General features: G+C 65.1%; 48 protein-coding genes and 1 pseudogene (1 of these 49 running past the window's edge). 19 read left to right on the top strand and 30 right to left on the bottom strand.

Annotated features, from left to right (window positions below):
- The 8 genes from EH240_RS20965 to tagH (EH240_RS20930) form a co-directional block, all read right to left on the bottom strand.
- Positions 1 to 1,606, bottom strand: the 5' portion of a protein-coding gene (locus tag EH240_RS20965; RefSeq protein ID WP_125002155.1) for a caspase family protein. Its footprint begins 14 nt before the window's first position; only the first 1,606 of its 1,620 coding nucleotides appear in the window; its start codon is at positions 1,604 to 1,606; its stop codon lies beyond the left edge, outside the window.
- Positions 1,607 to 1,835: 229 nt separating this feature from the next.
- Positions 1,836 to 4,265: a M23 family metallopeptidase gene (locus EH240_RS20960; RefSeq protein ID WP_125002153.1), complete on the bottom strand. Its 2,430-nt coding sequence runs from the start codon at positions 4,263 to 4,265 to the stop codon at positions 1,836 to 1,838.
- The gene (locus EH240_RS20955; protein WP_245436237.1) at positions 4,262 to 4,762 is read right to left on the bottom strand and encodes a DUF1036 domain-containing protein; all 501 of its coding nucleotides are present in this window, start codon (positions 4,760 to 4,762) and stop codon (positions 4,262 to 4,264) included. The genes EH240_RS20960 and EH240_RS20955 overlap by 4 nt, the downstream gene beginning before the upstream one ends.
- A gap of 12 nt (positions 4,763 to 4,774) precedes the next feature.
- On the bottom strand, positions 4,775 to 7,351 hold the full coding sequence (locus EH240_RS20950) for a serine/threonine-protein kinase (RefSeq protein WP_125002151.1): 2,577 nt from the start codon (positions 7,349 to 7,351) through the stop codon (positions 4,775 to 4,777).
- A complete protein-coding gene (locus EH240_RS20945) occupies positions 7,348 to 8,127 on the bottom strand; it encodes a PP2C family protein-serine/threonine phosphatase (RefSeq protein ID WP_125002149.1) in 780 nt (259 codons plus the stop codon). The genes EH240_RS20950 and EH240_RS20945 overlap by 4 nt, the downstream gene beginning before the upstream one ends.
- A gap of 153 nt (positions 8,128 to 8,280) precedes the next feature.
- Positions 8,281 to 11,811, bottom strand: coding sequence for a type VI secretion system membrane subunit TssM (tssM, locus tag EH240_RS20940; protein WP_206075301.1), 3,531 nt, complete (start codon positions 11,809 to 11,811; stop codon positions 8,281 to 8,283).
- 25 nt (positions 11,812 to 11,836) lie between these two features.
- Positions 11,837 to 13,333, bottom strand: a complete 1,497-nt coding sequence (tssL, locus tag EH240_RS20935; RefSeq protein WP_125002145.1) for a type VI secretion system protein TssL, long form — start codon at positions 13,331 to 13,333, stop codon at positions 11,837 to 11,839.
- A 307-nt stretch (positions 13,334 to 13,640) separates the two neighbouring features.
- A complete protein-coding gene (gene tagH, locus EH240_RS20930) occupies positions 13,641 to 14,723 on the bottom strand; it encodes a type VI secretion system-associated FHA domain protein TagH (protein ID WP_125002144.1) in 1,083 nt (360 codons plus the stop codon).
- A gap of 307 nt (positions 14,724 to 15,030) precedes the next feature.
- On the opposite strand from tagH (EH240_RS20930), the gene EH240_RS20925 reads away from it, so the two are divergent.
- The 3 genes from EH240_RS20925 to EH240_RS20915 are packed head-to-tail and all read left to right on the top strand — an operon-like array spanning position 15,031 to position 18,961.
- On the top strand, positions 15,031 to 17,358 hold the full coding sequence (locus EH240_RS20925) for a type VI secretion system Vgr family protein (protein ID WP_125002142.1): 2,328 nt from the start codon (positions 15,031 to 15,033) through the stop codon (positions 17,356 to 17,358).
- 10 nt (positions 17,359 to 17,368) lie between these two features.
- Positions 17,369 to 17,791 carry a DUF6484 domain-containing protein gene (locus tag EH240_RS20920; protein WP_425374817.1) on the top strand — a complete coding sequence of 141 codons (423 nt, stop codon included), beginning with the start codon at positions 17,369 to 17,371 and terminating at the stop codon, positions 17,789 to 17,791.
- 9 nt (positions 17,792 to 17,800) lie between these two features.
- A complete protein-coding gene (locus EH240_RS20915) occupies positions 17,801 to 18,961 on the top strand; it encodes a hypothetical protein (RefSeq protein WP_125002138.1) in 1,161 nt (386 codons plus the stop codon).
- An 11-nt stretch (positions 18,962 to 18,972) separates the two neighbouring features.
- Here EH240_RS20915 and EH240_RS20910 read toward each other — a convergent pair whose 3' ends face one another.
- The 18 genes from EH240_RS20910 to tssA are packed head-to-tail and all read right to left on the bottom strand — an operon-like array spanning position 18,973 to position 38,997.
- A complete protein-coding gene (locus EH240_RS20910) occupies positions 18,973 to 20,016 on the bottom strand; it encodes a beta-ketoacyl synthase N-terminal-like domain-containing protein (RefSeq protein ID WP_125002136.1) in 1,044 nt (347 codons plus the stop codon).
- Positions 20,013 to 21,101: a DUF2169 family type VI secretion system accessory protein gene (locus tag EH240_RS20905; protein ID WP_125002133.1), complete on the bottom strand. Its 1,089-nt coding sequence runs from the start codon at positions 21,099 to 21,101 to the stop codon at positions 20,013 to 20,015. Before EH240_RS20905 ends, EH240_RS20910 begins: the two co-directional genes overlap by 4 nt.
- A gap of 3 nt (positions 21,102 to 21,104) precedes the next feature.
- Positions 21,105 to 21,596 carry a hypothetical protein gene (locus tag EH240_RS20900; RefSeq protein WP_125002131.1) on the bottom strand — a complete coding sequence of 164 codons (492 nt, stop codon included), beginning with the start codon at positions 21,594 to 21,596 and terminating at the stop codon, positions 21,105 to 21,107.
- Between the two features lies 1 nt (position 21,597).
- Positions 21,598 to 22,035 (bottom strand): hypothetical protein, encoded by a 438-nt coding sequence (locus tag EH240_RS20895; RefSeq protein ID WP_125002129.1) that lies wholly within the window; start codon positions 22,033 to 22,035, stop codon positions 21,598 to 21,600.
- Positions 22,036 to 22,884: a DUF4150 domain-containing protein gene (locus tag EH240_RS20890; protein WP_125002127.1), complete on the bottom strand. Its 849-nt coding sequence runs from the start codon at positions 22,882 to 22,884 to the stop codon at positions 22,036 to 22,038.
- 3 nt (positions 22,885 to 22,887) lie between these two features.
- A complete protein-coding gene (gene tagF / locus EH240_RS20885; RefSeq protein ID WP_125002125.1) occupies positions 22,888 to 23,427 on the bottom strand; it encodes a type VI secretion system-associated protein TagF in 540 nt (179 codons plus the stop codon).
- Positions 23,409 to 26,951, bottom strand: coding sequence for a type VI secretion system membrane subunit TssM (tssM, locus tag EH240_RS20880; RefSeq protein WP_125002123.1), 3,543 nt, complete (start codon positions 26,949 to 26,951; stop codon positions 23,409 to 23,411). The genes tagF and tssM (EH240_RS20880) overlap by 19 nt, the downstream gene beginning before the upstream one ends.
- Positions 26,951 to 28,279 (bottom strand): type VI secretion system protein TssL, long form, encoded by a 1,329-nt coding sequence (tssL, locus tag EH240_RS20875; RefSeq protein ID WP_125002121.1) that lies wholly within the window; start codon positions 28,277 to 28,279, stop codon positions 26,951 to 26,953. The genes tssM (EH240_RS20880) and tssL (EH240_RS20875) overlap by 1 nt, the downstream gene beginning before the upstream one ends.
- A 4-nt stretch (positions 28,280 to 28,283) precedes the next feature.
- Positions 28,284 to 29,618 (bottom strand): type VI secretion system baseplate subunit TssK, encoded by a 1,335-nt coding sequence (gene tssK, locus EH240_RS20870; protein WP_125002119.1) that lies wholly within the window; start codon positions 29,616 to 29,618, stop codon positions 28,284 to 28,286.
- A gap of 37 nt (positions 29,619 to 29,655) precedes the next feature.
- Complete coding sequence (tssJ, locus tag EH240_RS20865; RefSeq protein ID WP_125002117.1) at positions 29,656 to 30,108, bottom strand: type VI secretion system lipoprotein TssJ; 453 nt, start codon at positions 30,106 to 30,108, stop codon at positions 29,656 to 29,658.
- A gap of 3 nt (positions 30,109 to 30,111) precedes the next feature.
- A complete protein-coding gene (gene tagH, locus EH240_RS20860) occupies positions 30,112 to 31,563 on the bottom strand; it encodes a type VI secretion system-associated FHA domain protein TagH (RefSeq protein WP_125002115.1) in 1,452 nt (483 codons plus the stop codon).
- Complete coding sequence (gene tssG, locus EH240_RS20855) at positions 31,560 to 32,642, bottom strand: type VI secretion system baseplate subunit TssG (RefSeq protein ID WP_125002113.1); 1,083 nt, start codon at positions 32,640 to 32,642, stop codon at positions 31,560 to 31,562. The genes tagH (EH240_RS20860) and tssG overlap by 4 nt, the downstream gene beginning before the upstream one ends.
- Complete coding sequence (tssF, locus tag EH240_RS20850; RefSeq protein WP_125002111.1) at positions 32,606 to 34,480, bottom strand: type VI secretion system baseplate subunit TssF; 1,875 nt, start codon at positions 34,478 to 34,480, stop codon at positions 32,606 to 32,608. The genes tssG and tssF overlap by 37 nt, the downstream gene beginning before the upstream one ends.
- A gap of 1 nt (position 34,481) precedes the next feature.
- Entirely contained in the window at positions 34,482 to 35,234 is a 753-nt protein-coding gene (gene tssE / locus EH240_RS20845; RefSeq protein ID WP_125002205.1) for a type VI secretion system baseplate subunit TssE, read from the bottom strand.
- Positions 35,221 to 35,682, bottom strand: coding sequence for an Hcp family type VI secretion system effector (locus EH240_RS20840; RefSeq protein ID WP_125002109.1), 462 nt, complete (start codon positions 35,680 to 35,682; stop codon positions 35,221 to 35,223). The genes tssE and EH240_RS20840 overlap by 14 nt, the downstream gene beginning before the upstream one ends.
- Positions 35,683 to 35,731: 49 nt before the next feature.
- Complete coding sequence (gene tssC, locus EH240_RS20835; RefSeq protein ID WP_125002107.1) at positions 35,732 to 37,237, bottom strand: type VI secretion system contractile sheath large subunit; 1,506 nt, start codon at positions 37,235 to 37,237, stop codon at positions 35,732 to 35,734.
- 3 nt (positions 37,238 to 37,240) lie between these two features.
- Entirely contained in the window at positions 37,241 to 37,777 is a 537-nt protein-coding gene (tssB, locus tag EH240_RS20830) for a type VI secretion system contractile sheath small subunit (protein WP_125002105.1), read from the bottom strand.
- 5 nt (positions 37,778 to 37,782) lie between these two features.
- The gene (tssA, locus tag EH240_RS20825) at positions 37,783 to 38,997 is read right to left on the bottom strand and encodes a type VI secretion system protein TssA (RefSeq protein WP_125002103.1); all 1,215 of its coding nucleotides are present in this window, start codon (positions 38,995 to 38,997) and stop codon (positions 37,783 to 37,785) included.
- Positions 38,998 to 39,332: 335 nt separating this feature from the next.
- Here tssA and tssH point away from each other — a divergent pair, with 335 nt between their 5' ends.
- From tssH to EH240_RS20770, 11 genes and pseudogenes are all read left to right on the top strand, one after another.
- The gene (gene tssH, locus EH240_RS20820; RefSeq protein ID WP_125002101.1) at positions 39,333 to 42,167 is read left to right on the top strand and encodes a type VI secretion system ATPase TssH; all 2,835 of its coding nucleotides are present in this window, start codon (positions 39,333 to 39,335) and stop codon (positions 42,165 to 42,167) included.
- 87 nt (positions 42,168 to 42,254) lie between these two features.
- A complete protein-coding gene (locus EH240_RS20815; protein ID WP_125002099.1) occupies positions 42,255 to 42,740 on the top strand; it encodes a carboxymuconolactone decarboxylase family protein in 486 nt (161 codons plus the stop codon).
- A pseudogene (locus EH240_RS20810) lies at positions 42,740 to 43,596 on the top strand (sigma-70 family RNA polymerase sigma factor). Before EH240_RS20815 ends, EH240_RS20810 begins: the two are co-directional and overlap by 1 nt.
- Positions 43,597 to 43,705: 109 nt before the next feature.
- Entirely contained in the window at positions 43,706 to 43,999 is a 294-nt protein-coding gene (locus EH240_RS20805) for a hypothetical protein (protein ID WP_425374816.1), read from the top strand.
- 240 nt (positions 44,000 to 44,239) lie between these two features.
- Positions 44,240 to 45,442, top strand: coding sequence for an ABC transporter substrate-binding protein (locus EH240_RS20800; RefSeq protein ID WP_125002095.1), 1,203 nt, complete (start codon positions 44,240 to 44,242; stop codon positions 45,440 to 45,442).
- Between the two features lie 80 nt (positions 45,443 to 45,522).
- Positions 45,523 to 46,389: a branched-chain amino acid ABC transporter permease gene (locus EH240_RS20795; RefSeq protein ID WP_125002093.1), complete on the top strand. Its 867-nt coding sequence runs from the start codon at positions 45,523 to 45,525 to the stop codon at positions 46,387 to 46,389.
- Positions 46,390 to 46,394: 5 nt separating this feature from the next.
- On the top strand, positions 46,395 to 47,375 hold the full coding sequence (locus EH240_RS20790; RefSeq protein WP_125002091.1) for a branched-chain amino acid ABC transporter permease: 981 nt from the start codon (positions 46,395 to 46,397) through the stop codon (positions 47,373 to 47,375).
- A gap of 3 nt (positions 47,376 to 47,378) precedes the next feature.
- Positions 47,379 to 48,158 carry an ABC transporter ATP-binding protein gene (locus tag EH240_RS20785; RefSeq protein ID WP_125002089.1) on the top strand — a complete coding sequence of 260 codons (780 nt, stop codon included), beginning with the start codon at positions 47,379 to 47,381 and terminating at the stop codon, positions 48,156 to 48,158.
- Positions 48,155 to 48,877, top strand: a complete 723-nt coding sequence (locus tag EH240_RS20780; protein WP_125002087.1) for an ABC transporter ATP-binding protein — start codon at positions 48,155 to 48,157, stop codon at positions 48,875 to 48,877. The genes EH240_RS20785 and EH240_RS20780 overlap by 4 nt, the downstream gene beginning before the upstream one ends.
- A gap of 7 nt (positions 48,878 to 48,884) precedes the next feature.
- Positions 48,885 to 49,631 carry an aspartate/glutamate racemase family protein gene (locus EH240_RS20775; RefSeq protein WP_125002085.1) on the top strand — a complete coding sequence of 249 codons (747 nt, stop codon included), beginning with the start codon at positions 48,885 to 48,887 and terminating at the stop codon, positions 49,629 to 49,631.
- A gap of 113 nt (positions 49,632 to 49,744) precedes the next feature.
- Positions 49,745 to 50,452: a GntR family transcriptional regulator gene (locus EH240_RS20770; protein WP_125002083.1), complete on the top strand. Its 708-nt coding sequence runs from the start codon at positions 49,745 to 49,747 to the stop codon at positions 50,450 to 50,452.
- An 83-nt stretch (positions 50,453 to 50,535) separates the two neighbouring features.
- On the opposite strand, the gene EH240_RS20765 is transcribed toward EH240_RS20770, so the two are convergent.
- Together EH240_RS20765 and EH240_RS20760 are read right to left on the bottom strand one after the other, a co-directional pair.
- Positions 50,536 to 51,144, bottom strand: coding sequence for an NAD(P)-dependent oxidoreductase (locus EH240_RS20765; protein ID WP_125002081.1), 609 nt, complete (start codon positions 51,142 to 51,144; stop codon positions 50,536 to 50,538).
- A gap of 34 nt (positions 51,145 to 51,178) precedes the next feature.
- Positions 51,179 to 51,817, bottom strand: coding sequence for a DsbA family protein (locus tag EH240_RS20760; RefSeq protein ID WP_125002079.1), 639 nt, complete (start codon positions 51,815 to 51,817; stop codon positions 51,179 to 51,181).
- 113 nt (positions 51,818 to 51,930) lie between these two features.
- Between EH240_RS20760 and EH240_RS20755 the strand changes: the two genes are divergently transcribed.
- Positions 51,931 to 52,836, top strand: a complete 906-nt coding sequence (locus EH240_RS20755; RefSeq protein WP_125002077.1) for a LysR family transcriptional regulator — start codon at positions 51,931 to 51,933, stop codon at positions 52,834 to 52,836.
- A gap of 224 nt (positions 52,837 to 53,060) precedes the next feature.
- On the opposite strand, the gene EH240_RS20750 is transcribed toward EH240_RS20755, so the two are convergent.
- The gene (locus EH240_RS20750) at positions 53,061 to 53,966 is read right to left on the bottom strand and encodes an SDR family oxidoreductase (protein WP_125002075.1); all 906 of its coding nucleotides are present in this window, start codon (positions 53,964 to 53,966) and stop codon (positions 53,061 to 53,063) included.
- 96 nt (positions 53,967 to 54,062) lie between these two features.
- Between EH240_RS20750 and EH240_RS20745 the strand changes: the two genes are divergently transcribed.
- Positions 54,063 to 54,893 (top strand): helix-turn-helix transcriptional regulator, encoded by an 831-nt coding sequence (locus EH240_RS20745; protein ID WP_125002073.1) that lies wholly within the window; start codon positions 54,063 to 54,065, stop codon positions 54,891 to 54,893.
- Positions 54,890 to 55,228 (top strand): hypothetical protein, encoded by a 339-nt coding sequence (locus EH240_RS20740; protein ID WP_125002071.1) that lies wholly within the window; start codon positions 54,890 to 54,892, stop codon positions 55,226 to 55,228. Before EH240_RS20745 ends, EH240_RS20740 begins: the two co-directional genes overlap by 4 nt.
- A 35-nt stretch (positions 55,229 to 55,263) precedes the next feature.
- Here the strand turns inward: EH240_RS20740 and EH240_RS20735 are convergent, their stop codons facing one another.
- Positions 55,264 to 56,220, bottom strand: coding sequence for a LysR family transcriptional regulator (locus tag EH240_RS20735; protein WP_125002069.1), 957 nt, complete (start codon positions 56,218 to 56,220; stop codon positions 55,264 to 55,266).
- 83 nt (positions 56,221 to 56,303) lie between these two features.
- Between EH240_RS20735 and EH240_RS20730 the strand changes: the two genes are divergently transcribed.
- Positions 56,304 to 57,131 carry a class I SAM-dependent methyltransferase gene (locus EH240_RS20730; RefSeq protein WP_125002067.1) on the top strand — a complete coding sequence of 276 codons (828 nt, stop codon included), beginning with the start codon at positions 56,304 to 56,306 and terminating at the stop codon, positions 57,129 to 57,131.
- 75 nt (positions 57,132 to 57,206) lie between these two features.
- On the top strand, positions 57,207 to 57,671 hold a 465-nt coding region (locus EH240_RS20725), incomplete at its 3' end, for a hypothetical protein (protein WP_125002065.1).

The following is a 57,671-nucleotide window of genomic DNA, read 5'->3' as shown; positions in this document are numbered from 1 at the left end:
GCACGCCGCCCACCGCGACACCGGTGCCGAAGATCAGCGCCTTGGTCAGGAAGTCGTTGTTGTCGTTCGGCGGCGGGCCTTCCTCGCGAACCACGGTCTCGCTGTTGCGCCTCCGCTGGACGACCTGCTGCTTCCTGCGCGGCTTTTCCGCTACCGGCTTCAGCGTGCGGGTCTTCTGAACCACCTGTTTTTTGGTCGGTGCGGTGCGGGCCTGATCGGCGGCTTGCCTGGCGCGCACTGCATCCATCATCGGGTCGGTCTGGATCACCAGGAACGCCAGCTGCTCGCGCGTCAGATAGGTGGTCTGCGGCAGGCCGTTCTTGCCTTGCCAGACGCCGATCGCCTGGCGGGTCTTGGGACCGATATTGCCGTCGACCTGGCCAAGCTCGTTGCCCAGCGCCTCGATGCGCAGCTGCAGGTCGATGCGGCCCTTGCGATCGAGCCCGATCGCGCCTTCCGTCAGCTCGGTGCCCGGCGTCTGCTTCATCTCGTCGGTGATGCCGACCGAGGTGCGGACGGCCGAGCCTAAATTGGCGTTTGCTGCGTCCGTGTCGAGGGCCGCGACCTGCTTGCCGGCCTTCGGGTCCTTCAACTGATCGATGTTGAGCTTGGCCACGGTGGCGAAGCGGCCGTTCGGGAACTGTTCGAGATAGGCTTCGTAGAACGGGATGGTGTTCTTCTTCGAGGCCTCGTCCCACAGGCGCTGCTCGACCTCCCAGGACGGCGGCTCGCTGGCCACCGGAGCAGGAGCTGCCGTGGTCTTGGCTGCGTCGGCGCCGGGCGCCGTGACAGGCGCGGCTGGTTGCGCTGCGGACTTGCCCAGAAAAACCTCGCGTCCCAGCGATGCATTGTGCCAGGGCCGCTGCCGGCCTTGCGTGGCCTCCGTCACCTGGCCGCGCACCCGCGTCAAGGCGCTCTGGATCTCGACGCCGGGTTCGGTCAGGTGCTTGGCGAGAGCCAGCGAGTATGGGCTGTCGACGCCGTTGCCGTCGAAGGCGATGGCGCCGGGGTCCGTTGCATAGGCTATGAGCACGCCGCCGGTGCCGACGCCGTCCGCTTTCGCTTCGACCGGAGCCAGGCCTGCTCCAAGCGAGCGGCTCTTCGGCAGCGAGGCGGCCAGCGTCCTTGCCAGCGGATTGTCGCGGCAGGCATCGAGGATGATCACGCCGACCGCCGGATCGGGCGGCAGCGCCGCCATGAATTCGTCGATCTGGACGGTGCGGGTCTTGAGATAGGCCGGTGACGTCAGCTCGGCATCGACCGGGATCAGATAGTTCCTGCCGTCGACCTGCATGCCGTGGCCGGCATAGAAGATGACGGCGAGATCGGCATTGTAGGATTCCTCGGTGAACCGGCTGATCAGGCTGTGCATGCCGGCATTGTCCTGGTCGACGCCTTCGATCACCTCGAAGCCGGCATTGCGCAGCGTCGATGCGATGAGGTGCGCGTCGTTGGCCGGGTTGGGCAACGGCACGGCGTTGACATATTTGCTGTTGCCGATGACCAGCGCGACGCGCTTGGCGGCGTCCGGCGCGGCGGCCTCGGCGCCGAACGCGGCAAGGACAAATAGGATAAGTCCACTCACAAGGACGGCGAACGTTTTCATGGATCAGCCCCTCCGCCCCTTAGGGGCGCGCTATCGGTGTCTGCGCATGCTAAATTCCGCTGGCGACAAAGTCGCTTCTGCCAAAAATGGCTTCTGAACGTATGTGATCTCGACCACAGTTTTGGTTCACAAAAAACTTTGTAACCGTGCGCTAATATACCATTCGCGAGCGTGGAAACCAAACGGCCTGGCTGCCGGACGCGATATGTGGGTGGGCCGAAACCTGCGGTTAACCAGGCTCCAGTGTGTTTTCAATCGAATTGACGAGCGCCGTTATTGCCTGCTTGTATTTTTCGAACTCCGGCGACGTCTGCCGGACTTCGGTCGTGGTCGGCTGCTGGCTGGCGTCGGTTGCAATCCGAGGGGCCTTATGTCCCATCTTCCGCTCGGCCCAGTCGATGACGTAGCCGGCGGTCTTGCCGGTGAGGAACGGGTTGGCCTGGATGACGGCTGATCCCAGAACGGCGTTCAGTTGCGTCGAGCCTGACGCCCCCAGCACCTGGGCCGCGCCTTCCATGCCCAGGAAATGGCAGAGATAGAGCCGCCCGGCGGTGATCTGGTGGCCGCGCGCGCGAAGATAGGCTTCGCCTTCGCGCGCCAGGTTGCGCACCATCTCGCGCGAAAGCGTGGCATCGTAGCGAAGCGCGAGCAGATCGGCCGTCGACAGCGAGCGGGCGAGATCGGGCCGGTAGGTGTTCATCATCCGGACCCAGGTCTTGGAGATGAACTGGCCGGCGCCGGTCGCCGAGGAGAGCGGGTTCTTGGCTCGCGCGCTGCCGCCGCTTTCGACATGGACGATGCGGTCGGTCAGCGTCTCGACGGCAGCATCGCCGGAACCGCCGGAACCACCGGAAGCATAGGCGGCAACCGTGGTGACCGTCCCCAGCGGATCGATCGCCTCGCCGCTCTGGTAGAGTTCGAAATGCAGATGCGGGCCGGTTGAAAGCCCCGTGGTGCCGATATAGCCGATGACGTCGCCGGCTTTCACCTTTGTGCCGACGCCGCTCGCGATGGCGAATTTTTGCATATGCGCGTAGCGCGTCTCGCGCCCGTAGGCATGCGCGATCTTCACCAGATTGCCATAGCCGCCGCCATCGCCCTGGAAGGTGATCTCGCCGTCGAAGGCGGCCACGATCGGCGTGCCGACCGGAGCAGCCCAGTCGACGCCTTTATGGATGCGAACCGTGCCGAGGATGGGGTGCTTGCGCGGGCCGAAGGTGGAGGTCATCACCCCGCTCACCGGCGTGACCATGCCGTTGGTCACGGTCAGCGAACGAACCTCGTCATTGCCCGTGACGCAGGCATACTGCCCGTCGCTCTGCTGGAAGACGAAACAGGCGAGGTTCTTCTCCGCGCCCTGGACGCCGACATAGAGGACCCGTCCGGAGATCTCGCCCTGGCCGCGCGGCGTCTGCGAATAGATCAGCACCAGCCGCTGGTCCTCGCTGGCGAAGGCGTCGAGATCCTGTCCCCGCGACAGGTACATGATCGCCTCGCCGATCACGCTGGTCGGAACCTTGTTGCGCGCGGCCGTAGAATAGATCGCGTCGAGCAGGCGATACTGCCGCTTGGGTCCGCCCACGTCGGATGCGCCGGAATAGTTGAACAGGTCCTCGCGCACCCAAGGATCGACGCCCGAGACGAAGGCGCCAGCCGCATTGCGCGCCAGCGTGCCGACATAGACATTCCTGGCATAGACCGAGACCTGCATGAGCGACATGGTCGTCGTCTCACGGTTCGGTCTGAAACCGCGCATGGCCACGACAAAGCCCGCCCCCAGGCCGTCGCGGCTGAACAGCGCCTTCAGCGCCTCGCCGGCGAGCTTCGCATCGTCCGCGGAAAAATGCGCGTCGAGCGCGACGCTGTCCAGGGTGCGGTCGTTGAGGATCTTCACGAACGTATCCTCGGTCGCCTCGAAGCGCTGGTATTCGCTGGTGACGGTGGCAACAGTGATGTTGTTCTCGATCTGGGTCTTCGTGAAGGCGGGAAGCGCCGCCTCGCCCTGGTCGATGGTCTCGCCCCAGCCCGCTTCCGGGTCGTCGACGTCCGCCTTGGGCGCCGAACCGGCAGGGGCGTCGCTCTCGTCCGGCGCCGGCTGGAGATCGTTCTCCAGATCGCCTTGCTGATCGTCGGCCGCAGTCGGAGCGGGCGGCGCCAACTCCTGATCATCAGGAGCTGTCGCCGAAGGCTTCGGGGCAGCCTGCCGCTGCGCCTGGAAGAAGGCGAAATCCTCCTGCGTCGACGGAATCGTGGTCATGAATTTCTCGCTGGCGCTCAGCATCACGTCGGAGAGGATCTCGATCTGCGGCGAGGCGCCGGAACCGTCGAGCTCGGCCGGACGCGCGACGGCGCGGCCCTTCGTTGCGTTGTCGGCATCGGGTGCCAGCGTGATCCACATCGGATCCCCCGCAAGATCGATGATCGCCGGCACATAAACCGAGGCGTCGGGCGGCACGTCTTCCATGCCCTCGACAGGATGCAGCTCCTCGTCCTCGTCGCCGAACGACCAGTAGTCCCTGGTCAGGTAGAAACCCGTCGCGATTGAAACGACGGCGAGCGCGGCAACGCCGGAAAGGACCCAGCGCCACCGCTTGCGCCGGCGCTCGGCCAGGCGCGCCTGCTTCTTCAATTTGAAGCTCGTGTCGATGCTGTGCGTCACGGGCTGCTTCCGGTCAGGAAATAGGTCCAGCGTGCCTGCTCCTGCGTGTCGACCTCGACGAAGCGCGCGGCGATATGGCCGCGCTGCCAGCACTCGTCGATGCCGCGGATTGAGAAGCGGCGGCGGCCGATGCACATCTCGGTCGATCCGTTCAGGATCGCGTGGCCGAAGACGTCCGTGGCGTAGATGTAGATGTAGCGGTTGGTCAGCTCCTCGCGGATGACGTTGACGCATTGGTTGGCGCCGATAGTCCACCAGCCGTCGGTCTGGTCGGCATCGTCGACCTTCTGTCCGACGGCGAGGTTGACGACGTCGAGCGTCTGGTTGCAGACGGTGAATTCGGCATGGGCCCTGCCGGCGGTGAGGATCGAGAGCAGCGCCCCGCCAACAAGCGCGGCAAGCTTCGTCCGGCCGGTGGGGTCAGGCCAAATTCGAACCCGGCCACGCTTCTTGCATGGCGGTGACGGAGAGGAAGAACGCGGGTAGCGGAGTTCCATCGGCGTCCATGCTTATCCGCCAAGCCGGAAATACTTGGCCGTGGCGGCGAATTGGGAACCGTCAGCCTCGATCTCCTCGAGGATCTTGGGCAGCAGCTCCGAGGCCGGCGTCGGCCTCGAGAACATCGCGGCCTGGATGTCCTTGGGCCCGGTGATCACCAGCATGATCTGCGGCACGGCCTTGCCGGCCGCCTTGTCGGCGGCGGCGAGACCGATCGGGATGCTGAACGTCGCCTTGTCCGGTTGCGCGACCATGCGGTCGTCGAGGTTGAAGGCGACGCCCTTGTGGTCGATCAGCATCACGTTGGAAATCAGCCCGCCGCGTGTCGCCAGCGTGCCGCTGATCGGCGAGCCGTCCGGCACGGACGACCGGTCGAGAACGAGTTGCGGCCTCTCGGCCCCGCTCCGGTCGAGCAAGCGCAGGAAGTTGGTCACCTCGCATTGCGGCTGGTCGATGAGACGCACGCTGATGTCTGGCTCGAGATGGAACCTGGATTGGAAATCGTTGAGCATCTGCTCGAAGGGCTGCACCGCGGTTCCGAAGCCTTCGATCGCTGCGGCGCTGTCCGTCGCCGATGTCAGCGTCGCATAGAAGCAGTCGCCGCCGCTGAAGTCGCGCACCCAGGAGGCACGCTGAGCCAGCTCGCCATTGTTGTTTGCCGGCGGCGGAACCTCCGGCTTGGGCAGGTTGATGGCGACGTCCGTATTCTGAGGTTGCTTGGTTACAGGCGGTGGCTGCTGCGCCGGTTGTGGCGACGCGCTCGGCGTTGCCGGCTGGCCAGCCGCTTCGGGTGCCTTCGGCTGGCTGGGAGGCGACGCCGGTGCCGGGCTTTCCGCGGGCGAGGGAGTCTTCGGCTTGGGCAACTTGGACAGAGCTTCGACGAGGTCCGATGCGCTGGGCTTGGTCGCAGGCGGTTTTGCCTGCGGGGCATTTTCCGCCTCTGTCTGGCTCGATCCTGACGCCTTGGCCGCCGGCGCCTCGTTGGCTGATTGAGCCGGCTTCTGATTTTCCGCCGCCTTCGGCAGGGGAGCCGGCGATTTCCCTATTGGCGGCTGTGCGGGTTCGGCCTCCGCCTGCTGCGAGACCTGGTTGTCGCCGGCAGGGCTCTGCGGCTGGAGGGCGGGCGTCGTCTTCTGGGCTGGCTCTTGGACCTCCGTTGCTGGCGGCGCCTCGGGCTTGGATTTCGGCACGGGTTCGGCAGACTGCGTCGGCTCGGGCTTTTGCCCTGTCGCGGCTTCCGCCTGTTTCTCGGCGGGTTCGGTCGGCGGCGAAGTGGGCGAGGCGGGCTTCGCCGGCTCAGGTTTCGGCTTGTCAGGTTGAACCTTGGGCGCCTCCGCAACGGGGTTGGGCGCCTCCGGAACAGGTTTCGGCACAGGCTTCGGTTCAAGCGGCGCGGGTTTTTCCGCGACCGGTTCCGGAGATGTCAGGATACCGCTGAAGTAAAGGCCCGCGGAGGCGACGAGGGCCAGCACGGCGACGCCGCCGGCGATTGCCGGAATTCGCGAAGCCTTTTTCTGCACTGCGGGCGCGGCGGCCCTTGGCTGAGCAGCCGCCGGCGAAGGCCGCGGCTCCGACAGATGCGCCGGCCGCACATGCGGGACGAAAAGTGGTTCGTCGGGGCCCGTCGAAGGCTCGGGGCTGGAGCTGGGCAGCGCGGTCCAGCCGGCGCGTGGCAAGCCGGATCGTTCGCGCGGAACAAACGATCCGGGCGGCGGTAAGGTCGCGTCGAGATCGTCGTCGCGTGTTGCCCTGGCGATCTCGGCCATGCTTGCCGGCCGGTCTTGAGGATCCGGCTGCAGCATCGCGTCGATGATCTCGCGGAAATCGGGGTCGATGTCGGAAAGGTCCGGCACGGTCCGGCGCTTTTCGATGACCTCGTATTGCGAGCCGCTCATGTCGAGCGGTTTTCCGCGCAGCGCGGCGGCCAGCACCAGTCCGAGACTGTAGATGTCGGACTGCTCGCTGACGTCGCCGCCATAGAGGCCGAGTTGCTCGGGCGAGACGTAATTGTATTTGCCGGCGAACTTTCCGCCGATCAGCGTCTCGCCGCCGACATTCGCCGAGCGCGCGATGCCGAAGTCGATGATCTTGGCGCGCTCGACCCGGCCTCCCGGCAGGATGATGTTGTCGGGCGAGAGGTCGCGGTGGACCGCGCCGGCCTGGTGGACCGCGCTCAAGCCCGAGGCGAGGCGATGGCAAAGCCTGCGCACATCAGGCGGCGACATGGGGCCGCGCCGCATGACGTCGAACAGCGACTGGCCATCCACGAACTCCATGGCGAGGTAGGGGCGGCCGATCCCCGGATCGATGGTGAAGACGTGGTATCGCACCACCGCGTCATGCGACAGGTGGTTGAGGATCGACGCCTCCTTGCGGAACAGCGACAGGATCGTCTGGTCGCGGGCGAACTCGGGCAGCACGATCTTGATCGCGACATGGTCGCCGGTCTGGATATTGTGGCCGCGATACACCTCGCCCATGCCGCCGGACGCGATCCGCTCGTCGAGTTCGTAAATGCCGCTAAGCTGCGTTCCGACGCCGGTATAGCCGAGGTTCGGCGAAATCCGCGTCTTGTCGTCGTCGCTCATCTACCTTGGCCTTCCGCCTTGGACCGATCCGCATGGAGCGATCCGTCGCGTCCATCGCCGACCCTCACCAGCACGATGGTGACATTGTCCGTTCCGCCGCGCGCCAGCACCGTCTCCAGCAGCTTTTCGCACGCCGCCTGCGGCGGCTCGGACCTGACCGCCGCCTCGATCTCGGTGTCGCTGACATGCGCGGTGAGCCCGTCGGTGCTCAGAACAAAAACATCGCCCGGCATCAGCTCGCCCTGCTGGAAATCGATCTCGAGCTCATCGTTGACGCCGACCGCATGCGTGATCACGTTGCGGCGCGGCCAGGTGAGCGCTTCCTCCGCGCTGATCATGCCGCGATCGAGAAGCTCCTGGACTTCGGTATGATCCTTGGAAATCTGCGAGATCGCGCCGCCGCGCACCAGATAGATGCGGCTGTCGCCGGCCCATAGGCCCGCGAACCGCCCGTCCATAGCGAGCAGGGCGGCGAAGGTCGAGCCGATGGTGATGCCGCGCGACCGCGATATGTTGCGGATCTCGGCATTGGCGCGGCTCAGCCGGTCCTCGAAGCGCGCGCGAAGGTCCGGCGCCGAACTGGCGATGCCGATTGTCGCCAGATGGTCGACGATGCTGGCCGAAGCCACTTCTCCGGCCTCATGGCCGCCCATTCCGTCAGCCACCACCCAAAGGCCGGTCCGTGGCTCGACCAGGTAATTGTCCTCGTTGTGGTCGCGCACACAACCCTTGTGGCTCACGCCGAAGCTCTCGATGGGAAGGGCGACAGTGCTCAATTTGCCACCAAGCGCTTCGCGAGCGTCCTCTGTGACGAACCATGGGCCGCGTGCCCAGGCCACTTTGCCACAAGCGCATACATTAGAGTACCGAAATGAAGACCAGAGCCGGCGCTGCTCGGGAACGATCCGGTCGACCGTGATAGCGCCATCTCAGAACGCCTTCGGACAGCTGAAGCCTGACAAGGCGGGAAGCAGGAAGGGATTGGCCCCCGATCCGGTCTCCATCTTGAAGGCAACGTCGCGTCCGCCGATCACGAAGCGCGCTTCGGCGTCGCCGCCGTCGCCGGTGACGCTCGCCTTGTCCAGCAGGCGCTTCAAGGCCCACGGCCCCTCGAATTTCAAGGCGGATTCGCGGCCCGGCATTTCCGGCCTCAGGCTGAGGCTCGCGGATCCGGAAGCGGTGCCGCTCGGCCATTTCACCGTGCTCGGCGCATTGCCGGCCTGCGTGCTCTGCACCGTCTGCCCGTCGACATTGAGCACCGCGCTGTCGGCCTCGCTGTTGAGCGAAGTGGGCGTGAAGGTGATCGAGACCGACGGCGCCGAACCGCCGGAAGGAAAGAAGGCGCTGCGGATTTCCGCCGCCGACTGGAACGCTTTCAAGGTCGACTTGGCGAGGTCGCGGCCGGAGCGCGCATCCTGCTTCCAGGTCCAGTCCTGGCCCGTCATGTCGATCAGCGGCGCAAGGTTCTGCGCGAAGAACCGGTCCATCAGGCCGCCTGGCGCGAACAGCTTGGCGAAATCGGCAAGAGAGATTTCCTCCGTGCCGTCGCCGGCGAAGGGATAATGGCGGTTGACCGCCTCCTCGCAGGGGCGCGTGACCGTCTCATCGAGCGTCTGGTTGAGATTGGCGACAGAGGTCTCGGCGACATTGCCCTCAAACTCGTCCGCGGCCGCATCGATCATGCGCGCGAGCTGCCTGGGCAGGCGCGAGGCATTGGCGCGCAGCGTCGAGATCTGCAGCTTGAGGTTCGCGTTGACGCGCTCCGTCTGCGCGGGGACGTCGGCCGCGAGCTTCACGCTCTGGTAGACGTCGTGGAAATTCTGCGTCAGCGCATCGATCGGCCGATGGCCGGCAGAGCCGCTCGCCAGCGCCTGGAACGGCCTGAACTGTGCTTCCACGGTGGCGCCGGCGTTCTGCGTGGCGGGCGAGCTTGTGCCCGCGCGGCTTTGCGACTTGCCGCGGGCGCTCTGCAGCCCGATGCGGGCCAGGCCCTTGGCCATGCCCGCTGGGTCCTGCTCTGCCGCGCCGGTCCCGGCTTCGGAGGCGGCGCCGTCCTTCGTCAACGCGGTTTCATCGGCGATCGCCGTGAACAGCCGGTCCAGCGGCGAGTCCGGCGAGGCTGCGGCGGAGAGCGCGATATATTGCGGCTTGTCCTTCAGCATCGCCTTCAACTTCAGCAGGTCGAGGGCGCCATTCCAGGCGGAAGCGAATTCCTTGCCGTAGCGGTCGATGAGGTCGGGGCCGAGCCTGGGCAGGTCCTCATCGATGCCGCCCCGCTCGCCGCCGCCGCCGAGAACCCATTGATCGTCGACCAGCATCTGCGCGATGCGTGAGAGCTGCGGCAGGTAGAAGCCGTTGAAGCCGGCCCGGGTGTAGAGGCCGGGAACGCGAAGGTCGGAAAGCTCGCCGCCGTCCATGCGTTCGAACAGGAGTTGCGCCTCCGCGCCGGCTTTCGCGGCAACGGAAAAGTCCCCGAGCCTTGCCGCGTAGACCGCCGACCTGATCAGCGCCGACGCGCGGTCGGCAAGGCTCATGCGTCCGAGCGAGCGTTGCGCTGCCTCGACCAGCGGCTGGTTGAGCTCGAACACCGGGTCGTAGGCATCGTCGAGCGTGAGCATGGCGCGCAGATGCTTTTCGAGCTGCGCCCGGCCCTCACGGTTGTTCTCGCCCGGGTAGCGGTTTTCCTCCCAGTCCTGCTTCATCCAGGAGACGATCAGCTCGTCGTCGACCTTTGGCGCCTTGCCGCCCAGCATCAGATAGATCTTCAGCGGCTCGTAAAGCGAGATCGGGTCGGCCATCTTGGCCTGGATCGTGCGCTCGGCCTGAACCAGCAGCCGGGAGCGGAAGCTTCGCTCAAGCGCCTGCCGGTAGGCGGTTTTGGACGCCGACAGAAGTCTCTCCCGCTGGCTGAGCCCGAAACTCTCCTCGACCGGCTTCGATTGGCCGGCGGTTTCATATCCAGCCGGCAGGTTGCGCAACTGGTCGAGCGGACCGATGACGTTCTCGAGATCGACGTCGGTCACGGTCGTGCTCTTGAGCAGCGAATCCGCGCTCTGACGGTACTGCGCCATCGCCTGCCTTGTGGAGGCGATCAGCGACTTGTTGGCCGAGAAGCTGAAGCCCAGCACGCCGAGCGCCGCTAAAGCCGCCAGCGCGATCGCGGCGAGGCTGCCAAATCTGGCTAGCCTGGCGCGCCGCTCTGCGACCCTGTCGAACGAGACCCAGCCTGCCTCGGGAAAGATCACCTTCGCCAGAAGATCATGCAGGAAGAAGCTCTTGCCGGTGCCGGAAAGATGCGCCTGGGAAGCACGGCCGAAACTGCGGCCGATCGCGCCCAGCACCTGATCGATGGGCGTTCCTTCCTGCGTGCCCGAGGAAAAATAAAGCCCGCGCAGGCTGACGTTCACCTGGGCCCGCGAGGCATCGAACAGGCTGGTGACAAAACGCACGATGCGGGCCTTCAGCGCCCCGAACTGCGCCGGGAAGCCGAAGATCGCGATGCGCGCCACCGGATCGGCCTCGTCCTGCAGGCGGTCGGCGATCTCATCCGCCAGTTGCCTGGCCAGCGCGTCGAACTCGGCCGGGGCCTCGCCGACCATGTTCCTGTTGCGGTCGGTGGTCTGGAAGGTCGCGCCCCACACCTTGCGCCGGCTGGCTTCGTCGAAATCGCCGAAATAGTCCATGAAGCCGGCGACGAGGTCGGCCTTGGTGAAGAGCAGGTAGACCGGGAACTGGATCTTCAGCGTCTCGTGCAGCTCCCGCAGGCGGCTTCTTATTTCGGTGACATGCGCGTCGAGCTGCTGGTCGTCCAGGCCGATGAGGTCGGCAAGGCTGATGGCGAGGATCACGCCATTGATCGGCTGCCTGGTGCGGAATTTCTTGAGCAGCCCCAGGAAGGCGAGCCAGCTCGCCTTGTCGCGTTGGGCGTCCGAATCCTGCGTCGTATAGCGGCCGGCAGTGTCGATCAGCACGGCATCATCGGTGAACCACCAGTCGCAGGACCGCGTGCCGCCGATACCGGCTACCGGCTGGGCATTGCCGGAGCCGGCAAGCGGGAACTTCAGCCCCGAATTGACCAGCGCCGTCGTCTTGCCGGCTCCCGGCGGGCCGATGATGATGTACCAGGGGATATCATAGAGGAAATTGCGCTTGCCGCTCGACTGCTTCAGCGTCGCGATGGCCTCGCCCATGCGCGCCTCGAGCACTTGTGAATCGTCGTTCCGGTCGTCGCTGCGCGTGATCGCTTTTTCGAGCGCCTTTTGCGCCTTGCGCCCTTGCCGGAAGCGGATGCCGTAGAAGAGCGCGAGCAGCGCGACGGTCACGCCGATGATTGCCGCCCTGAGCCAGACCGGTTCGAGCGGACGGGAATCGGCGAAGCGGATCAGTGGCCCGGCATACCAGACGGCCGCCGAGAAACCGGCGAGCGCCAACAGGCTGAATATCCGCAGCGCCCAGCGCATCAGTGCCGCTCCCCGCCGCACCCGCTCACAACGTCTCCTCCTTCGGGATCATCACGTCGACGCGGCGGTTTTTCGCGCGGCCGTCCGGGGTTGCATTGTCGGCGATCGGTTCGTCCTCGCCCTTGCCGTCGACCGTGATCCGCGACGGCTCCTTGAGTTCTTTCGCCATCATCGTCTGGACGGCTTTGGCGCGAGCGACGGAAAGATCGAAGTTGGATTTGAACCGGCTCGACTTCTTCGGCTTCACATTGTCGGTGTGGCCGACGATCCGGATTGGTCCGGGCTCGGCATTGAGCGCCGTGGCAATGTCCGCCGCGATGGGCTGGAATTCCGGTTTCAGCTCCGCCTGCCCGGGCGCGAAGAGCAGCTGATTGTTGACTTCCACCACGATGAAGTTGCCCTTCGTGCCGACCGTCAGCCCGCCGCCGGCGATCTCCTTGGCTAAAGCCGCCCGGATGCGGTCGATCTGGGTGGTGGTGGGGACGACAGGCGGCGGCGGGGCGGCTTCCGCGGGCTCGGCGAGCGCCGCTACGCTGGCGCGCTCGATGGTGACTGGCGTCGATGGGTTGAGCGCCAGCAATTCGCCAGCGGTCACGTCGCCCTCGTCGGTGATCAGGACCCGTAACCCGAAGAACGCCACCGTCACCAGCGTCGCGGCGGCTGCCGCGACCGCCCATAGCGGCAGCCGCGCCCTCGGCTTCGACAGCGTCGCCGCCATGCCTTGCCAATGGGGCGAGATGTCGTCCCCGGCGCGCGGCCTGAAGTACCGGATCGTGTCGTAGACGTCGCGCCGGATGTGTTCGAGATCGTCCCGTTCGCCGGCCCGTCCGCGATACTGGCCTTCGAAGCCGAGCGACAGGCAGGCATGCATCAGCTCGAGCAGGTCGAAATGCGATTCCGGGCTGCCCAGGATCTTGTTCAGCGCCCCATAGAAACCGGCGCCTGTGGGCTTGGTGTGGAAGAACCGCGTCACCAGGCTGTGCCCGCTCCAGGCGTCGTCCTTCGGCCAAGGCAGGTTGCCGACGAGATCGTCGGCCGTCTCGCAAAGGGCGAATCTCGCGATTCTGCCGTCCTCCTCGGCGATGCCGGCTTTCGCCATTTCCCGGTCGAACGTCTCGACCGCTTCGGCGATGTGCTCCGCCAGCGGCGCCGCTTGCCGCTCGACCGGCATCAGCCGCAACTGACCGAACAGCACGAGCAGGGGCGCGGCGGCAGCGAGAATTGGATTTGACGCGGCGTATTTCACGCCATCCGTAGCGTGGAGCAGTATTTCCTGCTGCAGCGCGGGCGTTGAGGCAGCAGCCGCGGCCGGAGCCACACCTTGAACGACCACCGTCCCGGTCGACCAGCCGGTCGGCATCTGCCGGCCGACGCCGGGGTCGAACACCGTCGATTCCCTGGCTGCCGGCACAAGGCCACCTGAAGAGGCGCTCTCGGGAGCCACAGGTGATCGTTGTCTTGGCCGTGGCGCGCGGATGACGGTCTTGTCCGCCGGCCGGGAGGGATCGTCCTTCGAGCTCATCGGCGGTCCACCGTCGCGGTGCGGCGAATATTTCTTCGGCGGGGAAAGAGGGCGGCTTCGCGCTTTTCAGGCCAAGAGTTGGCGGCGGGCCGGATGGAAAGGCTCATCTCGCCGAAACATGACATTGCTGCATACGCCCCAAGCCACGCCGCTTTGCCCGCCAGGCAAGCTTCCGTGCGTCATCCTAACCGCCCAAGCACCTAATTGAAATCAGGCAGCTGATTGAAATCGGAAAGCAGGATGATCGAAGCGACGGGTTCTTCTGTGAGACCCGTCACATAGCGCCTTGATCGGCTGACCTGGTTGGCTATTTCAGCTTGTCGGCCTTGGCGTAGGCTTCGCTGAAATAAGCCAGGAAGACGTCGAGCATGCCGTTTTCGTGCTTCTCCTCCATCGTCCGCCAAGTGGCGACGAGGGCATCCCACGCCTGGCTTTTCTTGGATGAGAAGGACGCCGGCGGCAGCTTCCTGGCGATCGCCTCCGGCGACAGGTCGTCGAGCAGCCTGGACAGTGCTGCCTGCATGGCGGCGTAAGTGGCCAATTCGTGCGTCTTGAGGTCCCGGAAGGCGTCCTCGACGCTGTGCGCGGCGTCGAGATAACCGGCCCGGCGTTTTGCGAACATGATCTCCAGTATGTCGTCGGTGCCGGGAACGAATTTCAGCGGGTTGTTGTTTTCGGCGCCGATCATTGTGCGATGCGTGCTTTTGGCCAGCACCTTGGCCGCCGCGCGCGCCTTGAGCAGCAGCGACAATTGCTCGACCGTGGTTCTGAGCACCGTGCCGATCTCGGCGGCCACTTCCTGCGGATCGCGCGACTGAAGCAGGTCAGGCGCAATGCCGGCCGCCTTCGCGATATCCCGCAGCAGCGTGTCGGCGTCGGCGGCTCGGCCAGCAGGCACGGCCGGGGCCGGCTGGCGCAGCGCTGAGGACGTCGATACCGGCGCTCCCTGTCCGGTGCGCTGTTCCGTCGGACTGAAGAACGGCTCGTTGCCCAATTCGATAGGCCTGCCCGTCGACGGCGGCAGATCGCGTTGCGTCGATCCGGCCCGGCTTTGCGGATGGCCAGTCGCTGGTCGTTCTTCGTCGATCGACACCGCGACGACATAGCGGCCGATCAGCACCCGGTCGCCATGGGCCAGTCGGTGCGGACCGGCCATGCGCTGGCTGGAACCGTTGATGAAGGTTCCGTTGCGCGAGACGTCGTAGAGCCAGAAGGCGCCCGCCTGGTAGCGGACCTCGCAGTGCCGGCCCGAGATGAATTTGTCCGGGTCGGCGAGCGTCCAGTCGCAATTCTCGCGGCCGATCTCGAAGCTGCGGTCGCGGGCGGCGTAGCTTGTCGGGCTGCCGGTGGGCAGTCTGTCGACATTGCTGATCTGGAGCGAGATGAACATCCGGAAACGTCGCTGAACCTGGTAAATAAATCCTTGTTTCGCGCAATCCGGACGGAAAGCCGCTATGTGCTTCTCCCGGAATGCTCCAGCCATTCTAGCAGTTTGCGAGAGCGGCGGGAGAGGAGCGTTTCACACCGACCCGCATGGGGACGGTTTGGCCCTCGCTGTTATTTGGCGGCAGTCAAACATGTGCTAGGCTGGACCTGTCCGGTGCGGTGAATTCGAAAACTCCCCGAACGTGATGCAGTTAACAGAGCGGGGGCTTCGATCCATCACACTGGCGGCCGCGTCCAGGAGGGGCACGACCATGCCGAACGAACGTGCCACGGTTGTGCAAACGCCGGTTGGCGGCGATGCGCTGACCTTCACCCATCTCGTCGGGCGTGACGAGATCAGCCGTTGTTTCACCTATACGGTCGGCTTCGTCTCTAAGAGCCACGATGTCGATCCCTTGAAGATGCTGGGCGGCGTCGTCTCGGTCGAGGGTGAATCCGACCCAAAGCGATGGTTCAGCGGCCTGGTGTCGGAGTTCAAGCTCACCCGCATCGAGGACAGGCTGGCCTTTTACGAGGCGGTGATCAGGCCGTGGTTCTGGTTCCTCGGCAACACCACCGACTGCCGCATCTTCCAGAACATGACGGCGGTCGAGATCGTCGAGAAGATCTTCTCGAAATACGGCATCGCGAAATTCGAGAAGCGGCTGCAGGGCTCCTATCCCTCGCGCGAATATTGCGTGCAGTATGACGAGAGCGATCTCGATTTCGTGCAGCGCCTGCTCGAGCACGAGGGCATTTTCTATTTCTTCGAGCATGACGAGGGCAAGCACACCCTGGTGCTCTGCGATGCGATGAGCAAGCTGAAGCCGGCGCCCGGCTACGAGAAGGTGCTCTATAATTTCGAGGGCCAGGCCTCGCGGCGCGACGTCGAATACATTACCGAATGGATTCCGGGCAGCGCGGTGCGGCCCGGCGCCTATGCCCACACCGACTATGATTTCGAGAAGCCCGGCGCGGATTTGATGGCGAAGTCCGCCCAGCCGTTCAGCCACAAGGAGGCCGCGGGCGAGAACTACCGCCAGCCCGGCGCGCATCTCGATGTCGGGCGGGGCGACACGATTGCGGGGATTCGCCGCGAGGAACTTCAGGCGGTGCACAAGCGCAGCACGGCGGTGGGCACGGTGCGCGGCCTTTTTTCCGGCTGTAAGTTCAAGCTGGAAAGTTTTCCGCGCGACGACCAGAACCAGGAATATCTGGTGATCAGCGCCGAATACAGGCTGTTCGACCCCGGCTACAGGACCCAGAACGAGGCCCATGCCGAGAACTTCAAGGTCGTGCTGGGCGTCGCTCCCGCCAAATTGCCCTACCGGCCGCCGCGCATCACACCGCGGCCGATCATGCGCGGGCCGCAGACGGCGACGGTGGTCGGCCCCTCCGGCGAAGAAATCTTCACCGACAAATATGCCCGGGTGAAGGTGCAGTTCCATTGGGACCGGCTCGGCAAGAAGGACCAGAACTCTTCCTGCTTCGTGCGCGTGTCGCAGACCTGGGCCGGCAGCGGCTGGGGTTTCATCCAGATCCCGCGCATCGGCCAGGAGGTCATCGTCGATTTCATCGAGGGCGATCCCGACCTGCCGATCATCACCGGCCGGGTCTACAACGCCGCTGAGATGCCGCCCTACGGGCTGCCGGCCAACGCGACGCAATCGGGCTGGAAGTCGAACTCATCCAAAGGCGGCGGTGGTTACAACGAGCTGATGTTCGAGGACAAGGCCGGTTCCGAGCTCGTCAATTTCCAGGCGCAGAAGGACCACCACCTGCTGGTCAAGCACGACCGCAACAAGACCGTGCAGCACGACCAGTCCGACCGCATCGACCACGATGCCAAGCACTCCGTCGGCCACAACCTCGACGAGGACGTCGGCAACAACAAGACCGTCAAGATCGGCGTCGACCAGACCACCAACATCGGCAGCAACGACACCGAGACGGTGGGCGCGAACCGCTCGCTGACGGTCCAGGCGAATGAGACGATCCACGTCGTTGCGAATTCGACGGAAAACATCGACGCGAACCATTCGCAGACGGTGGGTCTGGTGCAGACGGTGACGGTGGGGGCGGCGCGTGTGGACACTGTGGGTGCTGCTGAAGCGAGGACCGTTGGCGCTTCTCAGACGAACACCATCGGCATAACCCGATCCGTCAGCGTCGGCACCAATCAGAGCCACGATATTGGGGCTTCCGACAGCTGGAATATCGGGGCAGCGCAAAGCGTCAATGTTGGCGCCGACCAGAGTTTCACAGTCGGAGGGGCACAGTCGTCCCAGATAGGAAAGGCACGAACGGCCAAGATCGGGGCGGATGACGGAACCGATGTCGGCGGAGCGCATGCTCTCAAGGTCGGGAAGAGCAGCGGTATCGACATTGCCCAAGACAGTTCAATCAAGGTTGGCAAGAATCTGATGATCGAAGCGGGCGATTCGATCACGCTCAAATGCGGCTCGGCGTCGATCACTATGAAAAAGGACGGCACCATTGTCGCTGACGGGAAGGATATTACACTCAGGGGCAGCGGCAAGATCACCGTCAAGGCCGACGGCGATGTGATCGTTAAGGGAAGCACCATCAACAACAATTGAGGGCGTCATCATGGAAGTGCTGGATCGCATCGACGGCGTCGTCATCGGCTTGCTCATCGGTTTCGAATGCGGAGCACCACTTGTGGTCTTCGTCGGCAATCCGCGCGAGACGGCGATTGCGGCGCGCAGCCTGACGGAACTGGACGTTTCCGCGATCGGCTCGGAACTGGCCCTGCTGTTCGAGGAGGGTGACCCGACACGACCGCTGGTTGTTGGGCGCATCGTCGCTCCCGCTCACAAGAACAGGGAGCTGCAAGTGGTCCGCGAAGGCGATCGAGTCGTCATCATGGGCGAAGAGCGTATAGAACTGCGTTGTGGCCTGGCATCAATCATTCTGGAGAAGGATGGTCGTGTGACCATTCGTGGTAGCCATCTGACCAGCCAGGCGAGTGGGACCAACCGTATTCGCGGCGGGGCCGTGCATCTCAACTGAGGCGCTGTCGTGCATCGCGTTGCAACCATCGCTGCCATCGTGGATCAGCACGCCGAGGATGCGGCTTTCCTCTGGCTTCGCCGTCGTCGGGAGATCGATGGTCCAGTCCTCGATGAGACGGGTATCGGCCGTATCGACCAGCGTCTCGAAGCCAATCTCGAAGGGCTCATGGCAGCCGGCAAGACCGGTTGGGAAGCTGCTCAAGCGCGTTTCGCCGACTACGCCGAACCGGGGGAACTTTTCGTGCTCGGCACTCTGGCAATGCGTTGGAGCGATGCCAACCTGGTGACCTCCGCAATCGACGCCGGCGCAAGCCTGGGTGAGGCCGGCATTTCGAGCCTGTCCGCTGCGATCGCGCGCACGCCGCGCGAAAACCTGCGTCCCTTCGTGGCGCAATGGCTGGACACAAGCGATGCGCGACTGCGCTGCCTTGGGCTGTCTGCGCTGTGGCATCATCGCGTTGATCCGGGACAGCGCCTGCATGATTTGGCGAGCCATTCCGACGCCAGCATCCGCCGGCGCGCCATTCGGCTCGCCGGCGGGCTTAGGCGGCGCGACCTGCTTCCGGCAGTCCTGGCTGGCCTTGACGGCGAGACTGCGAAAGAACGTCTTGCGGCCGCCTTCGCCGCTTGCCTGCTTGGCGAGGCGCGGTCCGCGCATCCAGTGATCAACAAGATCGTGCTGGAGGCGGACCACGCGGAGGCGGCGATCGAGATACGCCTGCTGACGACGCCGCCCAAGGCCGCGAAAGCCTGGCTGCAGACGCGCCTCGGCCAGCCCCTGCTGCGCGTGGCGGCAACGGCGTCGATCGGCCTGTTTGGCGATCGGTCGGTAATGCCCTGGCTGATCGAGAAGATGCGCGAGCCGGAACTTGTCTTTGCCGCCGGGCTGGCGATGCGCGATCTGTTCGACGTGGACTTCAACGACACCGACCTGTTCACGATAGACCCGGCCGATTTGGGGAAGGCGTTTGAATCTCTGACCGACAGCCCGTTGCCTGTCGCCGATCGCGTTGCCGCATGGTGGGACGAGGGACAGGGCGGGCGCAACCACACGCCTTTCCATTCGATGCGCAGGCTCAGGCTGGATGCGCTGCGCGCGGCAATTGCCACGCCCGAGGCACCGTTCGCCGACTGGCGCAGGACGCGCAAATTCCCGGCCTGGATGTAAAGCCGACAGCGTCAGCGACGCGTCATGCGGGCCATGACCGCCGCAGCACGCAGGCCGCTCTCGGAAGCCACTTCGCAGATGGCGGTTGATCCCGGCGCATAGTCCTTGAGAAAGCTGTCGGCAGCAAGCATGAGGACCAACGCGCCACCTGCCGCGCCGATGTCGCCGATCGTCATGGCCGGGTAGGCGGTCGCCATCATGTCGCGGCGCGTGCGATAAAAGCGCGGTCGGGTGATCAGCATTTCCCAACCCTGATAGCGTTCGCCATTGCCATTGCTGACCACGAAGTCGATGTCGGGCTCCGAAGGCCCAGAGCCGGTCACGGCGTCGCGCAAAGCCCCGAGCATGGCCCGTCCCTGACTGTAACGGCTCGACAGGACCGTGTCCTTTTCCTGGGCGGTGCCAATACCGTGGATCGCGGCAAAGACCGTTGCCTTTTCTTCCGGCTGCAGCGTCAGCCGCACGAACGCCGCCGCCTCGCCTGGTACAAGACCTTGCGCGTTGTCGGGGGCCTTGAGACGGCGGGCCGCGCCGAGACGGGCAAGATCACTGTCGTTGACAAGACTGTCGACGCCGCCGAGCAAGACCTGTTCGACGCCTTGCTGCTCCATCATGTCCACTGCGCGCTCCAGCAGGCCGATGCTGGCAGCCGCGCCGCCGTCTATCGCCCGCGACGCCGCATGGAAACGATGTCCGCTGGCCCTGATCACAGCCGCAAGGAAGTCGTGTGGCGCGATGTCCTGATAGGCCGGATGATTGCGAAAACCCTCAGGCGGCGTGAGCAGGATAGCCGTAACTTCGGGCGCAATATCGCCGGTTTCTAACGCCTCAGCCATGGCGCGCGAGGCCATATTGACCAGCCATCCACCTTGGGTTCTGCGCAGGCGCCTGTGGGCCGGTATGCGCGCGACGACCTGCAAGGCGCCAAACGGCTCCGAGAGCGTTATCTCCTCATAGGCGGAGAGGCTGGCGCGGATAGCGCAGATCGTTTGCGTCGCATTAAGCCCCGCAGGGGTGACTGCGCCGGCGCCTGCGATATAGAGCGGGCGCTTCATGGCAGCCACACTGGCTGGTTGCCCAAGGTGCCGTCGCCGCCCAGCGGATTGAGATAGGCCTTGCGCTTGCGCCGCGCGCTGAGCCACACGGGGGATACGTGGCCGAAAACTATCTCGCGCAAGGTGGCAGCATTGCGGAGTGTGACAAAGGAAAGTCGTGCCTTGAGCGTAATGCGCCAAAGGTCTGGCTCGATGATCACAGTATCGGCTGCGAAGCTGCGCTCCTCGATGCGGTCGTCGAAGATCAGCCGCACGGGCGCGACGATGCGAGGCAAGCGAAAATTCCAGCGCCCTGTCGGGGTCAGACCGACAAGCGCAACCTCTTCACCGCCGACAAGCTGCGGCAATTGCTGATCCGGCGGCGTGGCGAGATGATGACGCGGATCGAAATCCTTTGGCGGCAGCGGCCATTGCGTGTCGATCCATGCCTGGTCGTAGGTTCCGGCGAAACCAAGACGTGGCTGCCAGCCTCGACCAAGGGCACCGAAGCCTGCCGGCGAGGGGCGATCCGTGGGGCTGAGATAGGGTTCGCCCGGATAGGTGACGTTGGGCGCTTGCGTGCGCACCGCCTTGTCGGCCGACGCCGCGTGATGGAAGCCGACACCGACGGGGTTACGTGGCTCGGCTCTTCCTTCCGCCGTCGTGCCGCCAAAGGCCCGTTCGTAGACGATCGGCATTGTGGTGAATGGACGCGGTGCGCTGTAGCTGCCGGCGTCGTAGATGCGGTCCCCGACCACGTTCAGCACCTTGCGCACGCTGCCGATCCGCAATCCGACCTGCATCTCGCGTACCGGCTTGCCGTTCGGAGCATGGGCCGTGCCGTTGACGATCACCTCGGCTGCCGGTTTGACCGGCGCTATATCGGCTTCGTAGCGGGTCGAAGATAGTGCCGGATTGCCGAAAGGCACGTCGCCGAAGGTGACCGGGAGTTGATCATCAGCCGGATGCAGTCCCGCGTTGTCCGCATCGCCCTGGAAACTCGCCGAGAGCATGGCAACCAGCACCTCCTGGCCTCCGGCATCAACCTGCACATGCGTCGCCGTGGCGAAGGGGGTGCGGTTCTCGAGCCAGACGTCGAAGGCCATGGGTCAGCACCAATTGCCATTTTCGTCGAGGCCGATCGGCCAGAAGGGCATGCAAGTGAGCAGCCGGACATAGTCCGTGCGGCCCTCCTCCACCAGCCAGCCAAGCATTGCCACCTGCGGCGGCACTCGGTCTTTCGGCGGAAGGGCGCGGTTCACCTCGTCGAAGGCCAGCCAGTAGTTGCGGAAGAACCAGACGACCTCGGGCGCGGAGGCCGGTCCGGCGAGCCGCTTGTCGTAGGCAAGTTCGTTCGCCTCGTCGGGACCATAGCCGTCCTCGATGTAAGCCGCGACGCAGCCTTCCCACCAATCGTCTGCAATCTGGTAGGCGACGTCGAAGTTGGCGATGTATTTGGCGTAGATGTCCCTGTGCTGGTCGGTTGCCTCGGACATCGATTTTACGGCGCCCTGATCCGGCATCAGTTCCGCAAGATCGTTCGGCGCCTCCAGAAGCTGGCGCACCGCTTTGTCAATGTCATGGACGATATCGAATGCCATGTCAGCAATACTCGCCGTCGGGGGCAAGGCCAACCGGGACGAAGACCAGATTACTCATGATCTCGTAAAGATCGGGCGCGATGCTCTCCAGATCGTTGACCAGCAGGTCGATCGGCAGCACAAACGGCACGTCGGCCTCTTCGTCGTCGATACCCCAATCGCTTTCGCGCGGCGTTGTGTCCTGAGGCGGCCGCAGCGTCTCGAATTCACGGTTGAGCGCTAGGACGGCGAGATAATATGTTCGCAGCACAGCGAGCACTCGAGGATGCGCGACGGGGCCAAGCGGCCAACGCCGTTCGAAGTCATTGCGATTACCGCCAGTCCCCATTTCGGCGGGCGGTCGGACTGCGTGTTCCTTCCACCATGACAGAATAGGCGGCAAAATCGATCTCAATTCCGCCAGATAGGTGTCCTGCAACTCCTGATAGCGCCGGTTCATCTAGCTCCTCAACGACTTGGCATGTGCCTTAACCTTTGAGCCCTGGCTCATGTAGTGCGCTTCGCAGTGAGGCCTGACGAACTCCGCCTCGCCCATGATTTTTTTGAACGCGTCGGGCGACGGTTGCAAGTGACAGCCGCCCAGTTCCTCCCAAGCGCGGTTCAATGGAGGTTGGTGATCATGCGTCCGGTACTCCTTGTCCGACCAGCTTCCGTCCGCGTTTTTGGTTTCTTCCAGTTTGTGTGTGCCGTCTCGATGGAAGGGCGCGGTTCCGGTCGCCTTCTTGCCCTTGCATTCCCAGCATGGTTTACCATTGACCGCGTCGCGTTGAGCTGCCGTACGGTCGGGGCGGCAGTCTTGACTGTATGGCGTCTTGCATTTCTTGCCTTGTGTGACGCCCTCCGCTGTCATGCGGTTTACGAAGAGCACCCTGGCACCCGGCGCGGTGCAGTTCGGCGGCGTACACGCCTCGTTCTGCAGCAACGGGTCGCCGTGCCGGCACACGCCCTTGCCTTCGACCTTCACCGTGAAGGACCACAGCGAAAAGCTGCCTTTGCCTTTGATCTTGTGGGTGACGACGCCGGCGCCAAGGCCCGGCGTTGCCGCTTCGTTGCCGGTACTCATGGCGATTTCCGACGAGTTCTCCAACGCCGTCGGACTACCATCGGCCTTGACGCTATTGCTGCCCTTGGTGAGATCGCTGGCGAACAGCATGTTGACATAGGGGACCGGTACCGGTCCGGCAGGCGGTGGCGGCGGGCTCAGGCAGACGTCGCCGGGTGCCGTCCCGGTTCCATTGCTGCTCTGGTGGAACCAGCCCATGCCCTCGGCGAAAACGGTGCAACCCATGGCTCAGGACTCCGCCGTTTCCTGCCGTGTCGCCCTCATCGCCGGCAGCCCGTTGGCCGCAAGATCGTGGATGTCGGCGAAGTCGAGCTCATGTACCTCCCAGTCGTCCAGCCAGAACGCGATCCGTTCCTTGCGGTCCAGGGTTTCCGGCTGCGGCAGTTGGCCGATGCGCTCAGCGATCCAGACCTGGGCCCGGTATTCCTCGACCGTTTCCCTGACGAGATCGGCAATGCCGTCGAACCAGGAGTCGCCCGGCTCCGGCGGCGGCCCGAGGCGGATTACAGCGAACGGATAGCGGCGTCCCACGCGGTCCTCGCTCATGCGCCAGGCGCCGGCACAGGGCTGGTCGCCGAAAATACCGCCCTTGACGATGAAGCGCCAGACACGCGAATCCAAACCCCCCTCATCGGGTCGCGCGCGCAACTCCATCGACATCCATCGGTCCCACCGGTCGATGAAGGTGCGCGGCAAATTCCAGGCGACGAAATCTCCGGTCGCCGGAATCTTGCCAAAAAAGCCGACGTTCATATCTGCGGCGGACATGTGAACTTCTTGAACATCTCGAGCGTGTAGGGATTCTCGACGCTGGCCGCCTTGAGCTCGAAATCGGCATACATGCCTTTCGTGCCGAGCCGCAGGCTGTAGACGTCGGCGAGCTTGGTCCCGGCGAACTTGCCGCCGCGCAGCATCCTCAGCCACGCCCAACTGCCGGTCTCGTTGAGCATGACCTCTGGCGAGCCGTCGACCGGCTGGAAAGCGAGCGAGATCACGCCTGTGCCATCCTTGCCGGGCCACGTCATCGGCTGCGGTCTGGTCGCGTTGTTGTAATAGACGAGGTTCTGGCCATCGAGGTTGAGCGTCACGCGCGTCACATTGGGCGACAGGTCCTTCGGCTCCAGCGTGAAGTTCATCACCGGGCCGGTGCCGCCGGGAAACAGGTCGTCGCGGATGTGCCTTGCCTGCTCGAACGCCGCCAGCGCCGCCGGGTCGAGGCCGAAATCGGCGCGCCATTTCCAGGGCTGGCTGGCGGTGTCGACATAGTTGATCAGATGGTCGTTGATAAAGGCGTCGATCAGGCCGGCGGGACCGAAGAGGCGCTGGAAGTCGCGCACATTGACATCCACCGCGCTCTCGGGGCTGAAGGGATAGCGGTTGTTCAGCGCCGCCTGGCAGAAAGGCAGGATGTCGGCGCGCCAGATGGCGTTGAGCTCGTTGGTGACGGCCTTCTGCGACAGGCCGCTGGCGTCGCCGGCAATCCCGCCCAGCCAATCGTTGATCGGCGAGGGCAGGATCTGCGCCTGCCTGGCCACCGCGCCCGTCAATTCGGCCAGACCGCCCTGCTTCTTGATGGCGTCCTGCGGATCGGGATTGGCGGTCACCGTCTGCAGCACGTTGGACAGCGCCGTCAGCGCCACCACGGCCGCATCGAGCGCCGGCGGCTGGCCGTCGACCTCCGCGATCGTGCCCTTCAGCGGCTTGAAGTGCTCGGCCACCAGGCTGCCGGTCATGTCGACCTGATCGGCCGAGCCCGCGCGGGGCAGTAATTTCGCTCCCGTCTTCACCACCTTGCCAAGCTTGCCGAGCTTGGAGAGCAGCTTCGAGCCGGTCTTCGCGGCGCCGCCGTTCTTGTCGTCGGCCGGCGCCTCGTCGGATCGGGTCAGGTCGGTCTCCTGCACCACCGCGGTGAGCAACCGCTTCAGCGCGGAGTCGGCGCTCGAAAGATCCTTGAGGTTTTCGCTGGCGACGTTGAGGTCGCTCAGCGGCGCCAGCCGCATGTCGCGCAGGAAACTGTCCCACTGCGCGATATAGTCGTCGTAATAGAGCTTCAGGATGTCCTCGGACAGCGCCGACACCGAGGTCTCGGAATTCTCCGAGCAGCCGCCGGCGAACACCGCGCGATCGAGCGCGGCCTGCGCCGCCACATCCTCGACCCGGTCGAGAACGGCGCCATGGAAGCCGGCATAGGTGAAAGCGCCGGAAACGCCGACGCGCAGCGTCTTGTCGGAGCGGCGCGCGAACACTTTGGCGCCGTTGGGACCGGCGAAATTGGCGGGCACCCATTCCTTGACAGCTGCCACTTCCGGATCGGCGAGCAGCTGCTTATAGGCGCGCTCCGGCAGCGAGATCGTGCACACCGTCTTCAGCGCCTCGGCGACCAGCTCCTTGTCCGGTGCGATATAGCTGTCGTCGACCGCCATGCGGCGGATCGCGGCAAGCTGATGCTCTTCGGCGTCGGCGGTCGGGAAGGGCGGGGCGGGCGCGAATTCCGGCAGGCTGTTCACCCACCAGTTTTGCACGAAGTCGGTGTCCATCTGCGACAGGCCCGTCATCATGCGGTAGGTCTTCAGCGCGCCGAGCATGAAGTCCGGATCGCGGATCTGCCGCCACATGGTGGCTTCCAGCAGCGCCACCATATGCGGCTCGAGCACGTTGCGCAGCGCGTGCTCATAAGTATCGGTCTGTGCACGCACGAGTTCCGCCGATGCGGTCGGCCCGAACAGGTTGCGGGCCGCGTCGGGCGGCGCGGTGCGGGCCGTCGCCACCGCATCCATCGCGGCCAGCGCTCCATCCATCGTCGGCTGCTCAACCGATGCCGGCGTGGCGGCGACGTCGGTCAGTGGCGCCTGCAGCGCCTCGAACTGGCCGGCCTGTGCGGTGATCGCATTGCGATTGTCGAGATAGGACCAGGTGAACAAGCCGCCGGTGAGCAGGGCCGCAAGCGCGCATGCTGCAGCCGCACCGCGCCAGATCCAGGCGCGGCGGCGCTGCGCCAGCGGATCGAACGTGCCCAAGCCCGCTTCCTTGAAGATCACTTCGGTCAAAAGGTTCCGGAGGAAGAAACTGCGCTTCTCGACGCGCGGCGCCAGCATGGCGCGGCGCGGCGGCAGCCCGAAGGAGGAAGAAAGCGCCGCCGTCAGCCGGTCGATGGGCGCGCCTTCCTGGGTCGCCGACGTCAGATAGAGGCCGCGCAGCCAGGCCGCCTCCTCGTAGCGGCTTTCGCCGAACATCGCCTCGATCAGCACCTGGATCGGCTCGGACAGGCTTGCGAGTTGGGCCGGGAAGCGGAAGATCTCGGCGCGCGCGCCGAGCTTGTCCTCGTCCTCCAGCCGCGGCACCAGCCGCCGCTCCAGTTCCGTGGCAAGCGTGGCCAGTTCCTTCTCGATGGTCTTGGCGTCGACGCGCGCGTCGAGCGCGAAGGTCGTCCCCCACACCTGCTCGCGGGCTGCGGTCGACAAGCCGCCGAAGAAGGCCTCGAACCCCTTGATCAGGTCGGCCTTGGTCAGCATCAGATAGACGGGAAGGCGGATTTGGAGGCGGTCGTTCAGCTCCGCCAGCCGGCGGCGGATCTTGCGGCCATGCGCCTTGATCGCCTCGTCGCCCTCCGAAAGCGCATCGATCGACAGCGCGACGATGACGCCGTTCAGCGCCCGCCGGCCCCGATGCTTCTTGAGCAGATCGAGGAAGCCAAGCCATTCGGTCGCGTCGACATCGGGCTGGCTCTCCTGCTGGACATAGCGGCCGGCTGTGTCGATCAGCACCGCGTTCTCCGAAAAGAACCAGTCGCAATTGCGCGTGCCGCCGACGCCCTGCAGGTCGTCGGTGAGGTCGATCGGGAAGTTGAGGCCGGATTGGCGCAGCGCCGTCGTCTTGCCGGTGGCCGGCGGCCCGACGATCACATACCACGGCATCTCGCGCAGGAATTTTCGGCCGCCGAGCTTGCGCCGCTTGAGTTCAGCCATCACCTCGGCGAACTTGGCGCCGACCGCCGCAACGCTCTCCTCGCCTGGGGTCAGCTGCTTTTCCGCGACCGGCGCCGCGATCTCGGCGACGAACATGCGGTTGGCGCGGATGGCGCGGCGCTGCGCGATGATCAGCCAGATCAGCCACAGGATGATCAGCCCGGCGATGATTGCGATGCGCACATTGTCGGATTCGAACGGCGAATAGGGCCCGACCCGCACGATCGGGCCGAACACCCAGATCAGCAGCGAAAGCAGCGTGATGCCGATCAGCGTCCAAAGGAATCGCGAGGTCAGAACGGCCCAGAGGAAGCGCAGGATGAACATCACAGCCTCTTCTCGACCAGGACCTCGACGCGGCGGTTGAGCGCGCGCCCCTCGCGCGTCGAGTTATCGGCCAGCGGATCGGTCTCGGCGCGACCTTCGGAATGGATGCGCTCCTGCGGCACGCCGGCCTGCGCCAGAAGGTTGGCTATGGTTTCGGCACGCGCTTCCGAAAGCCGCTGGTTGGACGAAAGCGGGTTGGATTTTTGCAGGCGCACATTGTCGGTATGGCCGACGACGGTGATGTTTCCGATCAGCTCCTGATTGGCGAGGATCACCTTGGCGATCGACTCGACCAGCGGTTCGTAGCCTTGTGTGAGCGTTGGCCTCGACGACTGAAACAGCTCGGGGCTGGAAGACTGGATGACGAGCTTGGCAAGCGACACGCTCTCTGTGCCGCTCAGCGCCCCCTTGAGGTTGTCTGGCGCTTCGGCCTTGAATTCCGGCAGCAACGCGAAATCGACCGGCTCCGCCGGCGGCGGTTCCGGCGCGTCGGGCTTGGGCGCTGCGCGGACAACGTCGCCTCGGGAGGGAGGCGGCAGCGCGCGGACCAGCGCTGAGAGTTCGACCGCCTGGCTGCTCAATCCCATCGACAGGCCGATATGGGTAGCCGCGGCAATGACGACCGCCGCCAGCGCCATCACCCAGATCGGGACGATGAAGCGCTGTGGCTCGTCGGAGGCGATCACGCCCTTCCAGTTCGGCGACAGCGGCGCGTCTTCGGCGTCGGCGTTGCGCAGGAAGCGCGCCGCCGCCACGCGAACGGCGTTGAGCGAGCGGTCGCCGGCGCGGCCGGGCACGCGATATTTGCCGCGGAAGCCGAGCGCCAGGCAGTAATATTGCAGCTCGAGCATTTCGCGGTCGCGGGTCGGATGCCGCTCCAGCTCGTCGAGGCGCGAGAAGAACTGCGTGCCGGCATCGACGTCGCCGCGCAGCATGACCACCAGCGGCTGGCGCGGCCAGGCGCTGGCGCCACCCCACGGCGTGTTGAGCGCGAGGTCGTCGAGCAATGCCGCCACCGCCCAGGCTGCCTGATCGGCCCGCTCCAGCGAGGAGCCCGCGGCAATTGCCGCGTCGCGCGCCCGGACCAGTTCGTCGAGCAGGCGAGTGCGCATCACTTCCGGGTTCTCGGGCGCCAGCGCGCTTTCGAGCTCCGGCGCGAATTCGAGCAACGGCGCGAAGGTGTTGATCAGCGTGTTGGGATGGGCGCGCGCCCGCTTCACCGGCGCGCCCGGCGCCAGCGGCGCCATTGGCCGGGGCGAAGCGCCCGTCAGCCTGATCCGCGTGCGTTCCCGATCCTCCGACAGTCCGAAAGGATCATCTCGGCTCATGGCCTCACCTGTTCACCGAATAGCAGTCGACCTGCGGCTCGCTCGGCAGGACACCGGAAACGCCGATGACGAAGCCGGGGGCATCGAGCAGCGAGGCCCAATGCTCGCTCTTCTGGTCCAGCTCCAGACAGAGCCGGTCGCCGTCGTAAGGGATTTCGCGCGGCTGCGAATGCAGCGGCTTCAGCGGAATGCCGGGCAGGCGCGACTTCCACAGGCCCTCGAACTGGTCCGCCGAACCGACGGTCGCCTGGTTGACGAAGATCTTGCGCAACGCGTCCTCCGAAAGTTCGGAGCCGACGCGGATGACGATCCGGCTGGCGACCAGCAGCTTCGGGTTGTCGATGCGGACCTTCCACACATTGGTCGAGTGCCGCATGACGGGCAGAGCGCGCGATTTCGGCTCGATGTAGCGCAGGCTGAGGATCAGCGAGCGCAAGGCGTCGGCCAGCGCCATATAGGCCGGGCCGGGCGCCATATGATCGTAGGCCGGCAGCTCGGCCAGCCGCCGCGAGCTGGAGCCGTATGTCGCCATCTCGCCGGCGAGGCCGGCAAGCTCGAGATAGAGCTCGGCCGGATGGAAGACGTCCTGCGCCAGCATGTGGGCAAGCCGCGGCCGCGCCGCGTTGGCGAGGTGAAGCATCAGCAGGTCCTCGACGCTGCGGCCCGGCCCGCCCATCACCATCTTGCCATGCGCCTCGGCGATCTGGTCGAGGCCGGTGACGACCTCCTGCAGCAGTTGTCGGTACCAAGCGACCGCGCCGGTGATCAGCGTCGGCGGCAGGAAGCTCTCGTCGAGAGAGACGCCACCTTCGGCGCGAATGCCCTTGATGTCGGCGATCGGCAGCGCGGTGTAGCCGCCGACCGATTTGCCGGGCGCGAGCAGCACTGCCTGCGGCCGGGCGATCTCGATCTCCTCCGGATCGGCGCCGCCCTGGACGGCATCGCGCACCGAAACGATCTTGCCGTGATAGCGCGCGCCGGTCGACGCGGCATGCGCCGGGTCGAAACCGACGCCGCCGGGCGGCTCGAGCGGCAGGGCGACCAGCACCGACCCGGCGCCGGTGTCGGCGGTGACCGGCAGCGGCTTCGGCGCGTCCATCAACTCCGGAATAGAGAAGGGCGTGCCGTCCGGGAAGATGCCCCGCGCCGACACGATGGACACCTGCCCGGCATCGAGCAGCGACTGGTCGAGCGTCAGCTGCTGGAAGCCGAACGTATGGAGCTGGCCGGCCTGCAACGCGCCGCGCACCATCGCCTCGAAGAACCGGTCCTGCTGTTGGAAGTGCTGGGTCCTCAAGAAGAGCCCCTCGGACCACAGCACCCTGTTTGCGTCGCTCATGCCACTGCTCTCTGCACTGCCAACTGTTGTCGCGCCGTCAGGCGGAAATACCGCCGCTGCCGAGGCTGACGTTGATGGTGAATTTCGACCCCGGCGATACCGACTTGGTCGTGCGCCAGTTGCGTCCGCCCGGTTCGCGGATCAGCGCGACGAAGCCGAGCACCGTCGCGTTCGGTTCGACCGTGATGGTCTTGGCCGCCGTCTTGCCCGGCGCGACCGAGATCGTGTCCGATCCGATCAGGTCGGCCCCAAGCGCGGACCCCGCATCGCCCTGCAGCGCGAAATAGTCGGCCGAACTGAACTTGCCGGTGCTGGCAAGCCGCATCACCAGGACAGTAACCGGCCGATCGCCGCCGCCCGGTCCCGGATTCATGCCGGCGCCACCGGTGACATTCACCGAGATCACCGATGGTTTCGGCGGGCCGCTCTGGCAAGCCGCAAGCAGCCCCGTCGCGCCGAGGGCAACGATGAATTCGCGTCGATCGATCATGTCCTACTCCTCTTCATATGCGTCCCGAAAATCAGCGCCGATTTCGCCAAGGAAGCTCGATTCCGCGCTCTGGGCGATGTCGCGGTGGCGTTTCTGGTAGAGCTCCCACAGCTTGGCGTTGCGCCCGCCCGAAAGCAGGTTGCCGATCGCGGAATTGGATTTCAGCTCTTCCTCGATCGCCGCCGGATCGAAGCGGTCGATCATGCGCCGAAGCGCGGCCTGAACGCCGCGCCAGGCGCGCACATGGTGCTGCGCAAGGTCGCGCACGGCATCGGCGATCGCCGCTTCGCCGGAGAGAAAGCCCGGGCTGCGCTCCGAGATGATGGTGACGATGACGTCCTCGACCGTCGGCAGGAATTTGAGCGGGTTGACCTCGGAGGCCCCGACCATCGTCTGGGCGACGCGCGCGCTGCCCTTTTCCTCGGCGCGCTTGCGCAAGAGTTGCATCAGGCCGTCGAGCATCAGCCGGTATTCGCGCCCGAACTTTTCCATCTCGGCAACCGCATCGCGCCCAGGAAAATCAGCCTCCTCGACACCCATACCGCGCAGGAATGCGGCCCGCAGCGCCATTTCCGCCGCCGGTGCCGCATGTGCAGGACGGGACGGTTTGGGGGCCGGGGTGGAGCGCGGCGGAGGCGTGACCGCCCGGCTCGGCATGTCCCATGGAGCGGCGGCCTGCGGCTTTTCGGCCGCGTGTTCGCCAGGACCGGCCGGATCAGCGCCGTTGGCAGAGGCGGGCGCCGCAGCCGGTCCAAAGCTGAAATCGTCATCGAAGCCGGCCGGTTTCGGCCTGGGCTCCGCCGCGTCGCCGCGGGCCGGCATCTCAACGAAACCGAACGGATCCGATCGGCCGGGCGCGGCATCGCTGGACTCTGGTGTCGCCACCGGGTCCAAGCTGAACGGGTCGTCGAAGGCAGGTGAGCTGCGCTGGTTAGAAGCGCGATCATAAGCGCCGGGCACAGGCTGCTCGAACGGGTCCGGCAGGTCGGCCGGACGCGGCCGCCGCGGCTCTTCCTCGACCTTGGCCGAGAAGAAGTCGTCGCCGCCGATGCTCACCGGCGCTCGCGACTGCGATGGCGAGCGTTCGGGCGCCGACCGGGCGGCCACGGGCATCTGCGCGGGCGCCGCCTGGCCCGCAGCGGGCTGGACTTCGACATAGAGAACATAGTCGCCCAGTCTCAGCCGCATGCCGCTTTGCAGGCGTGTCGACCTGCCGGCGCCGAGCGGGCTGTCGGAATCGTCTATGAACAGCCCGCTGCTCGACGTGTCGGTGACGAAATAGCCGTCGCGGCCGCCGCTGATCTTGCAATGCGCGCGCGAGACGAACATGTCCGGATCGTCGATCTGCCAGCCGGCGTCGGCGCTGCGGCCGATCACCAGCTCGCCCTCGTCCAGCCGGGCCTGCCTGACCACCTGGCTCCGCGGTCCTTGCTCGAGCGTCAGCACGAGGCTCATGCCGCCGCCTCCGCCATTTCCGGTCGCCAACCGACGACCGTTTGCAGCCTGAGGTCGTCGGCGTCTCCGCTGCCGGCAGGTCTTGGCAGCCAGGCGGTGCGGCCGAGCTGGACAGTTCCGATCTTCGGCGGCGGTACCGCGTCATGCGCGAGCACGATCCGCACATCGACATCGAGCGCTTCCCCGATCATGTCGCGCACGGCCTTTTTGAACAGGGCGAGGCGCCGGCTGCCCGGCAGGAACGCCTTGAAGTCTTCGAAGGAGAGCGGGCCGACGCGCAATTCGATCCGGCTCTGGCGGCTGAAGACGCGCGGACCGATCGTTGCCCCGCGCCCGAGCGCCGCATAGGCCCTGCCGACGCGGCTCTGCAATGCCGCTGGTATGGCGATCCAGGCGGCGACGAATTCCTTGATCTGTACCGGCACCTTGAAGGCCGTGGCGAGGAACAGCGTCAGCCGCTCCGCGCCGTCGACCTGGTTGGCGATCGACCCCGCCTGGCGCAGCCTAACCGTATCGATCTCGGGATCCTGGGTGCCGGGAAGGCCGATGCCCGCCATTGCTTCCAGCATGGCGCGGACGCGCCCGCCGACCGGGCGCTCGATCTGCACCGCCGGATGCGCGTCCGCCCAGGCGCGATAGTAAAGCGCGATCATGCGATGCTGCAGGATGTTGACGAAGTCGACAAAGGTCGTGTCGCTGGTCTGCTCCGCACCGGCGCCGCTGAACCAGCGCTGCGACAGCCGGTCGAGTACCCAGCGCGTGAGATGCAGCGGCATCGGCCCCTCAGGCCCCAGCAGACCTAGATTGGCAACGGTGATCCGCGCCGGAGCCCTTTCGCCCGCTTCCTGGAATTTGACCACGTCCCTGGCTGAAAAGCTCAACCGCACATGCTGGCCGAGCCGTGCCGGCTCGCGATTGGCCTGGCCGGAATAGCCGAACAGCCCGCCTCTCTGCTCCAGCCGGCGCAGCAGCTCGAAGAAGTCGAAGCCCTCCGACAGCGCTCCGATTCCATCTGGGGCGGCCTCGCTCGGGGCGGACCTTGCTAGATCAGGTAGCGATTGCCGGGCGTCATCGGCCATGGCACATCCTCCTGCTTCTGCAGCAGCCGCGTGCGCGTCCGCACGAAGCCGTTTATCCCGGCATGGCGGGCAAACAGCCGCGCAAGCAGGGCCGAAAGCAAAAGCGTGCTTTGCCCCGCCAGCACCGACTGGTCGACATGCAGCGTCACTTCCGTGCCCCGTCCGAAGCACATCGGACCATCGATCTTGAGCCGCTCGATGACCGGGCGCGAGTCGATGCGGGTGATCGAATGCACGTTGCGGGCAAGGCTCGGATCGCCGCGGTCGGCATAGAGGTCGAGCAGCGCATGCAGCGGATCGACGCCGCGGCCGTCCTTGGCTAGGCTCAGGAAGTTGAGCGAGAGCTGCGCCACCAGCCGCCAGGCGAGATCGTCGGCGCGGGATTCGCCTTCGGCGCCCGCCGGAAGCGAGGCCGGGATCGCCGGCTGCGGAGGCCGCAACGCGCCGAGCAGCCTGACCGTCTCGATCGGGTCGGCCGTTTCCAGCGTCAGCGTCGGGGTGTCGTCCAGGATCGGCAGGTCGCGGTTGGTGCAGAGCGCCGTCACGTCGAGACGCTTGAGCGGCCGGTTGGCCGGCCTCCCCGTAGGGCGCGACACGGCGAGGAAGACGTCGTCGCCCGTATAGGAGGTGCGGGTCAGGCCGTCGCGCCGCTCGTCTTCTGTTGCCCGGCGCGGCCGCCGCTCGGTCGAATAGACCCAGCCGCTGCCGCGGTTCTGCCCCAGGCTGAACAGCTCGGGAATCTCGGCTTCGCTGCCTTCGGCGTCGGCATCCTCGACGCGCGTGACCCGAAAGATCTCGAAATCCCGCGCCCGCGTCCGGTCGGCGTGCACCACCTGCCGCGTCCTGCGCTGATCGATCTCGATGACGTTGCATTCCCGCTCGAAGAGATTGATGAGCGGCGTCACGAAGAGCTCGAAATCGGCCGGCGTCACATCGGCGAGCTCGGGCACCGGTCGCCGGAACAGGAAGATGATTTCAGTTCCCGCATCGCACTTGCGCACCACCGGCTGCAGGCCGGCGACCCGCACATAGTGGAAGCGTTCGGGGATCATGAAATATTCCCGCAGCAGCCGGTAACCCTCGAAGGTCGGGCGGGTGCGCGGCATCAGCGCCTCGTCGTCGCGAATGCCGACCATCTCGGGCTCGGGCAGGGCCGATAGCGGATTGGTCTTGCCTTCCGCCCGCGCGCCGACGGCCGAGCAGGCGCCGAAGATCGCGTCGAAGATGAGCGGCGCCTTGGTGCGCCCGGCGAAATAGAGGTCCAGCCGGTCGAGCGACAGCTCGCCGAGCTTGCCCTTTCCGGTCCGCGCAAGCGCGATGCGCAGCGCTGCCTCGCCGCGCGCGCCGCCGACCGGGCCGATACCCGCCGCCGCGAGCCCGCTGCGGTCCTGGAAATAGCTGACCGAGGTGATCGCGATTGGCCACAGCGTCACCTCCTGCGCGGTGGTGAAGGTTGAGCGTGTCGAGAGTCCCGGATGCAGGCTGGAGACCAGCCGCGTGCCGCGCGCGACTGAATGACCGGCGATCATCGACTGCACCTGCTGGCCGGGCTTCAGCACGGCCATCGCCGTTGCCGGTGCCGGCGTGACCAGGTCGGGATAAAGCACGTCGAGCACGGCGCGCGAGAAACGCGAGCGTTCGGCGTCGACCTTCAGCCTAGTGCGCGCGGCAAGGAACGCCACGCCGTCGAGCAGCCGTTCGACATAGGGGTCGGGGCAGGGGACGGTGTCGAGGGAAAGATTGCGGGCGACGGCCGGATGCATGTCGGCGAATTCCGCAGCCAGCGCGCGGATATGGGTCAGTTCCTCTTCGTAATATTCCACGAAGACCCGATCCATCTCAGGTCTCCCTGAATTCGGTTCGCGCCAGGCCGTTGTCGAGATTGATCGTGGTGCGCAGCCGCATGCGTTCCGGCGTCGGCGTCATGATCAGCACGGCGTCGATCTCGATCTTCAGGCCGACGCTCTTGTCGCCGAGCGTGACATTGACCGTCGTGGCGCTCTCCTTGAGACGAGGCTCGAAAGTGGCGAGCACCGCGCGGATCTCGCGCGCCAGCACATCGCGGTCGAAGTCCCGCGACGAGCGGCCGGAGAAGGACGGCACGCCATAATTGACCACGCTCCGGCGCACCTCCGGAAAGTCGGCGAGCGACGGCAGCTCGTCCAATGGCTGTTCATGCTCGGCATCGGAAAGCATCGGAACGGATTCAAAACGTTCGGTGTTGAACAGGGCCTCGATGTCGCGCCGGACGGCCTCCCTGAGCACCCGCGCCGATACCACCACGCCTCGGCTTTCGATCTCGGCGCGATGCTCGGTCTGGAAGACCAGACGGTGCACGCGCCGCTTCTGGTCGGGCGTCAATTCCGCATCGGCATCGATGGCGCGCGCGCTGCCGGCAAGAAGAGCCTCGACGCGCTCGGCGCCGAGTTCTTCTTCCAGCAGCCGGCGCAGCCCATCTATCTCCGAGGTCAGGCCGGGCAGGTCGTTGATGAGGCGGTCCCACAGGGAAGGTTGGACCGCCTCGCGCCTTGCCCGCGAGCTGCCGGCAAGCTGCGCCTTCGCGCCTGGCCGTTTGGCCTCACTTGCCGACATAGACATCCATTTCGATCTCGTCGTCCTTGTCATAGACGAACTTGATCTTCTTGTAGGCGAAGCTGACTTCCTCTTCGATCAGGTCGGCCTCGTCGTCGGCCTGCTTCATGTCATATTCCATGACCGAGGCATCGGTGAGCGTCACGACCAGATAGTCGCTGGTCTCGCCGTCGATGGTGCGGCGCGCCGAAAACACCACCTCATCGAGCGCCTTGTTCTCGAACAGCGCCTTCTTCAGATACGGAGACGACTTGTCGTAGTGCTTGGTGAATTTGATCATCCCCATCGACACGCGTCCGCGGCGCGAGAGCGAGTTTGGATCGTAGGGCGCGACCATCTTGTAGTCGACGCCGTGAACTTCGATCTCGTCCTCATGACCGTCGCGCACGCTCGGGCCTTTGATATCCGGAACTTTCAAAAAACCATCGATTTTCATGGTTGTCGGCATTGTCTTTCTCCACCGCTTTCAAACGAAACAAGATGATTTTGCTGCGATTTCACCCCTTCACTGACGGCAGTTCCGACACCAGCCGGAGCGAGGCGTTGATGCCTTCCAGCTGGTAGTGCGGACGCAGATAGAAACGGGCATTGTAGTAACCGGGCCGGCCTTCGACGCTGTCGACCTGGACCTCCGCCGCGGCCAGCGGGCGCTTGGCGCGCGCCTTGTCGTCGGCAAAGGCGGGATTGGCCAGCACGTACCGGTTGATCCATTCGGTCAACCAGATCTGCATGTCGGTGCGTTCCTTGAACGAGCCGATCTTGTCGCGCGCGATCGCCTTGAGGTAGTGCGCGAAGCGCGAGACAGGGAAAAGGTACGGCAGGTTGGCGCTGAGCCGCTCGTTCGCCTGCGCGTCGGGGTCGACCAGACGGCCGGCGCGCGTCTCGTCATCCTGCAGCGAATGGGCGCCGATGAAGGCGGCAAGGTCGGTGTTCTTCCGGTGCAGGATCGGCATCAGGCCGAGCTTGGCCAGTTCCGCCTCGCGCCGGTCGTCGATGGCGACCTCCGTCGGGCATTTCATCGCGATCGATCCGTCGTCGGTCGGGAAGGCGTGCACCGGCAGGTTGAGCACCGTGCCGCCATTCTCGACGCCGCGGATCTGCGTGCCCCAGCCGTAGAGCTTGTGGCTGCGGTTGATGTTGACGCCCATCGGGAAGGCGGCGTTCATCCAGACATATTTGTTGTGGTCGCCGCCCACCTCCTCCTCGAAGGTGAACCCCTTCACCGGAACGGTCTCGGTGCCGTAGGGCAGGCGCGCCAGCACGCGCGGCATGGTGAGGCCGATATAGCGCGCGTCCTCGCTCTCGCGCAGCGACTGCCACGAGGCGTAGGCCGGGTTGTTCACGATCATCTGCAGGTCCTGCGGATTGGGCAGTTCCTGCCAGCTGTCCATGCGGAACAGGCGCGGCGAGGCGGCGGCGATGAAGGGCGTGTGCGCCGAGGCGCAGACGCCCGAAATGTTGCGCAGCAGGCCGACGTCGCGCGGATGGTTCGAGAATTCGTAGGCGCCGATGATGCAGCCGATCGGCTCGCCGCCCAGCATCGAATACTCGTCCGTGTAGACCTTCTTGAAGATCGGGCTCTGGTCCCACATCTGGCCTTCATAGTCTTCGAGCGTGTCGGCCAGCTGCTCTTTGGAGATGTTCATCACCCGGATCTTGAGCTTGGTATCCGTCTCGGTGTTGTTGACGAGATACCAGAGGCCGCGCCAGGTGCCTTCCATCTCCCGCACTTCCGGCGCGTGCAGGATCTCGTTGACCTGCGTCGTCAGCATCTTGTCGATGCCGGCGATCAGCGACTTGATCGACTTGATCGCGTTGGACGAGATCGTGGTGGTCTCGGAGCGCGACTGCGCTGCCAGCGCCAGGTTGCGCACCAGTTGCTGCAGCTTTTCGCTGTCGTCCTTCTTGACCTTGAAATCCTTTTCCAGGAGTCCGCTGAATTCGCCGAGGTCTATCGCTTCCGCTTCGGCTGTGGCGGCTGCGATTTTTTGCTGTTCAGCCATGACTTACTCCTCGCCCTTGCTGTCAGACATCGCCTGGCTGGCGATCTTGCTCAGCAGCGGCTCGTTGTTGAGAAGCTGCGCGATGCGCTTTTCGGCGTCGACGCGGCCGTCCATAAAGCCGAGCAGCTCCTCGAGCTGACGGCGCATCTTGAGGATCTCGGCCAGTTGCGGGACCTGCTCGGCGACCTTGTCCGGCGCGAAATCGCCCATCTTCGAGAAGGTGAGGTCGACCATGAGCTCCTCGTCGCGCTCGGCGCCCTCGGCTTGCGGCAGGGTGTTCTTCACCCTTGCCTTCACCCGTGGCCCCATGGCCTCCATGAATTTCGGGAAGCGGTTGGCGTCGGTTTCGACGAGGTTGCGGTCGAGCACCGACTTCACTGCTTCCTTGGTCTGTGAAGCGCCGGAAAGATCGGCCATCACGGCCATGACGAACGGCAGTTCGATCGTCGTCGGGCTGCCGTAGGTTTCAACGTCGTAGGCGATCTGCACGCGCGGCGCGCGGTTTCTTTCGATGACCTTCGCTTTGCTCTCTGCTGGCATGCTTGTTACCTTTCATCCTTCTGGGCCGGCTTCTTGGGATCGGGGACACCGGCAAGCAGCCGGAACTCCTTCAGCCCCGACGGGGCGAGATCTTCCATCAGTTCCACGAAATCCATGTGCACCATGCGGCGCACGCGACGGGCGAGATGCGGGATCGGGCTCGACGGCTCCGTTCGGTCATAGAAGGCGACGACGAGGTCAAGGCATTTGACGACGTCGTCGCGCGAGGTGATCCGGTCGGGCAGCCCGACGCCCGGTTCCGCATGGCTTGCGGCGCTTGCCATCGCTTGGGCTCCCATCGCTTCGGTTCCCATCCCCTCGGCTCCCATCCCCCCGCCTCGATGACCGTTTCGGGCGGGCGCTGCCGGTTCCGTCGGTCGCGGGGCAGACTTTGCGGCCCCGTTCGCAGCTGTGCCGGCGGCCGAATTCCGCTCAAGCGTCGTCAGCAAACGCTGCAGAAACCGTTTCAATTCCGGGATGGTGGGGCCATTGCCTTCGACACGCTTGTTAAGAGCCGCATCGACTTCGTCGAGGGCGGCGATCACCGCGCGGGCGCCGGCGAGCAGCGAGGTCATCGCCTCGCCGTCTTGATCGATCTGTGCCGCGCAGCCGCTGCGCACCCGGTTCAAAAGCTGGTTGTGGGCGCTCGCCAGCGCCGCCTTTTCGGAAGCGCCCAGTCCGGGAGCCGCTTCCTGAAGCATGACGCGTTCGTCGAGCGCGCCTTGTTCCAGATCGCGTCCGCTGATCGGCCCGACCTGGCGTGGCGAAAGGAAGATCATCTCGCGCAGGTTCGCCAGCAGGCCTTCCTGGGCGTTCTGGAGATCGAGCACGGCATTGATGCGGCGCAAGGCGGCGTCGCGCGGCGGCGCGTTCGGCCGCAATGCCGGATGCATCGTGTCCCAATACTGGTCGAAGGTCCTGGCGATCAAAGTCAGGCCTTGCGCGAGGCCGGCCAGCCTTTCCTCGTTGGCCAGAGCGCGCACGACGATGACCAGCAGGCGCAGATCCCGGCCGCGGGAGCGAAGCTCTTCCGCCTTTTCGAGGACGGCGGCCCAGTCGACCGCCGTGGATTGCGAGGCAGGCTTGTTGCCGTCGTGGATGACCTTGAGCTGCGGCTCGGTCAGGCGCTCCAGCTCGTGGAAGGCCGGGTCGTTGCGCAAATCCTCTCCCGACGGATTCTCACCGTTTAGAGGATTCAGCCAGAGTGCGAGATCAATCACACTATCCCCCAGCCAGCGGCCCTGAGACCCCTGTGTGACGCAACGTTATCACACGGTCTCACTCTACCACAATTGAGCACGTGCTCAAAAACTAACGGATGCTAAACGCGTCCGTTTTCTTCGGCGAAACCCATGGCGCGATTGTCAGACCCGGTATGTGAAATGGCTCGCATAGCCCGGGCGGTAATCGGGTGTTTGTTGCCGCGAGTTTGCAAGGCTTATGTAACCGGGCGGTGCCGCCCGGATCGATCCAAACGCCTTATCCGTCACACGGCTTTGTCAAGGAGCCGCTTATATGGCAGGGTACGGTCGGCAGATTGCGGGGAGCAGGTTCAATGGAACAGCGCCGGGCATCGCAGGGTTTCAAGCGCAAGGAACTGGTCGCCAAGCTCAATGCCACGGGGGTGCGCGCCTTCAAGGCCGCGGCCGACACGGCCAAGCTGCGCGGCAATCCCTATGTCGAGCTCGTCCATTTCATTCAGCAGTTGGTGCTGTCCGAGCGCTCGGACGTGCAGATGATCCTTGCAGACGCCGGAGTGGATGCAAGCCGGTTGTCGGCGGACATGACCCGCGCCATCGACAAGCTGCCCTATGGCGCCACCTCGGTCGAGGAATTCTCCGACCACATCTTCCACGCCATCCAGGAAGGCTGGAACCTGGCGACGCTGGAGTTCGGCGTGGAGGAGGTGCGCAGCGCTCATGTCCTGCTTGCCTGCCTGAAGACGCCGGTGCTGGAAGGCCTGGTGTCGAAGATCAGCGCCGAGTTCGACAAGATCGATGCGGACGGTGTCATTTCCCGCTTCGCCGACGTCACCGAAGGCTCGCTCGAAGCCGGCTCACCTCCTGCCGCTCCCGCCGAGACGCCGATGAAGCGCGGTCCGGGCGGGGATTCGGCGCTGGCGAAATACGCCACCGACCTCACCCAGCGCGCCCTCGACGGCAAGATCGATCCGGTGGTCGGCCGCGATCCGGAGATCCGGCAGATCGTCGATATCCTGATGCGACGCCGGCAAAACAATCCGATCCTGACCGGCGAGGCGGGTGTCGGCAAGACGGCGGTGGTCGAGGGCTTTGCGCTCCGCATTGCCCAGGGCGACGTGCCGCCGACGCTTGAGAACGTCAGCGTGCGCATGCTCGATGTCGGGCTGATGCAGGCGGGCGCCAGCGTCAAGGGCGAGTTCGAGAAGCGGCTGAAGGCCGTCATCGACGAGGTGCAGGCCTCCGAGACGCCGATCATCCTGTTCATCGACGAGGCCCATACGCTGATCGGCGCCGGCGGCGCGGCCGGAACCGGCGATGCCGCCAATCTCTTGAAGCCGGCGCTGGCGCGCGGCGAACTTCGCACCATCGCCGCCACGACCTGGGCCGAATACAAGCAGCACATCGAGAAGGACCCGGCGCTGACCCGCCGCTTCCAGGTGGTCAAGATCGAGGAGCCGTCGGAAGCCGTGGCCGTGCTGATGCTGCGCGGCGTCGCCGGCGTTCTGGAGCAGCACCACAAGGTGCAGATACTGGACGAAGCTATCGAGGCGGCCGTCGCCCTCTCGCACCGCTACATTCCGGCGCGGCAACTGCCGGACAAGGCGGTCAGCCTGCTCGACACGGCTTGCGCTCGCGTCGCGATCTCGCAGCATGCGACGCCGGCCGAGGTCGAGGACATTCTGCGCCGCCGCCAGGCGCTGGAGGTCGAGCGCGGCATCATTGGCCGCGAAGCGGCGATCGGCATCGACGTCGCCGACCGGCAGGCGAGAGTCGAAGCCGGGCTGGCGGAAACCGAGACCACTTTGGCCGCCGCCCAGGCGCGCTGGGATCGCGAAAAGGCGCTGGTGAGCGAGATCCTCGACCTGCGCGCCAGATTGCGCGGCGAAGGCGTGCCGCTCGATGCGGCGGAGGGCGAGGAAGCCGCCGTCGGCGAAGCGGCGGCCGCGACAGGGGCGCAGGCGCCCGACAAGAAGGGGGCCGAAGCCAAGGCGCCTGAGGCAAAGGCGGGGGAAACCAAAGCCTCGAAGACCAAGGCCGCGAAAGCAAAGGCGGCCAAGGCGGAGGCCCCTGTTGCCGTGGCCGTCGCGTCGCCGCCGGATTCGGACGCCGATCTCGCGCGGCTGCGCGAATTGATGGCGGAACTTGCCGCGGCGCAGGGCGAGACGCCGCTGATCCTGCCTTCGGTCGACCGCAACGCGGTTGCCGCCGTGGTGCAGGATTGGACCGGCATCCCGACCGGACGGATGCTGTCCAGCCAGACCGAAAAGGCGCTCAGGCTCGCCGCGACCCTGTCCGAACGCGTGGTCGGTCAGGATCATGCGATGGAGATGATCGCGAAGCGTGTGCAGACCAGCCGCGCCGGCCTTGGCGCTCCGGAAAAGCCGGTGGGCGTGTTCCTGCTCTGCGGCCCATCCGGCGTCGGCAAGACCGAGACCGCGCTGGCGCTCGCCGAGACGCTCTATGGCGGCGAGCAGAACCTGATCTCGATCAACATGTCCGAGTTCCAGGAAGCGCATACCGTGTCGACGCTGAAGGGCGCGCCGCCCGGCTATGTCGGCTATGGCAAGGGCGGCATCCTGACCGAGGCGGTGCGCCGCAAACCCTATTCGGTGATCCTGCTCGACGAGGTCGAGAAGGCGCATCCCGACGTGCATGAGATCTTCTTCCAGGTCTTCGACAAGGGCATGATGGACGACAGTGAGGGCCGGCGCATCGACTTCAAGAACACGCTGATCCTGCTCACTTCGAATGTCGGCTCCGACGTCATCATGGCCCGCACGAAGAACGGCACTGTGCGGACCGGCATCGACGATCTCGATACGGCCTTGCGCGCTCCGCTGCTGAAAGTGTTCCCCGCCGCCTTCCTCGGCCGTGTCGTCACCATACCCTACTATCCGCTGTCGGATTCGATGATCGAGGCGATCGCCAGCCATCAGTTCGCCAAGATCGCGCGGCGGCTCAAGGCAACCAACGATGCCGAGCTGGTCATCGGCGACGGCGTCATGGACCTGGTCAAGGCGCGCTGCACCGAGATCGAATCCGGCGGGCGCATGATCGATGCCATCCTCACCAACACGCTGCTGCCGGAGCTCAGCCGCGGCGTGCTCAACCGCTCGCTGGACGGCGAGAAGATGACGAAGGTCACCGTCGGCGCGTCCAAGGAAGGCTTCACATATTCTTTCGAATAGCTGGGTTTAGGACAAAAAATCGGCGCCATGTCACATTGGCGGATGCCTCACTCGTCTTGAGGTCGGAACCAACGAAAGGAACCGACCATGACTGCCAGACTTGACCCCCTTGCCGCCCCTTCGCTGATGAAGGAGTGGCACCGTGCCTCGCTCGCCATCGCATCCAGCCTCGATCCGGCTCTCGCCGAGCTCATCGAGATCCGTGCCTCCCAGATCAACGGCTGCGCCAACTGCATCAACATGCACACCACCTATGCCCGCGAACGCGGAGAGACCGAGCAGCGCATCTATCTGTTGTCGGCATGGCGCGAGGCGCCGTGCTACACCGACCGCGAACGCGCCGCGCTCGGCTGGACCGAGGCGCTGACCCGGATCAGCGAAGGCCATACGCACGAAGCCGCGTATGAGGCGCTGGAGGCCCACTTCACCGAGGAGGAACGGGTGAAGCTCACCCTGATGGTCAACATCATCAACGGCTGGAACCGCATCGCGGTCGGCTTCGGCGGCTTTGTCGACCCGGCGGCCGTGAAGGCCGCCAACGCCAAGGCCGCCAACAAGGCGGCCGCCGCTTGATGGCGGAGCCCGCATCCGAGGGGGCGGCGGCGGTGTTCGAACCGCTGCGCCCGAAGCTCATGCGGGTCGCCTACCGCATGCTGGGTTCCGTCGCCGATGCAGAGGATATGGTGCAGGAGGCCTTCATCCGCTGGGTGAAGGCCGACCGCGCCGAGGTGCGCGAGCCCGAGGCGTTCCTGCGCCGCACGGTCACGCGCCTCTGCCTCGACTGCTCAAATCCGCGCGCCACCAGCGCGAGACCTATGTCGGCGCCTGGCTGCCCGATCCGGTCGTCGAAGACGATGAACTGGATGATGTCACCTTGCCGCTGATGCTGGCGCTGGAGCGCCTGTCACCGCTCGAGCGGGCGGCCTTCCTGCTGCACGACGTCTTCGGATTGCAATTCGAGGAGGTCGCGGCGGAGATTGAGCGCGACCCCGCCGCCTGCCGTCAACTCGCCGCCCGCGCGCGCAGCCATGTCCGCGAGGCGCGGCCCCGCTTCAAGGTCGAGAAGGAGCGCGGCCTGGAGCTTGCCGAAGCCTTCTTCAACGCCTCGCGCGGCGGCGACATGAAGGCGCTGGGTGCGATGCTCAGCGCCGATGTCAGCGCTCACGCCGATGGCGGCGGCAAGCGTCCTGCGGCCATCGCGCCGGTCTTCGGCTTCGATGCCGTGATGAAACAGTACGCGACCGTCGTCGCCTGGCTTCAGGACAATCGCTCGCAGCTTGTCCGCTTTGGCTTCATCAACGGATTGCCCGGCTTCGTCACGCTTGAGGCAGATGGCGAGCTCCAGACGACGGCGCTGGACATCGAGAACGGCAAGATCACCGCGATCTATGTGGTGCGCAATCCCGACAAGCTGAGGCATCTGCACTAGCGAAGGTGCCTCATCGTTGCGCCGAGGCGGGCCGCCTTGTCATTGCAGATGCGCCCCGAGCGAGGGAACTTTTGTTCCTTTGACGCTTTTGGATATGCTGGTGATTCCCATGGCCAGAAGGGTGCCGCCGATGACGAAATACCTTGCGATCTCAGCTCTCGTCCTGGGCACGGCCGTTGCCATGTCCGCCTCGGCAATCGCCGGCGACCGGCACCACGAGCGCCTGATCGAGCCCGAACGCTACGTTCCGGCCGAAGGCGACCTCATCGACATCCTGTTCGGCGGTCCGCGCTACTATGACGCCATGCTGGTCACCACTGCGGCCGGCGCCTGCTCCTACCATCGGACTGGGCCGGACGCGAACGCGTTGAACAAGATCAACGATCATCACTGCGGAAAATAGCTGCCGTTCGCGGCGATCCTTCGTTCCGCACCGCCAGCCGCCGACAAGCCGCTGTTGAGATGGCCAGCCTCTCTTGATGCCGCCCTCGACGTGGCTGGAGCCATCGCACACAGTCGGCTCAGATATTGTATACAATGCTGAAGAAAGATGTTGACAATCTGACGGCGCCGGTTTCCCTTAAGCTATCCGCGCAGCCAATGAGCAAAAAAACAAAAGCGCGATAACCAGAAGGGAACTGAAATGATCAATCGACGCTCGACTCTGAAATCTATGGTGCTTGGCGCCGTCTCGACCCTGGCGATTGCCGCCGTTGGCATCCCGTCCGCGCAGGCTGAAAACAAGGAACTGAAAATCGGCTTCGTCGGCGTCACCAGCGGCCCCGCCGCCGCCTGGGGCACGTCCAACGTGCGCTCGATGCAGACGCGCGCCGCCTGGCTCAACGAGACCGGCGGCGTCAAGATCGGCAACGACACCTACAACATCAAAATCGTCACCTTCGACGACCAGAAGGATCCCAAGCGCGCCATCGCCGGCATGGAGAAGATGGCGCAGGAAGGCATCCACTATGTGGTCGGGCCGAACGTCGATGACGGCGCCGCCGCGGTGCGTCCCGTCGCCGAGGCCAACGGCATCATCTATTTCCCCTACGCCTTCCCGAAGGCGCTCTACCAGAAGCCCGCCTCGAACGCCGTTCTCGGCATGATCGCCAACTATCAGTCGGGTCCGGCGATCTACAAATATCTCAAGGAAAACAAGGGTGTGAAGACGATCGCCTTTGTCGCCGCGAACGAATCCGATCCGCTCAGCCAACGTGACAGCGGCGTCGAGGCGGCCAAGGCGCTTGGGCTGCAGGTCGTCGCGCAGAACGACACCTATCAGAACGACACCCGCGACTTCACGCCGGTGCTGACCCCGATCGTCGCGTTGAAGCCTGATCTGCTGGTGCTGTCCGGCGTGGCGCCGGCCAACGCGCCGCTGCTCATCCGCGCCGCCCGCGAGCTCGGATATGAAGGCCTGATCTCGACCGAGACCGCGCAGGACGCCAAGGTGCTGGAGGAGGGCGCCGGCGAATACGCCAACGGCTTCATCTCCGTCGGCGGCGCATCGACGCCGGAGATTGCTTCGGACGCGATGAAGGAGTTCGTTGCCCGCTACACCAAGATGTTCGGCGAGTATAACGACGAATCCAACACCAAGGTCTACGCGCTAGAATACATCCTCGAAACGCTGAAGGCCAATCCTGCGGCCATCAACGATGTCGCGGAATTCAAGAAGACCATGGACAGCTTCTCGGCGCCCAACCCGTATCTTAAGGGCGACGCCAAGCTGACTTATGTCGGCACGACCTCCTTCGGCCAGAAGCGCCAACTCGCCGTGCCGATGGTGGTCAACGAATATAAGGACGGCGCTTTCCAGACCCTGTTTGTCGGCACCGTCGACTAGCGTTCGGTTCCTAGATTGCTTCCTCCCGCATGCCGGGGGTCCGGGCAGTTTCCGGGCCCCGCGGCAGATCGAAGGTATCCATGGAACAGGTCATCGCCAACGGATTGTATCTCGGTGCCCAGTATGCGCTGATCGCGCTGGGGCTCACCCTGATCTTCGCCCTTATGAACGTGCTCAATTTCGCCCACGGGCAGATGTATGTGCTGGGCGGGTTCATCAGCTACACCGTCTATGGCCAGCTCGGCCTGCCTTTCGTGGTGGCGCTGCTGGCGTCCGGCGCCACACTCGCTGTCATCGGCGCGCTGATGGAGAAGTTCCTCTTTCGAACCGTCATCCGGCGCAGCCACCGCGAGGAGAGCACGATGCTGCTCGCCGCCGCGACGGCATTCTTCTTCGATGCCGTCATCCTACTGCTCTTCGGCGAAAAGCAGCGCGGCGTCCCCAAGATCGTCAAGGGCGTCTTCAACGAGGCCGGCATCATCATCCCTTACGACCGCTTGGTCGTCGGCGCCCTGGCCATCGTCTTCATCGCCGCTTTCGTCCTCTACATGCAGTACAGCCGGGTCGGCCGCGCCATGCGGGCGCTCGCCCAGGACCGCGTCGCGGCCCAGTTGATGGGTGTCAGGGTCGACCGCTATTCGATGATCGGCTTCGCCATGGGGGCGATGCTCGCCGGCGTTGTCGGCGGCCTGCTGGTCACCATCACCGGCGTCAACTCCGGCATCGGCGGCCCGATCTCGATCAAGGCCTTTCTGATGGTGATGATCGGCGGCGCCGGCGTCGTCGGCGGCGCGATCGCCGGCGGCTTCATCCTCGGCATGATGGAGTCGGTCGGGCTCACGGTGCTGCGCGAATATGGCGACGTCACCTACCTCGCCATCTTCGCCGCCCTGATGGTGTTCCTGTCGATCCGCCCCAACGGGTTGATGGGCAAGCCGTGGGGTTGATCGCCATGACCCGCAATCGCAGCATGAAAATCGCCTCGGTCGCCGCTTTCCTCGCGATCGTCTTCATCGCCGTGCCGGCCGCGATCTCGTTGAGCGGCCGCATCGACCTCTATTACACGCTGACCTCGGTGGCGCTGCTCAGCATCGCCAGCGCCGGCGTCTGGCTCACCTTCTACATCGGCCGCATCAACATCGGCCAGGGCGCCTACGCGCTGATGGGCGGCTATGTCTCGGCCATCCTGGTGATGAACCATGGCTGGTCGTTCTGGCCGACGATCCCCGTCGCCGGCCTGCTCTGCGCCGCGGCAAGCGTGCTTATCGGCCTGCCGATCCTGCGCCTGCGCGGCGTCTACTTCGCCATGGTGACGCTGACGCTGACCGAGGTGGCACGCCTGCTTGCGCTGGCGCTGCCGATCACCAACGGCGCCAAGGGCATCGTCAGCATCCCGCTGCCCGGCGCGCTGTCCGTCTTCGGTCTGACCATCATTCCGGATTTCGCCACGCTGCAGAATTCGCGACTCGCCTTCTACCTGCTGGCGGTCACGCTGATGGTGGTCTGCTTCGCAGTGATGTATCGGCTGGTTCAGTCGCGCATCGGCAAGCTTTGCCAGTCGCTGCAGCAGAATGAGGAACTCGCCTCCTCGATCGGCGTCAACATCGCCTATCTGCGCGTCATCGCCTACGCCGTCTCGTCCTTCTTCGGCGGTGTCGCGGGCGCGATTTTCGCGGCCATCTCGCAGTCGATCTATCCGTCGAGCTTCACGGTCACCGATTCCGTCAACTTCATGCTGAACTGCTTCCTTGGCGGTCTAGGCTATGTGTTCGGGCCGATGCTCGGCACGCTAGTGCTCTATTTCGGCTGGGACCTCTTGTTCCAGACCGGCCGGCTCCAGCTCCTGATCTATTCCGGCCTGATGATCGTGTTGATGCTGGTCCTGCCCAACGGCCTGCTCAGCCTCGCCGAAACGACCCGGAAGAAGGCTTGAGCCATGGCCGAAATGCTCGAAGTCTCCGGTCTTAGCAAACGCTTCGGCGGTCTGGTTGCGGTCAACAACGTCTCCTTCTCGGTGCGCGAGAAGGAGATCCTGTCGGTGATCGGTCCGAACGGCGCCGGCAAGTCGACGCTGTTCAAGCTGATCTCGTCGTTCCTGCGGCCGACATCGGGCGAGGTGCGTCTGAAGGGCGAGCGCATCTCCGGCCTCGCGCCGCATATCGCCGCCCGCAGGGGCGTCGTCCGCACCTTCCAGGAGACGACGATCTTCAAGAACATGAGCGTGCGCGACAACGTCATCATCGCGCACCACCTGCGCTCGAAGGCGAACCTGTTCGGCTTCTTCCTGGGCACCGGCACCGCGAGGGCCGACGAAGCGGCTTTCGGCGCTTCGGCCGACGAGATCCTGGCACTGCTCGGCCTGGCTTCGCTTGCCAACGAGACCGCCCGCAACCTGCCGCACGGCCATTTGCGGGCGCTGGGCATCGCCGTCGGCCTTGCCACCAATCCCTCGATCCTGCTGCTCGACGAGCCCTTTGCCGGCATGAACCACGAAGAGACGATGCGCATGGTGGCGTTGGTGCGGCGCCTGCGCGATCTCGGCCTCACCATCCTGCTCGTCGAGCACGACATGCCGGCCGTGATGAAGATCTCGGACCGCATCGTCGTCCTCAATTTCGGGCAGAAGATCGCCGAGGGAACGCCGTCTGACATCCAGGCCAACGACAAGGTGATCGAAGCCTATCTCGGCAGCGAAGACGAGGCGATCGGCCTATGAACCAGATCCTGAAATTCGCCGGCGTCGAGCTCTACTACGATCACGTCTACGCGCTGAAAGGCGTCTCGCTCGAGGTCAATGAGGGCGAGACGGTGGCGCTGATCGGCGCCAACGGCGCCGGCAAGTCATCGATCCTTCGCGCCATCACCGGCCTGCGCAAGATCAGGTCCGGCGAGATCCGTTACAACGGCAAGCGCATCGACGGCGCCGCCCCCGACGAGATCGTCAAGATGGGCATCGCCATGGTGCCGGAGGGCAGGCGCGTCTTCCCCTTTATGACGGTCAGGGACAACCTGCTGATGGGCGCCTTCACGCGCTCAAGCAAGGCCGAGATAGCGGCCTCGATGGAGATGGTGCTGGGACGCTTTCCGCGGCTCAAGGAGCGCTTCTCGCAGGCCGCCGGCACGATGAGCGGCGGCGAGCAGCAGATGCTGGTCATCGGCCGCGCGCTCATGGCGAAGCCGAAGCTCTTGCTGCTCGACGAGCCGTCGCTCGGCGTCGCCCCCAAGCTCGTCCAGGACATCGCCCGCTCGATCGTCGCCATCAACCGCGACGAGAAGGTCAGCGTTCTCCTGGTCGAGCAGAACTCGCGCATGGCGCTGCGCATCTCGCAGCGCGCCTATGCGCTGACCACCGGCAGCGTCGCGCTGAGCGGCTACTCCGCCGAACTGCTGACCGACGACCGGGTCAAGCGTCTTTATCTCGGCGGCGAGATCTGAGGTTCGCATGCGCATACTCGTCATCAATCCCAACACGACCGCGTCGATGACCGACAAGATCGGCAAAGCGGCGGCGAGCGTCGCGTCCATGGGAACCGAAATCACGGCCGTCAATCCGGCCGACGGTCCACCGAGCATCGAGGGCTATTTCGACGAGGTCTTCGCCGTGCCGGGCATCATCGCCGAGATGAGCAAGGCGCCGGCGGCGGACGCCTACGTGATCGCCTGCTTCGACGACACCGGGCTCGATGCTGCGCGCTGCGCGACCGAAGCCCCCGTCATCGGCATCGGCGAGGCGGCCTTCCATCTCGCCAGCCTCGTCGCCGGCAGGTTCAGCGTCGTCACCACGCTTGCCCGCTCGGTTCCCGCCATCGAACACAATTTGGCGAAATACGGCCTCGCCTCGCGCTGCGCCAAAGTGCGCTCGTCGGAAGTCGCCGTGCTCGATCTCGAGCAGCCTGGCTCGAACGCCAGGCACAAGATCTCGGACGAGATCACGCGCGCCATCCGCGAGGATCACGCCGAGGCGATCGTGCTTGGCTGCGCCGGCATGGCCGACCTCGCGCATAATCTTTCGCAGGAGCACGGCGTTCCGGTGCTCGACGGCGTCGTCTGTGCGGTCACCCTGGCCGAGAGCCTGTTCAAAGTTGGTCTGAAGACATCGAAGGTCGGCGGCTATGCCGCGCCGCGCGGCAAGCGCTTCGCCGGCATCTTTGCTTCGGCGTCGCCGGTAGGCGCCGGCTCGCCAAGCTAGCGCGGCCCTGGGAGATCGGATCCCTCGGGATTGACCGGGGCGCGAGCGACATTAGATTGAATTGGCCGATTTGGGGGCAGGACGGGCCGCGTCGGGCCTGCGCATTTGAAAGCATGTTGACGGTACTCAAGGAAGAAGATCGCGACGACAAGCCGGCAGCGCGCTGGTCGCCGATCTACTATGGGCTCAGGGACGCCATCGTCAGCCACCGTCTCGCTCCGGGCACCAAGCTGCCGGAAGACGAGCTGGCCTCGATCTATTCGGTGAGCCGCACCGTCGTCCGCGCCGCCCTGCAGGCCCTTGCGCATGACCGGCTGGCGCGGCTGGAGCCCAATCGCGGCGCCTTCGTCGCCCAGCCGTCGAAGATCGAAGCGCGCGAAGTGTTCGAGGCCCGAGCCTTGATCGAGCCCAAGGTGGCAGCGCTTGCCGCCAAGGCGGCGGTGCCGTCCGACATCGCGCAATTGCGGGCGCACCTCGAGAAGGAGCACGAGGCGCTGCATGACGGCCGCGACAGCGACGCCATCATGCTGTCGGCGCGCTTCCATGTCGGCATCGCCGAGATCGCCGCGCATTCGGTGTTCACCAACTTCGTGCGCGACCTCGTCTCGCATTCCTCGCTGATCATCGCGCTCTACTGGAAGCGCCGCGACGCGACCTGCGAGAAGCATGCGCACCATGCGCTGGTCGACGCGATCGAAGCCGGCGACAGCGCCGATGCCGCAGCGCTGATGAACAGCCATCTGGTCGATCTGCTTTCGGGGCTGGATCTCACCGACAAGGTGGAAAAGTCGGACAGCCTGACGCATCTGCTGCGGGCATAACGACGGAAGTGCCGGCTTTCGACGCGGCCGCGGCCCGACAGGCGGACCGCGGCGAATAGTCTGACCGGCTTCTCGTCCGGCAGTCAGTAGCCGACCGTGAAGCGCTGCCTGATGTGCTCGGGCTTCTCGATCTCATTGGCCATCGCTATGGCGTAATCCTCGAAGGAGATGCTGCTGCCCTCCTCGGTGGCCAGAAGCGCATCCTTGCCCAGCCGGAACTTTCCGGTGCGCTCTCCCGCGACAAACAGGGCCGATGGCGATAGGAAGGTCCAGTCGAGATCGCTGACCGATTTCAGCTTGCCCAGGAAATCGGCGCCCTTGAGCGCCTCGGCCTTGTAGGCCGCCGGGAATTCCGGCGTGTCGACCAGACGCTTGCCGGGCGCAACCTCGAGGCTGCCGGCGCCGCCGACCACGAGGTAGCGCTTCACCCCCGAAGCCCGCACCGCAGCGATCAGCGTGTCGGGATCGCTGGCGGTGAAATGCACCGCGCTGATCACGGCGTCATGGCCCTTGACCAGCGCGGCGAGGCCGTCCTTGTCGAAGGCGTCGCCTTTCACCGCGGTGACGCCCGGCAGCACCGCGATCTTCTCGGGCGTGCGGGCGATCGCGGTGATGGCGTGGCCGCGATCGGAGAGTTCCTTGAGAAGGCGCGAGCCGACTTGGCCGGACGCGCCGATGAGGGCAATTTTCATGGAAGTTCCTTTCTGCTTGGGGAAGAGATCGGGATCAGGCCGCCTGGAGATGGGCGACGAGATTGTCGTAGCTGCCGAAGAGCGCGTTGGACCCGATGAGCCGCGGCGCACCGTTGCGGATGACGGCAAGCGACGGAACGCCATCGGCATTGAGCCTCTGGAACAGCGCGCGCCCGCGGCCGACAAGGTCGAGGTGCGCAGCGAGCAGGTCATCGGTCGGCGTCGCAACGAGCCTTGCCGCGTCCGCCATGCCGGCGTCGGCCAGCACCGCGGCCACGCCGCTTGCCGTGACGATGTCGCGGCCATCGACATAGCGGGCATGCTGGATCGCCCTCAGCGCCGGCAGCCGCCGCTGGGGATCCTCGAGACCGGCTGCGCTGATGCCGAGCGTTGCCGCGCTGGAATCGAGCAACGTGCCGCGCACGTTCAACACATTGTCCAGATAGGCCTGACTGAAAGGCTGCCCGCTCAGCCGTTCGATGCGCTGATCATTGGCCCAGGCATGGGCGGCGAAGCCTACATCCAGCGGCCGGGCGCCAGCGCCGGAGAAAAGGCCGGTCGGCAGCAGGGTAGGTGCGACACCGCTCGCCACAAGCCTGTCCAACATCGGCGTGGCGCCGTAGCACCAGCCGCAAAGCGGATCGAAAAGATAGGTCACGGTGGTGTTGATCATGGCCGTCTCGTCCAGATAGCGTCGTCGAGAGGCTAAATGGCAGCTCGTCCGGTTGCGAAAAACCGCGATCAATCATACGAACTGTCTGATCAAATCAGACAATCAGCGTGCCGATGGCCGACCTTCTCAATCTCAACAGGCTGGTCTACTTCACCACGGTGGTGGAGACCGGGTCGTTCACCGCCGCCGCCGACCGCCTCGACGTCGCCAAGGCCGTGGTCAGCCATCAGGTGGGCAGGCTGGAAGAGGAACTGGGCGCGAGCTTGTTGCGGCGAACGACGCGGCGCGTCACCGCGACGGAGGAGGGGCGCCTGTTCTACGACCGCGCGGCCATCATCCTGCGCGAGGCCGAGGCGGCCTATGGCGATATCTCGCATAGCGCGACGAAGCCGGCGGGTACGCTGCGCCTCACCGCGTCGCTCGATTACGGCGCGAAAGTGGTCGCTCCGACCATTGCCGAGTATCTCAGGAAATATCCGAAGATGAAGGTCGAGGCGATCTTCGACGACGCCATCAGCAATCTTGTCGACGAGCAGATCGACCTCGGCATCCGCATCGGCTGGCTCGCCGATTCCAGCAATCAGGCACGGCGCCTCGGAACCCTGCAGCAGGTCGTCGTCGCGACACCCGGGCTTGCAGCCAGCCTCCCGCCGAATGTGAGCCCCAGGCTTGCAAAATCCTTGCCATGGGTCGGCAATGCGCAACTGCGCGGCGTCGGCCAGTGGCTGTTTTCGAAGGACGGCGAGACGGTGCTGACCGAACTCAATCCAATCGTTGTCTGCGACAAGACGCCGGCCGTGCAAGCCTGTGTGCTCGCCGGCATCGGGCTCGGCATCTTTCCTGACTTCGCCGTCGAAGACGAAATCGCCGGAGGCCGCCTCGTGCGAGTCTTCGCCGACTGGACCTTGCCGACCGGCGGCATCCATGCCGTATTTCCGCCGGCCCGCTACCGGCCGGCAAAGGTGCGCGCCTTTGTGGACCTTTTGGTCGCCGCGGAGCGGAGGCGGGCGCGAAGATGAGATACTCGGGGCTGATGCCTGCCCAATGCATGTTCCTCAAAGTGCGCGGCGGTTTTGGGACAACGGCATGCATAAGACGAAGACGCCTAATTCCGTTTAGACGCGACGCGCTATAAACTCCTCCGAGCAGCAAGCGCGCGAACTCATCCGGGACAGATATCCGGAACTCGAAGCGGTTCAGTTTTTCCGAGATTGCGGAACCGCCCCGAGAAGCACGGCGCCCGCTAGGCTGCAGCTGCCGCCTGCGAATAATCCATCCGCTCCAGGTCGGCGATCAGCCCTGGACCTGTCGGCTGCCAGCCGAGCCGCTCGCGCGTCCGCTGGCTGCACGCCAGCATGTCGGCGCCGGCAAACATCGCGAGCCATCCGAAATGACTGGCGGCCTCATCCGGCGACAGCGAGACTGTCGGCATCCCCAGGCCGGCGCCGATGACTTCCGCGATCTCGCGCATCGGTATGCCTTCCTCGGCGACCGCGTTGTAGCGCACGCCTGCTTCTTGCTTCTCCAGCGCCAGGCGGTAGAGCCGCGCCACGTCGAGCACATGCGCCGCCGGCCAGCGGTTGCGCCCTTCGCCAATATACGCCGAAACGCCCTTCGCCCGCGTCAGCGCGATCAGCGGCGTGATCAGGCCCTGCTTGACGGTGTCATGGACCTGCGGAAGCCGAACGACCGATACTTTTGCGCCCGCCGCCGACATTGCAGTGCCGGCGAGCTCGGACAGGATGCGCGGATTGGGGTGTTGCGTGTTGAACACGTCCTCCTTCGCCGGCTGCCCAGATTCGGCACTGCCCATCCCTGTTCCGGATGTGATGAGCAGCAGCCGATCCGAACCGGCCAGCGCGCCGCCCAGTGCCTCGATCACGCGCTTGTCCTTTTCGCAATTCGCCGCGAAATTCGAAAAATCGTGATCGAAGGCGGTGTGGACCACGGCATCCGAGCGCGCCGCGCCGTCGCGGAGGCTGTCGAGGTCTTCCAGGTCGCCGCGATGGGCCTCGGCGCCGGCGGCTGCAAGGGCGCGCGCGCCTGCGTCGGATCGTGTCAGGCCGAGCACCTGATGCCCGGCGGCAAGGAGTTCCGGAACTATCCTGGAACCGATGAAACCGGTCGCGCCGGTAAGGAATACACGCATGGGAGGGCTCCTCTGTTGTTCGGAGCCCTTGTCGCTTCCTTGCTCATTCTGTTAAAGTAGTGATCTTATCATGGTATAATAGCCAATAGGATCGCAGTGCCTGTCGAGACGCCCAACAAGCTTGGCAACTTCCTTCGGGATCGCCGCATGCGTCTCGTTCCGGTGGCCTTCGGCTTCACCACGGGACGACGCCGCACCCAGGGGCTGCGCCGCGAAGAGGTAGCGCAGCGCGCCAACATCAGCCCGACATGGTACACCTGGCTGGAGCAGGGGCGGGGCGGCGCGCCGTCCGCGGATGTGCTCAACCGCATCGCGAGCGGCCTGATGCTGACCGAGCCCGAACGCGAGCATTTGTTCATGCTGGGCCTCGGGCGTCCGCCGGAAGTCCGCTACAGAAACGTGGACAGCGTGACGCCGCGCCTGCAGCGTGTGCTGGACGCCCTCGAGACCAGTCCGGCAATCATCAAGACCGCGACGTGGGACGTCGTTGCGTGGAACCGCGCCGCCGCCGCACTGCTGACCGACTACTCCAAGCTTCCCCGCGAGCAGCGCAACATTCTGCGCCTGATGTTCGGCAACCCGCGCGTGCGCGCCGCGCAGGATGACTGGCAAAGCGTCGCCCGCTTCGTGGTCGGGTCATTCCGGGCCGATGCCGCTCGCGCCGGCGCCGGCGCGGAGATCGCCGAGCTGGTCGAGGAACTTTCACGGACCAGTCCGGAATTCGAAGCGCTGTGGCGGGACAACGACCTCGTCGCCGCTCAAGGCGAAGGGGTGAAGCGTCTCCGGCACCCCGAAATCGGATTGATCGAGCTGGAGTTCTCGGTTTTCGCGGTCGACGGCCGTCCCGAGCTCGGCATGGTCGTCTATAATCCCGTGAACGCTTCGGACGTCGAACGCATCCAATCGCTGATCGGGAGAGATTCGTGAACGTCAATGACATCAGGTGGACAGCATCCGAAAAGAAGGTCGCGCGCCGCGCCTTCGATACGGCGCTGGAGGCAGCGCTCGGCAGGACGATGGCCGAACTCAAAGGCAAGGCCGGCGCCGCGACGACGCCTGCCGACATGTGGGAGATCGAGGACTATCTGCGGCAGCAGCGGCGAAAGATCGACCAGATGTTCGACTATCGCTATTCGCAGCTTACCATAGTCTTTGCCGTCCTCGTCCGGGAAGGATATCTGGACGAGAACCTGCTTTCCGGTTTGTCGGAAGACAAGCGGGAGGAGATACGCAGGTTCCTCGCCTGGCACGCCAGGGAGTAGGGCGCCGGCGGCTGGAGGTCCGACGCTTCGATGCGTCAGGCGTGAGCCTGCCGCGCCCGTGACCGTTTTCGGGAAGCATCGGCGCCGCCTTGCGAGCGGATATGATCGATGAACGCGCGCAGCTTGGGCAGGACCTGATGCCTTTCCGGGTAGTAGAGGAAGACGCCCGGCGATGTGGCGGCGAATGCAGTCAGGAGCGTCTCGAGGCGCCCGTCCTCGATTGCCGGGCAGGCGATCGGACTGGGCACCTGGGCAAGTCCGGCGCCCTGGATCGCAGCCCCAAGAAGCGTCGGGTAGTCGTGCGCGATGAGCGGTCCGGTGACGATCGCCTCGATCGCCTTGTTGCCTTTGGTGAAGCGCCACGGCGCGACCGAACCATTCGATCGACGCAGGCGCAGGCAGGCGTGGTGGCGCAGATCCTCGATGCGCTCAGGCACCGATCGCTGGCGTAGATAGGCGGGACTGCCGACAACCACCATTGGGAATGGCGGCGTCAGTCGAACCGCGACCATGTCGGCCGCGATGAGATCGCCGAGCCGGATGCCGGCGTCGAACCCTTCGGCCGCGAGGTCGACCAGCTCGCCGCTTGCGACGATCTCCAACTCGATCTCGGGATAGGCCTGGCAGAAGGACGCAATCATCGGCTCCAGCAGGGTCGGCACCACCGCCGGCGGCACGGAGAGACGCAGGAGTCCCGCCGGCCGCTGTCCCATCCCGCGCGCGATCTCGCTGGCGGCGATCAATTCCTCGAACGCCGGCCGGGCGCGGGCGAAGAAGCGCTCGCCGGCTTCGGTCAGGCCGACGCTGCGCGTCGTGCGGATGAACAGCGCAGCGCCGATGCGCGCCTCCAGTGTCCGGATTGCCTGGCTGATCGCCGATGGAGTCACGCTGAGCTCGACGGCCGCCTTGCGGAAATTGCGGTGCCGGGCGACGCTCAGGAACGCCTCGACGCCGTCGAGCGCGCCGTGTCGGACTGTGAAGTTCTGCTTCATGACCCATCGACATTATCGCGGATAGTTGCCGGCACAAAGCGGTCGTATCCCTCTTGTGGATTGGAAAGCTAAGGGAAGTGGCAATGACAGACGAGTTGGATCGCGTGCGCGATCACTACCGCGCGACCGGCCTGGCCGAGCGACTGAAGACGGCGCTGGCTGTATTGGGACCGGACGAACTGCGGCTCAAGCCCGAGCAACTGGCGACCCTGGACCAGTTCCACACGCGCGGTCTCGCCGCGACCGCCGATCTTGCCAAATTGGCCGGCATCACGGCCGGCATGTCGGTCCTCGACGTCGGATCGGGGGTGGGTGGGCCGGCGCGTTTTCTCGCCGCGACCTATGGCTGCAACGTCACTGGCATCGATCTCAGCGAACCATTTGTTGAAGCCGCGATCTATCTTACGGGGCGCACGGGACAGAGCGGGACCGTGTCGTTCAAGGTCGGCAGCGCGCTGACGCTTCCCCTCGACGACGGCGGTTTCGACGTCGTGTTGCTGCAGCATGTGGCAATGAACATCGCGGACCGCCCGCAGCTTTATCGCGAGATCAGGCGAATGCTGAAGCCGGGCGGAAAATTCGCCACCTTCGACGTCGTGCTGAACGGCGGCGACCCGCACTATCCGGTTCCGTGGGCGAAGACCTCGGCGGAGAGCTTTCTGCTCTCCGCCGCCGCGACCTGCGAAGCGGTCGAGGCCGCTGGGTTCCGCACGCTTGCCCAGCAGGACGATACCGCGGGCGCCAAGACCTGGTTCGCGGCACTGCGGGCATCCGGACCGCCGCCTTCGCTGAACCTCGGTGTCGTCATGGGGCCGGGTTTCGCGGATTTTGCCGCCAATCTCGGACGCAATCTGATGGAAGGCCGGCTGGGTGTCCTGAGCGCCGTGTTCGAGGCCGTTCCAGTCAACTGACCAATTCCAGGAAAAGTGCGCAGCGGTTTTCCGTCCGCAATTGCGTGAAAACAAAAATTTATAGAGGAGACGGCAATGTCGCCGGCGACGATCTTCAACATCCATCTCGTCCTGGGCTACGTGCCGTGGCTGCTTTGCTTCGGCGCCTATATCTGGCCAAGGCTCAAGCTCATGGACCGCGTCGAGGCGCATCGCGCCATCGCCACGCTGCACAGCTTCCGTTTCTTCGGGCTCGTCTTCCTGCTTCCGGGCGTCGTCGGTCCGGACCTGCCCGCAGGCTTCGCGGTCTTTGCCGCCTATGGCGACTTCGCGACCGGACTGCTGGCCATGCTGGCGCTGCTTGCCGCGCGGAGGCCTTCGATCTTCTGGCCGCTCGTCGTCACCTTCAACCTTGTTGGAATCGCCGACCTTGTCGTTGACTACTACCACGGCAGCGTGCTCCATCTTCCCGAACTGGCAGGACAGTTGGGTGCCACCTACGCGATCCCGATCCTCTATGTGCCTCTGCTGATGATCACGCATGTCACCGCCCTCTATCTG

The organism is Mesorhizobium tamadayense, assembly GCF_003863365.1.
GTDB classification, from domain to species: Bacteria; Pseudomonadota; Alphaproteobacteria; order Rhizobiales; family Rhizobiaceae; genus Mesorhizobium; species Mesorhizobium tamadayense.
Note: the sequence above shows the minus strand (reverse complement) of the source record. Positions and strands in the feature narration are given on the sequence as shown.

Bases quoted from the DNA above. Each gene is read 5' to 3' on its own strand.
- EH240_RS20760 (WP_125002079.1), bottom strand. From the start codon at position 51,817: ATGATCAACACCACCGTGACCTATCTTTTCGATCCGCTTTGCGGCTGG.
- EH240_RS20925 (WP_125002142.1), top strand. From the start codon at position 15,031: ATGCCGAACGAACGTGCCACGGTTGTGCAAACGCCGGTTGGCGGCGAT.
- tssL (WP_125002145.1), bottom strand. From the start codon at position 13,333: ATGAGCTCGAAGGACGATCCCTCCCGGCCGGCGGACAAGACCGTCATC.
- EH240_RS20775 (WP_125002085.1), top strand. From the start codon at position 48,885: ATGCGCATACTCGTCATCAATCCCAACACGACCGCGTCGATGACCGAC.
- EH240_RS20800 (WP_125002095.1), top strand. From the start codon at position 44,240: ATGATCAATCGACGCTCGACTCTGAAATCTATGGTGCTTGGCGCCGTC.
- EH240_RS20910 (WP_125002136.1), bottom strand. From the start codon at position 20,016: ATGAAGCGCCCGCTCTATATCGCAGGCGCCGGCGCAGTCACCCCTGCG.
- EH240_RS20795 (WP_125002093.1), top strand. From the start codon at position 45,523: ATGGAACAGGTCATCGCCAACGGATTGTATCTCGGTGCCCAGTATGCG.
- EH240_RS20950 (WP_125002151.1), bottom strand. From the start codon at position 7,351: ATGAGCGACGACGACAAGACGCGGATTTCGCCGAACCTCGGCTATACC.
- tssL (WP_125002121.1), bottom strand. From the start codon at position 28,279: ATGAGCCGAGATGATCCTTTCGGACTGTCGGAGGATCGGGAACGCACG.
- EH240_RS20765 (WP_125002081.1), bottom strand. From the start codon at position 51,144: ATGAAAATTGCCCTCATCGGCGCGTCCGGCCAAGTCGGCTCGCGCCTT.
- tagH (WP_125002115.1), bottom strand. From the start codon at position 31,563: ATGAGCCTCGTGCTGACGCTCGAGCAAGGACCGCGGAGCCAGGTGGTC.
- tssE (WP_125002205.1), bottom strand. From the start codon at position 35,234: ATGTCGGCAAGTGAGGCCAAACGGCCAGGCGCGAAGGCGCAGCTTGCC.
- EH240_RS20805 (WP_425374816.1), top strand. From the start codon at position 43,706: ATGGCCAGAAGGGTGCCGCCGATGACGAAATACCTTGCGATCTCAGCT.
- EH240_RS20815 (WP_125002099.1), top strand. From the start codon at position 42,255: ATGACTGCCAGACTTGACCCCCTTGCCGCCCCTTCGCTGATGAAGGAG.
- EH240_RS20780 (WP_125002087.1), top strand. From the start codon at position 48,155: ATGAACCAGATCCTGAAATTCGCCGGCGTCGAGCTCTACTACGATCAC.
- EH240_RS20840 (WP_125002109.1), bottom strand. From the start codon at position 35,682: ATGCCGACAACCATGAAAATCGATGGTTTTTTGAAAGTTCCGGATATC.
- EH240_RS20755 (WP_125002077.1), top strand. From the start codon at position 51,931: ATGGCCGACCTTCTCAATCTCAACAGGCTGGTCTACTTCACCACGGTG.
- EH240_RS20750 (WP_125002075.1), bottom strand. From the start codon at position 53,966: ATGCGTGTATTCCTTACCGGCGCGACCGGTTTCATCGGTTCCAGGATA.
- EH240_RS20905 (WP_125002133.1), bottom strand. From the start codon at position 21,101: ATGGCCTTCGACGTCTGGCTCGAGAACCGCACCCCCTTCGCCACGGCG.
- EH240_RS20955 (WP_245436237.1), bottom strand. From the start codon at position 4,762: ATGGAACTCCGCTACCCGCGTTCTTCCTCTCCGTCACCGCCATGCAAG.
- tssM (WP_206075301.1), bottom strand. From the start codon at position 11,811: ATGCGCTGGGCGCTGCGGATATTCAGCCTGTTGGCGCTCGCCGGTTTC.
- tssH (WP_125002101.1), top strand. From the start codon at position 39,333: ATGGAACAGCGCCGGGCATCGCAGGGTTTCAAGCGCAAGGAACTGGTC.
- tagF (WP_125002125.1), bottom strand. From the start codon at position 23,427: ATGTCCGCCGCAGATATGAACGTCGGCTTTTTTGGCAAGATTCCGGCG.
- EH240_RS20770 (WP_125002083.1), top strand. From the start codon at position 49,745: ATGTTGACGGTACTCAAGGAAGAAGATCGCGACGACAAGCCGGCAGCG.
- tssK (WP_125002119.1), bottom strand. From the start codon at position 29,618: ATGAGCGACGCAAACAGGGTGCTGTGGTCCGAGGGGCTCTTCTTGAGG.
- EH240_RS20890 (WP_125002127.1), bottom strand. From the start codon at position 22,884: ATGGGTTGCACCGTTTTCGCCGAGGGCATGGGCTGGTTCCACCAGAGC.
- EH240_RS20790 (WP_125002091.1), top strand. From the start codon at position 46,395: ATGACCCGCAATCGCAGCATGAAAATCGCCTCGGTCGCCGCTTTCCTC.
- tssC (WP_125002107.1), bottom strand. From the start codon at position 37,237: ATGGCTGAACAGCAAAAAATCGCAGCCGCCACAGCCGAAGCGGAAGCG.
- EH240_RS20730 (WP_125002067.1), top strand. From the start codon at position 56,304: ATGACAGACGAGTTGGATCGCGTGCGCGATCACTACCGCGCGACCGGC.
- EH240_RS20920 (WP_425374817.1), top strand. From the start codon at position 17,369: ATGGAAGTGCTGGATCGCATCGACGGCGTCGTCATCGGCTTGCTCATC.
- EH240_RS20900 (WP_125002131.1), bottom strand. From the start codon at position 21,596: ATGGCATTCGATATCGTCCATGACATTGACAAAGCGGTGCGCCAGCTT.
- tagH (WP_125002144.1), bottom strand. From the start codon at position 14,723: ATGTTCATCTCGCTCCAGATCAGCAATGTCGACAGACTGCCCACCGGC.
- EH240_RS20895 (WP_125002129.1), bottom strand. From the start codon at position 22,035: ATGAACCGGCGCTATCAGGAGTTGCAGGACACCTATCTGGCGGAATTG.
- EH240_RS20785 (WP_125002089.1), top strand. From the start codon at position 47,379: ATGGCCGAAATGCTCGAAGTCTCCGGTCTTAGCAAACGCTTCGGCGGT.
- tssM (WP_125002123.1), bottom strand. From the start codon at position 26,951: ATGTTCATCCTGCGCTTCCTCTGGGCCGTTCTGACCTCGCGATTCCTT.
- tssJ (WP_125002117.1), bottom strand. From the start codon at position 30,108: ATGATCGATCGACGCGAATTCATCGTTGCCCTCGGCGCGACGGGGCTG.
- tssG (WP_125002113.1), bottom strand. From the start codon at position 32,642: ATGGCCGATGACGCCCGGCAATCGCTACCTGATCTAGCAAGGTCCGCC.
- tssB (WP_125002105.1), bottom strand. From the start codon at position 37,777: ATGCCAGCAGAGAGCAAAGCGAAGGTCATCGAAAGAAACCGCGCGCCG.
- tssF (WP_125002111.1), bottom strand. From the start codon at position 34,480: ATGGATCGGGTCTTCGTGGAATATTACGAAGAGGAACTGACCCATATC.
- EH240_RS20735 (WP_125002069.1), bottom strand. From the start codon at position 56,220: ATGAAGCAGAACTTCACAGTCCGACACGGCGCGCTCGACGGCGTCGAG.